We start from the raw sequence: 54,280 nt of genomic DNA, 5'->3' as shown, positions 1-54,280 counted from the left end.
TATCGCGGTACCACCCTAGTTATGAAGCCACAACAAAGTAAGACCTAAATAAAAAACGTCCCTACGTAAATACGTAGGGACGATAAATATCGCGGTACCACCCTAGTTGTGAAACAATCTTCACCACTTTATTTGATAACGGTATAAACTACCGTCTTTCATTTCCTCATAATGTGAGATTTATGAAAGATGCTCCAGGACGAACTTCATGAATAATCTATATACTGATTCACACCAACCATCAGCTCTCTGAAATAGGGAGATATTCACTACTATACCCTTTCATTGCCCAAATATTATTTTCCGAATTGATTACTATCATTTTTATCATACATTAAAAATAGTGTCAACTTATATTTTGAATTTTTATGTATTACATTCTATTTAAAAATGTAAAATATGACTTTTAAATGAATAATATTAGAATATTTATGTTCCATACTATATTAACTACTCTAACAGGTTTATAGTAGTATACGATGAATGCAAGACAGCACGAGTAGGAGGAAAGAATTTTGTCTACTTCAAAAGTTTTAAAAGGTACTGCTTTATTAAGTGGTGCAACAATGATTTCACGTATATTAGGTTTTATATACTTCTTCCCTTTTCAATTATTAGTCGGAACACAAGGGGTTGCTTTATATGGATATGCATACTCTTGGTACGGTATTTTATTAAGCTTCTCAACTGCTGGTATTCCTATTGCCGTTTCCAAATTTGTTGCAAAACATAATGCACTCGGTGATTATAGTACAAGCAAAAAATTATACAACTCAAGCGTAAAATTAATGATGTTTATGGGCTTTTTAGGGTTTTTAACTTTATTTATTGGAGCACCGTACATATCACAATTTATTATTCGCTCAAAAACGCCGGATCCACAATTTATCGCTGACGTAACACTTACGATGCGAGCATTAAGTTTCGCACTTATTATCGTACCAGCTATGAGTGTTACACGTGGTTATTTCCAAGGTTTTCAACATATGAAACCAAGTGCCGTTTCTCAAGTCGTAGAACAAATTGCGCGCGTGGTTTTCATTTTAGTTGGTAGTTTTATCGTTTCAAAACTATTAGGGGGTTCAGTCGCCTCTTCTGTTGCAGTTGCTACGTTTGGCGCTGTTATTGGGGCACTTGCCAGCATTTCGATTTTAATGATGTACTGGAAAAAATATAATAGATTAAAGCCTCCCGAAGGAGAATTAAAGTCCAGGGCATCGAATATCCCATTAAAAAATATTTATATGGAATTACTTCGATATGCAATCCCAATTGTATTTGTCGGCATTGCAATTCCGCTCTATACGTTAGTAGATCAATATACTGTAGCTGATGTCCTTAGAGCGATGGGAGAGCCGTTAGAAACAGCGAATGCAGTGTTCGCTTATATAACGAACTATGCCCAAAAGTTAATTATGATTCCAGCTTCACTTGCAACCGGATTCTCATTAACGATCATTCCGGCTATAACGAAATCTTATACAAGCGGGAAATTAGAAGAATTACAAGAACAAATTGCAAAGATATTTCAAGTCTTGTTATTCTTCACTATTCCAGCTGCATTCGGTCTTGCTAGTATCGCTTATGATGCATTCCGTATGGTTTATGTAAATCCTGAAATCGCACTTGGTGGATCACAATATTTAATTTCATTTGCACCTTCTGCTATATTAAGTGCCATTTTCACAGTTTCAGCAGCTATTTTACAAGGAATCGATTATCAAAGAAAAACGATGATTGCTTTCTCAGTCGGGATTCTCGTTAAAGTTTTAGTAAATACACCGCTCTTACATTTATTTGGCGGACACGGTGCTGTACTTGGAACAATTCTTGGATACCTCGTTTCCAATGTTATTATGTTGTACTGCATCATTAAATTTGCGAAATTTAAAATTGGCGAAACAGCAAAAACAGTACTCCTTATTACGATTTACTCCGCAGCAATGTCTGCTGTTGTAATTGCTTTAAAAGCTATTTTAAAATGGTTAATTCCTGGACAATCTTATATGGAATCACTTCTCATTGTTGTTATATGTGGCGCTGCAGGAGGGATTGTTTACCTTTTATTCGTCCTAACGAGCGGACTGGCTTCACATATTCTCGGTGATAGGATTCAGCGATTACCTGTACTAGGTAAATTAGTCAAATAAAAAAGGGATGTAACGCATTGTTACATCCCTTTTTTTCACTTCGCATATTGAATACGCTTTTGTTGTTCTGCAATATGTAATTCTGGAGCATATTGTTCTACTAAATGTAATAGCTCTTCGATTAACACTTCTAACTCCTGTACACTATACTCCGGTTTCCCTATTAACGTATTCGCCATACGCTCATATAAGTTTTCAGGCTTAATGCTCATTCGTTCCACATTATTCGGCATCCATTTAAACGCCGGGTGATGCACATACATTCGGTTCAAACCAAATAAGACCCCAAATATATTTCTTTGTACTTCACAAATAACATCATATAACATAAGCCAGTCTTTTCGTTTTAAAAGTGCCTCTCGATTATGCCAGCGATTGCTTAACCAAAGATTTTCTGAAATCATCTGTTCCGCAAGTTCTTCTGGATATGATACCACTCTATCTTTTAATTCATTCACTTTCTCTTCTCCATACAAACTAACACCGTCATGAATGGATGATACTATACATTGTTTTTCATAACTTATATCATATTGATCCACCACATCCGAAATAACTTTCTCTACTGTTTCTGTTAAAAAGTTACTAATTTCTAATTTAATTCCCTCTTTTGTCAAATATGTTTCCGACCATTCTTCTTCCTCATAAGGATGATATGACAAAATCGCTCCACCAATATGATGAATAGGCCCTTTACGATCCTCATCCTCTGGTGGCGTTGACCATAATATATGTAATTCTATATCCGAATGTTCATCTTCTAACTTTCTAGCTACTGAACCAGCTAAAATAATAGCTTCGATCTTCGGATTTCTCCTATAAATCTCCGACATTTCTATTGCTTTCTCTTTTAATCCCACTTCATTTCCCCCTATAATTGCAGTACACAATTACCTTTTCATTTATCTATTTCGATATTATGCACTGCATTCCCTTTTCAATGTTCCACTACATCATATTTCTACCCAATAACGCTGAACAATTTCCCCAGTGTGAGAAGAAACTACTTCATTTTCTAACACACCGCCAACCTTTTGAATCGTTTTAGCCGAAGCAATATTAGCTTTATCGCAAGTTATTAACACTTTCTGCAACCCCAACTTTTGTACTTCATCTAATGCGAGTTTCAATTGTTTTGTCGCGTAACCTTGGCGACGTTTATTCGGATGAACACTATATCCAATATGACCACTTTCCCGCAATAATTCTTCGTTTAATCGTTTTCTAATATTCACAAAACCTATAAGTTCTCCTTGTTCAACACTTAAAAATTGACTAGAAGGTACTCGATTATCTTGTAAGTTTTCCCCCAGTTCCTGTTTACTCACTTTTTCAAACCATTCATCAAGTGCAGCAAAATTTTGTAAAGAACTACTGCCATGTGGTTGTTCATCCGTATGTAAAAATGCCTCTCGATACTCCATAATTAGTTCGCTATATTCATTTGTCGGTTTTAATAGTTTCATTGTGTTTCTCCTCTCTTAATAACCTATAACACCCCCCTTAATAGCGCTATTTCACCATTAAGGGGTTTCTATCATTTTTATTCAAATAATCCCATACTCAAATAACGCTCACCTGTATCAGGTGCAATACATAAAACTCTTTTACCAACGCCTAATCGTTTCGCTATCATAATTGCTGCGTAAACAGATGCTCCAGACGATGGCCCAACTAATAATCCTTCTTGTCTAGCTAATTTTCTCATTGTCGTTAAAGCCTCTTCGTCTGCGATTTGAATAATTTCGTTATACACTTCTGTATTTAAGTTTTTCGGGATAAACCCTGGACTTGTTCCTACTAGTTTATGAGGACCTGGAACACCACCTGATAAAACGGGAGATCCTTTCGGTTCTACTACTGCAATATATAAGTTTGGTAGTTTCTCTTTTAGCGTTTCCCCAGTCCCTGTAATCGTCCCACCAGTTCCAGCTGTTGCTACAAATGCATCCAGCTTACCATCCATTTGTTCATAGATTTCAAGTGCAGTCGTATAACGATGAATATTTGGGTTTGCTGGATTTTCAAATTGTTGCGGAATAAAACTATTTGGTATTTGCTTTTGCAGTTCTAACGCCTTCGCAATTGCTCCTGGCATTCTTTGTTCTGCCGGTGTTAAAACTACTTCTGCTCCGTATGCTTTCAATAAATTTATACGCTCTTTTGACATATTGTCTGGCATAATTAAAATCGCTTTATACCCTTTCGCAGCTGCATTCATCGCTAAGCCTATTCCTGTATTTCCACTTGTTGGTTCAATAATTGTATCTCCTCGTTTGATGAGACCATTCTCTTCTGCAACGTGCAGTAAATTATAGGCAGCACGGTCTTTCACACTGCGCGACGGATTAAACATTTCTAATTTTACATACACATCTGCTGCATCTTCTGGAATAAATTTAGATAATCGGACGACAGGTGTATCTCCTATTAATTCTGTAACATTTTCACATAATTTCATAGTGCATCCCCTATTCTATCGTTTTCTTATCACTTGGTAATAACCAAGAAGTAAGTCCAATTAATGGTAGACAACTACATAATAACATAATGAATTGTAGACTATATATGTCAGCCAATTTCCCAAGAACTACAGAACCTAAAGCGCCAAGTCCAAACGCAAGCCCTACAATTAATCCAGATACCATCCCTACTTTTCCAGGAACAAGCTCTTGCGCATAAACAACAATTACACTAAAACTACTTGAACTAATAAAACCGATACATAAAAATAACGGTACGACCCATACGAGCGAAACGTGAGGTAACAAAAGTGCAAGTGGTGCCGAACCTAGCATTGAAAATACAATAATTGTTTTCTTTCCAAATCGATCTGCTAACGGTCCACCAAAGAAAGTTCCTAATACACCGGCAATCATAAATGCGAATACGAAATACTGGGCATTTTTTATAGATAAACCGTAATGTTCAATTAAGTAAAATTGATAAAAATTCCCGATACCAGCACCGTACCAAGAACGTACAAAAGTAAGAAAAACAAGAAGTATAATAACAAATTTAATATGTGTACTTACTATGGCATTTTCAGCCTCAAGCGCAGCCCTCTTCTTTCTTCTTACAGCACCAGTAGCTAATTCATTCCTATACCAATTTGATACGAATATTAATAATACAATTCCTACCGCTGCAAAAGCTGTAAAACCTAAAGAGCCAATTTGGCCGAGTGGCACGAAAATTAACGCTGTAAAAATAGGAGCTAGGGAATTCCCTGTATTTCCTCCCACTTGATAAATCGCTTGTGCTAAACCTCGTTTTGCCCCTGCCGCCATATAAGCAACACGAGCACCTTCTGGATGGAATACTGCGGAACCTAACCCGATAAATAAAACAGAAATAATAACAATAATAAAGTTCGGTGCAAAAGCCAGTCCAATCATCCCAAGCATACTCGAAAACATACCGAGCGGTAATAAAAATGGTGACGGCTTCTTATCCGAATACATACCAAAAACCGGCTGCATAATCGATGACGTCATATTTAATGCAAAAGCAATCCACCCTACTTGCATATAGGATAAATTCATCGTTTTTTCCAAAATAGGAAACAATGCCGGCACAACTGCTTGCATCGAGTCATTTAAAAAATGACCGAAACTAATCGCAAATAGTATTCGATATATCGTCGGTGTTTCTATCGTATTTTTTTTCGAAACTGCCTGCATATATGAATCTCTCCTTCCTGTACAAAATATATATTTATTACAGCAGGTGTAATAAATTCTGACTTTTGAAACATTTCTATTCTATACTGGTTTCATTTCTTTTTCCAGAAATATCACTTCTCAAATAATATATTTTTTCTATCTGTTTTATTGGATTTTTTATAAACGTTCTGTATTTTCTTTTATAGTAGGACAGGACAAAGGAATTACTTGCAACTATTAATAAAAATAGGCGATCCTAACATATATTAGGATCGCCTTTTTTCTTATATTGCAAAACGCTTATACTTTTCGTAATCACTCGTCTTACATTCTACTTCTAGTTTCGTACCTTCGTTTTCATAACTCGTAGATAAAACGTGCGCATGATTATTGAAATAAGAAACTACCTGTCCTTGATTATACGGAATTAACATTTCGCACTTCGTATACTCTTTATAGATGTGTGAGCGAATCATTTCGACAAGCTCTTCTATTCCAATATGTTTCTTCGCTGATAAATAAACGCGTTCTTCTTGTACTTTCGGAATTTCAACATCTACCATATCTGATTTGTTATAAGCATAAATGGTCGGAATATTTTCAACTCCAATTTTCTTTAACGTTTCATTTGTAATATCAATTAACTGTTCATAATTTGGATTTGCATAATCTACAACGTGAATAAGTAGGTCCGCTTCCGCTACTTCTTCTAACGTTGAACGGAACGCTTTCACAAGGTGATGTGGTAGTTTGCTTACAAATCCAACTGTATCCGTTAATAAAAATGATTTGTTATCTGGCAGATCAATATTTCGTACAGATGTTTCTAACGTCGCGAATAACATATCTTTTTCAAATACTTGTTTTTCTTCTGTACCATTGTAAATCTCAAGCATCGCATTCATCGTCGTTGACTTTCCTGCGTTCGTATATCCTACTAATGCTACAACTGGTACTTCATTTTTCTTACGCTGCTTTCGCTGCGTTTGACGCTGGGCAACAAGTGCTTCTAGATCTTTATTTAAAACTGAAATCTGTTCTTCAATTTTACGACGATCTAACTCTAATTTCTTCTCACCGACACCTTTATTTTTCGTACCAACTCCGCCGCTCTGTCTTCCTAACGATTCACGAAGACCGATTAAACGAGGCATCATATACTGAAGATGCGCTACCTCAACTTGCAACTGCGCTTCTTTCGTTTTCGCACGTTGCGCAAAAATATCTAAAATTAATATGGTACGGTCAATTACTTTGCAATCTAAATCCGCTTCTAAATTTCGAATTTGAGAAGGAGATAATTCATCATTAAAGATTACCATATTCGCATCTACTTCATTTACATAGGCTGCTACTTCTTCAATCTTTCCTTTTCCAATATAATGTGATGGATTTACTCGTTGTAAATTTTGCGTCACTTGCCCAATTACCTCTACATCACAAGCTTCTGCAAGATTTGTTAACTCTTCCATCGAATACGCAAAGTCATCTTCATTACCTAAATTTACTCCAACTAAAACTGCTCTTTGTAATAATTCTTCCATATATTTATTCCTCCATTTCGATTACGTAAAATAAAAAACACAGGTTACTGCCTGTGTTTTCGTAAACGGATAAGGGTTCACCAAAGAAATAGAAGAAAGTTATACTTTCATTCTATCTCATAGTCAAAAAGTCCCAAGATCATATACGCATCCACAATAAGTGTTCACCTATACGATCCCATTCTATTTATAAAGGCAAAACAAAAAGAGGGCGTATTCGTCCCTCCCTCTTTTTCACATATAAGCTTAATAAAGGGTTCCTTTAAAATAGGCAGACCAATCCCGTTCACTCTGTACACAGACAGAGCCTTTGAGCGCTATTCAATTATTGGCACAAAGTATTGAGACGTAATCTGATTAAGATCAAAGGAAGCCCCTCCGTTCATTTTAAGTTACATAAAGTGTAGCATAAGTAATTCGCTTTCACAAGATTAAACCACCTATAGAAACAGAAAGAAAATCTTTATATATTTACTTTAATCGTCATTTTTTGCGCGTTCTTCTTACAACAAAAATCACAAGAACTACTATCAGTAACAGACCGACAGAAAGAGTAACAACTTGCCACCAGCTTAAACCGTTCAACATGCCACCTTTTAAATCGACTTTCTTCGTCGGAACAGATTCTTTTGCAATTTGACTTAAAGCCACTTTGTCCATCTCTGCCTCATCTAATCTCTTCGTTCCACTACAACTATGTGTGTGTAATTGTTTTTCAGATCCTCTTTGAGAAGAATATACTAAGTACTCTCCTCCCTCTAAAAAGTGAAACACACAATCCCCACCATTTGTATACACAATAATTTGCGAAGACGTTGTCCCTTTCCAAATTCCCTTCACTTCAAATAATACTTCAATCCCACCCCCTTCTTTCCTTCCAACCTCAATTACCTTCCCCTCAAATACTACATCGTTTTTTTGAAATGCATCTTCTGCTGATACGTTAATACAATCACAAGCATAAGATTTCCCTGGAAAAATAATAAGAATAAAGCTACAAATAATGACAACAGGCAATATATACAAAATTCTTTTCAAAGAGCCCAACTCTCTTCATAATCAATTTTAAAAACTTATCGTATATTATTTTTACACCACTCGCCAAATTCCTCCATAATAAGTTAAGCATTATCACTTCAATACAATAAAAGTCTATATTGACATTTTTATAACCTAATATTAGTATCAGGTTATAAAAATACGTTAGGAGATGTTCCCATGCATTCTAAATCTCGTATTACTGCAATTGGTACTTATGTTCCAGATCAAATATTATCTAATAACGATTTAGAAAAGATGATCGATACGAATGATGAATGGATTGTACAAAGAACAGGAATGAAGGAAAGAAGAATTGCTTGCGAAGACGAATACTCCTCACACTTAGCCATTAAAGCAATTGAAAATTTATGTACAACTTTTAAAAAGCATTTAGAAGATATAGACTGTATCATCGTCGCTACAACAACCGCTGACTATGTTTTTCCTAGTGTCGCGTGTCAAATACAACAACACTTCAACATACCCCATACACTAGCTTTTGATTTAAATGCAACTTGCGCTGGTTTCACATATGGCCTGCACGTCGGTAATAGCTTAATCACTTCTGGATCACACGAAAAAGTGCTTGTCGTAGCGACAGAGACATTATCTAAAGTTACTGATTACACCGATAGAACGACTTGTATTTTATTTGGCGATGGTGCTGGAGCTATTTTATTAGAAAGAGATGAAAACAAACCAAGCTTTATTGCTGCTCATATGGGAACAAATGGGCACGGTGGCATTCATCTATACAGAACAAACTTATCTACTACTATGAATGGCACACCACTGCAAACAAATGAAAAAATCGTGCAAAATGGGAGAGAAGTTTATAAATGGGCAACACGCATAGTACCAGCAGGTATAAAAGAACTATTACATACCGCAAATATGAAAATAAATGATATAGACTGGTTTATTCCACATAGTGCTAACTTAAGAATGATTGAATCTATTTGTGAAAAATCTAAAATTCCAACACAAAAAACATTAACGAGTGTGGAATATATGGGGAATACATCTTCCGTCTCTATTCCACTCGCTCTAGATCTAGCTAGAAAAGAAGGAAAATTAAATAACGGAGAAACACTTTTACTTTATGGATTTGGTGGTGGTCTTACGCATTTAGGCCTTATTGTGGAGTGGGATTTAAACTAAAAAGTTTTTTTATACAATTCACTACAAAAAAGCTGCATTCAAAGATTGATTACCTCCCTTTGAACGCAGCCTTTTTTATCTTAATTTTATTTATCCCGCTTTAATGGGCAGTAAGACCCCCACCTCAAAATTCAGCGAAAGCAAAGAATTTAGGTGGGGGTCGGGCTGCCCATTAAAGTCCGATTGGTTCAACTAATAATTAGTGGGGGATGAAGCCCCCCCACTAATTAAAGTTTCACTTTACCTGTCCGAGCCCATATCACAACAGGAATCAGCATGAAAGCTAAAACTCCTCCAGCTAATGACAAGGCCGCATAACTTGAATTCGCTACTACCATACCTGACATCGCTCCGCCTGAAGCTCCAGCTAGCGCGATAAACACATCTATTTTCCCTTGTGTTTTTGCACGTGTGGAAGGTATAGTTGCATCAACAATTTGAGCCGTACCACTTATTAAACCGAGGTTCCATCCTAATCCAAGTAAAGACAAAGCAACAATTAATAGTATTAAAGAATCACTCGGCGCTATTGCAGCTATGACACCTGCCGCTAGTAAAATTACTCCGCCAGCTATACTCATAGTAGTTCTGCCAATTTTATCAATTAGCATTCCTGTAACGAGAGACGGAAGATACATTGCACCTACATGAAAACCTATCACAAGGCCTACTGCACTTAAATCGTGACCGTGGTGTCCCATGTGAACTGGCGTCATCGTCATAATCGCGACCATCACGACTTGTGTAAGTATCATTACGATAGCCCCAACAGTAATTCCTCGTTTATTTTCTATCGTTTCCTCTGTTACCGCTTGCCCTTTATATGTATGCTCTTGTTTATATGTTTCTATCATATTAGCAATAAGTAACGGATCTGGACGAAGCATAACAAATAGGACAATACCCGCCAGTATAAATGCAGCTGCTGATAATATGAACGGACCAGCAAGTTCAGGAATCCCAATTGAATGAGCAAACCTTCCCATTACACCTACTAAATTTGGACCTGCGACTGCACCAAAAGTCGTCATTACCATCGTAATACTAATAGCAGTTGCTCTTTGCTGCTTATTCGCTAAATCTGTTCCAGCATAACGCGCTTGTAAATTCGTAGCTGTGCCCGCGCCATATATAAGTAAAGAAACTAGTAAAAGAATAATACTATTTGTTAAAGCTGCAACCACAACTCCAATAGCCCCTAACCCGCCTACTATAAAACCTCCTGCAAGCCCTATGCGGCGACCATGTTTTTGCGATAATTTCCCAACAAAGAAAGCCGCTACCGCAGATCCCATTGTAAACATAGCAGCTGGTAATCCTGCATATGCATCTGTCCCAAGCATTTGCTGCGCAAGAAGTGCACCCACTGTAATTCCAGCAGCCAACCCTGCTCCGCCGAACATTTGTGAAATGCTTACGATTAGTAACGTTCTTTTGTATAATTTTTGTTGCTCTTCTTCTGTATATATATGATTACTTATTGAAGCATCTGCTGTATCTATCATTTTCTCATCCTTTCTATAAAACTAATACCTCTTGTTAATGTACTATAGAACAACAAAATCCCCAAATTTATAATGCTGAAATTTATTTATACATGTAAAGACCCCCACTGTTTACGTTTCACTCATTACCGAAGAGTTCCCATAATAATTATACTAATTTTTTCACAGCTAGCATTCCATCATTTGAGTATAACTCACCTTTAGATTATTTCCCTTACACTCCCCCTACAACTCTTTCCCCTCTCTTTTTACTCAAAGCCTTTCCTTCCCAAAATAACAAACTCACTAAAGCAAAAACTAAAATAATTGGCACACTCGCTTTATATAAATCTGTAAAACTCATAGCCCTCTGATTCTTAGCATAATGATTCACATCATTCGAAAATGCACGTACTTCTTTCTTTATACTTTCCTCTTGTTTTTCAACTTCATTTGTCACTTGACTCATTACTTCTTCTCTTTTTACATCTCTATATTCTACTGGAACTTCTCTTAATACCTCAGCCACTTTTTGGTGAATTAGTTCGTCTTTTTTCTCTTTATTTAACCCTACAAATGTTTCATTTTGATGCTTTTCGACATTTGTTTCTATACTTTGATTCTCTATTTTTTCTTTTGTTACTTGTAATATCTCAGCTTGCTCGTCACTACTCACATGAATATTACGAACTTTTTCTTCTGCATAACGATATACATTTTCTTTATTTATAGTTAAATTATGAGTTAAGTTAGATACAAATATTGCGACCGCTAAAACAATACCTACTTGCCGTAACATTGATACAACACTCTGAGAAGCAGTTAGTAATTCCCCTTCAAACGAAGAAGCACTTAAAACTGTAATTGGACCTACTACTAAACCATACCCAACACCTAATATCATACATGGAATAATAATTTCTATATTTGTTGAATTAACATCAATCATTTGCAACCAATAATAAGATAAGCCCATAACAAGAAAGCCTGACAAAATAATAGTTACTTTTCCGAGTTTTTTAATCAAAGTTGCTGCAGCTGGTGAGACAAAAAATATCATTGCTGAAATAGGTGTCACTAAAAAAGCTGCTTCAATTTCCGTTCGGCCTTGTATTTTTGTCAAGAACGTCGGAAGCAATACAGTAACTCCAATTAAAAATAAATTACTTAATATGACAACGATAGATGCTCCGACAAACATTCGATCTTTAAATAAATTTAAATTCACCATCGGATTATGAATCTTTCGTTCTACTAAAACAAATAGAATAAGAGAAATAGTGCTAATTGCATAACAAAACAAAGCTATATTACTTTGCCATCCCCATGTATTGCCTTTTACTAATATGAGAGTAAAAGAAAAAATTGCTGTGCTACTTAATAACAATCCTATCCAATCTATTTTTGAGATAATACGTTCTTCATTTTTTATTTGTAGCATAAAGAAGCATAAAATGATTCCAAAAATACAAATTGGAACATTAACGAGGAACACCCATCTCCAACCGAAATTTTGTGTAATAATTCCACCTATTACTGGTCCCATCGCAGCTGACAATCCTTGTGTTACGCCTAAAATTGCAAGTGCAACATGCCTCTTAGCTAATGGCATTGCAGATACACCAATTACCATACTAGTTGGAAATAAAATCGCTGCACCTACACTTTGTATAAAGCGAGAAAAGATAAGAAAATCGCCCGTATTAGCAAAAGAACAAAGTACTGACCCGCCGCCAAAAATAATCAAACCAAGAATATACATCTTTGCTTTCCCAAAAATATCAGCTATCCGCCCTAGCGGGATAGCGAGTACCGCTATTGTCATTGTATAAACATTTAATACCCAAGACATCTTTTCCAATGAAGTATTTACACTCGTTTGTATCGCTGGTAAAGCTATATTCATAATTGTCGTATCAATCATACAAAGAAATATACCTAAGCACATTAAAAAGACAATCTTAATACCCCTTGATTGCTCCATGTTCATCTACCCCTTTATTTATTATGAACGTGTTTTTCATTCTTCTGTTTTATTGTGTTTTTTTGCTTCTAGTTGCTCTAGTTTTCTTTTCAACGTCTCTACTTGAGCACTATACGATGCAATACCTACATCGAGTGAAATTTCCTCAACAAAAGTAATACCTTCTCTCCACTTTTCATATTTCAAACGAAGATCCGCAATGTATGCCTCTTTCTTTTCAATTTCATCTTCAATCCATTTTTTAATTGCCTTATCATCGCTATAATTACCAAAATACATCCTCATTAAAAAATCTGAACGTAAAACGTCTTTCTCTACATCTGTTTGCATGTATTGATAAAACTCTTCACGCCCTTCATCTGTAATAAAGTACATTTTCTTATTTGGTTTCCCTTCTTGCATAATAACCTCTTTCTTTATTTTCCCCTCTTTATCCAACTGTCGTAACGTTGGATAAATCATTCCAAAACTCCCATCAAAAAAGTGAGTAAATACGTCTTCAAACACAATTTTAATATCATAACCAGACATTTCTTTTCCCATTAACAAACCTAAAACAACATCTCTTCCCTTCAAAATAAGACCCCCACATAGTATATAATCAATAATCATATTAACATTGTTAATATGATTATTGATTATATACCTTTTTTTGTTAATTGTAAAATGTTTCTAAATAAAGTGAAACTTTAATCAGTGGGGGTTTTCTTCATCCCCCACTGATCATTAGCCCTCATCAATCGGACTTTTATGGGTAGTTGATCCCCCACCTAACTTCTTTGCTTTCCCTGAATTTTGAGGTGGGGGTCTTACTGCCCATTAAAGCGGGATAAAAAAATACCCTGTAATTTTATCGTTCAAAATTCCAGGGTAACTCTACTTTATATTTCATATGTAAACTCTGTACTATTTTACAACTGCATCTTCATTAGCTGCAAAACTCTCTGTCTTTCCCTCTTTTAATTCATAATAATACGAAGGTAATTCTATATTATGTTCTAAGAGATAATCCTCAATTAATGAAATAATCACTTTCAACGTTTTCAATCGAGCATATAATTTATCGTTACTCGCGATAATTTGCCATTTTGCATTTGGCTTATTTGTTTTTTCAAACATGTCTTCCATCGCTTCAACATACTCATCCCATTTTTCACGGTTGCGCCAATCTTCGTCTGTAATTTTCCATTTTTTCAAAGGGTTGTTCTCTCTATCTTTAAACCGCTTTAATTGTTCATCTTTACTAATATGATAGAAAAACTTTCCGACTATATAATGATCATCTGTTAATAGTTTTTCAAAATCATTAATCTCATCATACGCTCTCATCCACTCTTCCTTTGTAGCAAAACCTTCCACACGCTCAACTAACACACGGCCGTACCATGAGCGATCAAAAATAGTAATTTGCCCGTACTGAGGAAGTTTCCGCCAGAAACGTTGCAAGTAATGGTACCGTTTTTCATGAGGTGCTGGTGCTCCAATTGGATTGACTTGGAACCCACGTGGATCAAGGTGTTCTGTCACTCGCTTAATCGCTCCGCCTTTTCCAGCCGCATCCCAGCCTTCCATAACGAGCATAACTGCGATTTTTTCTTCTTTTACTATTTGCTGTAATGCTAATAAGCGCCTTTGATATTTTTCAAGTTTCTTATTGTACTTAGATTTCGATTCAATTCTTTTCGTTACATTCACTTTAGCAAGATGTCCATTTTCCATAAAACAAATCCCCCTTGTTGTATGACAATGTTATTTTAACATATTTTGGAAATTTTTTCACATTAGAAAAAACTGTGTAGAAAAATCTCTACACAGCTTTCATAAAAAATACAGCAGTTAATATTCGCATTTAAAATGTAAATTACATTCATGAGGCTCATAAACATCACCTTACATTATATGGTATATACTCACATGAAGAGAAGATACTAATAAATAAATCCGTTACAGAATGGGAGCTCTCTAAAAATGAAACGAATACTATTTTCTCTCTTTGCACTAATCTGTTTAGCACTACCAATACAAGCTAGTGCATACACATTTCAATCACTACCAATTGAATCAAAGTCAAAACAGTGGTATATCGAAATCGATCAATCTTATAGTGCAAACAAGCAAGCAGTGCAGCCAAAACAAGGTGTATACGATACATATCGTTTACTCGTAAAAAACATCGGTAATGATGTGTCAAACGTAGCTGTAGAAATAGTTGATAACACTCCTACTTCTAAAGCTACTTTTAATCCTACTACATTACATAACAACGTTTCAAAAAGCCATACAAGCTTTGACTATATCGTATTCCCATTAGACTTTAATAGCCATAATTTCAAAGTCGTCATCACTTGGGAAGAAAACAGTTTCTCTTACAACGGCCATCCGGTAAATGAGGGGAAACAACTGAAACAAACATTTGTTTTTAATGAGGAATAATCCCTAATTTGATTAGGGCTTACTCTTCATTTATAAAACCAGATTGAATTGCTTCTGTTACTTCTTTTGTGATATCCAGTTTTGTTGCATCGGTGCTAATTTTCTTATGCCCAATATGTACGGAAGGCTTTTCGTTACAAAAATGTTTTATTAATACTAGTTGGTTATATGCTAGCTTATTTTCTCTATAGGTAGCAATGTAGACTGTAAAATTTTTTGCTTCAAAGACCTTTTCCTGCAAAGTGTATTGTCTGTCCAATTCCTTTACTACTATATCGTTCAAGTTTTCTATAATCATATAAGTCGTTCCCCTTCCCTTATATCATCAATCAAATCGTCGAATACTTGGTACACATAACGCTATTCCAATTGTTACAAGTACTAATATAGCTAGTGTTATAATCGTTATCTCACCACCTATGACAGTAGCTAACCATCCTACAACCACATAACCTAGTGGCAATAAAGCAAATGAACCTAGCATATCAAGGCTTGCCACCCTTCCAAAGGCTTCTTCTGGCACAAGCTCTTGTAAACTTGTTTCCCAAATGAGTCCAAATATCATCATACCGAATCCTTCAATTGCCATTAATCCAATTAATGCAGGTGCCCAAGCAATAAACGGCATTATTAAGAGCGCACAACCACTTATTAATACACCACCATAGGCAAGTAATCCCCGCCTATGCCACCGTTCCCTCCCGCCAAATATTAGCGCGGCAATTACAGCCCCAACACCAGAAGATGCCATTCCTAATCCATACACGTATGCTTCAAAATGATGATGAACATTAAATAACCATGGAATTAATACGACGATAATGCCGGCATAACAAATGTTTACAAAAGAAAAAACTAAAATTGTAACCCACAGCCACGGATGACTTTTTAAAACGAAAACCCCCTCCATAAACTCTTGTTTGTAATCAGTCTTCCTCTTTTCGATGGGTTTTACTTTTTTAAACTTTATTTCTCTTAAAAATAATAAACAAAAAAATGATAACAAATACGTTACTGCATCCAGTCCAAATCCTATTCCCGCAGATGCAACTGAAACGATCAATCCTCCAAGAGCCGGTCCAATTAGTCGTATACCTTGATTACTCATTTGCGTTAATGCATTAGCTGCATTACGAATTTCCGGTACAAATACTTTCGCCCTTACAGCCGCATATGCTGGATGGAATATCCCTTCCATAAGCCCATATAATGCTACAAGTACATATAGAAGTGGAATTGTTAAAACGTCCATAAATATAAGTGTCGCAAGTAAAAGCATTAGTATACAGCGAATTATATCTGTGAATAACATTAATTTCACTCGATCAATTCGATCTACAACTAAACCTGCAAACGGTAAAGCAAGAATATTAGGTAGCATGTACATTGCCATAGTCATTCCCATTACAACTGTTGAACCAGTTAATGAATACACAACGACTGGCAAAATAACCATCGTTATCGAACTACCTAAAGTCGAAAGTAATTGCCCAATCCACAAAAATTTAAAATGTGGTGACGCTTTAACTGGCAATAACAATTTACCGACATAACTTACATGTTTCTCTGTTCGTATTTCTCCTTGCATACTTCTCCCCTCTTTTCAAATTAAGTTAACACCGAATATAAAACAGAAAATTCAATCTTCAATACTTTTAATTATATATGAAACTGTTAAATTATTGGTAAAAGTAAAATAGAAACTCCTAATAAATCTACCAATATTACATGTTAAATATAAATAAAAAAGGTGTTTCCATAAATGAAAACACCTTTTTTATATTATAATTTTAAGTTATTCTTTAATGTCCAATATTTTTCTTGAGCATTTTCAAATGAAAATTCTACCCAACCGTTTGGATCTTCACGATATACATTTACTTTCTTACCATTTTCTAATTTTCCAACTTCATTTTGTGTAACATTTGGTACACTCTTAATTGTATAGCCAAATGGATATGGCACTTGATAGTAAGAGCCTACTAATTGAACAGTAGCTGTTGCATCTTTTGCATAATCTTTATATGGAATATCTTTTCCTAATGCCTCTACATTTAATGTATTAGGATTTTTCGGTAATCGTTTTACATTTTCATAATCTTTCTTGTTAAACGGTTTAATACGCTCCATAATATTAGCGATTTTGCCAGCCCATTCTTTATCTGTTGCATACTTTTCATTCATAGCAGGTAATGTGTAACCGCTGAAATAATTTGCACCTTCTTCTAAGTAGTTCTTCCTTACATAATCAGCATTGTAAGAAATACTTTCCTTATATGACGGTAAATATTTTGCATATGCAAATGGGTCACGATCATATGCTCTTAAGCCAAATAAATTATGTTTACGATATGCAATTTCTGATTTACCGTACGCTGATTCTAAGATTGCATGTGCAGCTAAATATAGTGCGCTCACACCATACTCATTTTGTGCTTGAATAAAATCTTTACCAGTTCCAATAAGTGGACTATCTGAATGAGATTTTTTAATGAAATTATCAATCTCTAGTGCCGTTACGTTAGATGGCAAAGTTACGTCTAGATTAATATACGATGGTTGTTCAACAGGAACATCATTTTTAATTTTCATCGCTTTATATAAAAGTTGCGCATAGCTTTCACGTGTTAATACACCTGATGGATCAAATCCTCCAAGCCCATTTCCTACCGATACACCATTGGATTGCAATGCACTAATTGCTTCTTTTGCCCACCAATGTGTTGCATCTATATCATTAAATGTATGTGGTGCTTTTACTTCTAATTTAAATGCTCTTTGCAAAATAACAGACATTTCAGCACGAGTTAATGATTCTTTCGGTCTAAACGTCCCTTTACCATCACCTACGAAAATCCCCATATCTGTTAATGCCAAAATTTCTTTTGGGAACATCGTCGTTCCTGCACTAATATCAGAGTATGGATTTTTATAATCGCTTTTTACTTCTGGTTTTAAAGCGCGATACATTAATGCTGCTACTTGCTCACGAGTTACAACATCTCCAAAGCCAAATTTACCATTATCGTAACCTACAATAACCCCTTTTGACGTTAAATCAGTAATCGCTTCAAGTGCCCAATGATTTTTCGGAACGTCTGGAAATTCTTTTGTAGATGCAAACGAAGTTGCTGGAGCCAGCACTACTTGAAGTGCAACTGTCACTGCCAACACATTAGAAATAACTTTTTTCATAAATTGTTTAACACGTTTTCTATATGCTTGTCCCGTGTTAACTTGCCTCCCTTTATCGTATAATTTTCCCTATTAAACTAACAAACTCTTAATTAGTCAACAGTAAAAGTATACGTGATAAAAATAAACTAATCTACCATTATTTTATTCATAATCAGCATAATACGATATATCTTTTTATTCTGTTATAAATTTACATAAAAAGCCCACCTCTATATAGACGATGGACTTAGCAATCAACATTCTTATTTAGCTAAACGATATTTTGAAACATCGAAACCTTTCCACTCATAATAATCCAAAATCCCAGCATAAACTGCCTCAGCAGCAATTTGTCTTCCTGATTCATCAGCTAATTTACCATTATCTATATTATTATCAATAAAGGCAAGCTCTGTTAAAACTGCTGGTACTGTATTATTATTTACTACATAAAATGAATGATTGTCTTTTATATTTCTATCTCTTGTATGTAGTGCTTCTACTACTCGTTTTTGAATTTTCTTCGCTAATACTTCGCTATCCTTTTCAATCTGTGTCTCTTCTCCACGCTTGGATTTTTTATAATAATATGTTTCCGTTCCATGACCATCATGATTTTCAGAAGAATTTGCATGAATGCTTACAAATATATCTCCATTGTGCTCTTGGCCAAATTTCACTCGATTCGCAAGAGATTCATTTTTGTTACTGCCTGGATTTCCATTCTCTTCACGTGTTAACAAAGCTTTTAAAGGTGTATTTTTTTCTAACAACTTCTGTAATCTTAAAGAAGTATCAAATACAATTCCACTTTCCTCTACACCTTGTCCCGGATTCCCTGGATCAAATCCTCCATGACCAGGATCAATAATAACTACCTTTTCTACTAAAGGATTGCCTACTTTAAGTGAGTCAGTCTTTGCAATAAACTGTGCTGCTTCTGCTTTTGTTACAGTTTTCTTAGGCTCCCACTTCTCACCAGTACCAAGAGAAATGCCTAATTCAACTAGGATGTTAGCTTTTTCTTTACCCCAGTTTAATGTTTCTAAATCTTTGAATTTAGTTGCTGGAATACCGTTTACTTTAGACTCTAATTTGTAAGCTTCTACAAGAAGAGACGCCATTGAAACACGGTCGATTTTCCCGTCTGGCTCGAATCCATTGCCTGTACCTTTAACAACGCCAGCTTTTTCTACAGCTGCGATGACTGGAGTAGCCCAGTGTTTTTGAGAATCACCGAAAGATGGTTTAGCATTATTATCAATTCGTAAGTTTAAAATTTTAGCCATCATTGTAGCTGCTTCTGCACGAGTAATTTCTTTTCCAGGCTCGAACATTCCTTTATCGTTACCTGTAACTGCACCTTTATCTACTAAATAGTAAATAGAATCTTCTGCCCAATGTTTAGCTATGACATCTGGAAATTTTTTTGTTTGTGCGAAACTACTAGATGAATAAGATAATATACTAGCTGCGATTAATCCTGCTGCGATTATTCTATTTTTCATAGAATATATTCCCCTCTCAAGTACAATGTATTTATATAACAGACTAATTATAGTTCTGAAAATTAGTAATAGTCAATTGGAATTTGTATATTTTTGTATTATTATTGTATTTTTTGTCATATATAACTATAGTTAAAAACTATAAGGTTTTATAAGAGGAGAGATTCATATGAGCAACAATTGGAAAGATATAGAACACCGTATTTACACGATGTGTATGATTCAGCAGAATAACAAAGTATTGCTAATACAGCGCCCCGATCATCTAGGTTTCCCTGGTTATATCGCTCCTGGCGGTAAAGTAGATTTTCCAGAAAGTATCGTTAAAGCTGCTACACGAGAAGTAAAAGAAGAAACTGGATTACTTGTCTCAAATTTAAGTTTTAAAGGATTAGATGAATACGTAAATCCGAAAGAAAATGTTCGATATATGGTATTTAATTATTGGACAGACTCATTTGATGGTGAACTTCTTATGAACCCTCCTGAAGGCGAATTATTATGGGTACCAATTGATGAAGCACTAAATCTTCCTATGCAAGATTGGTTTAAAGAGAGATTCCCATTATTTTTTGAAAAAGGTACGTTTGAAATTCAACGCATTTGGGACCGAGACTTAGATAAACAAGTTGCTATGACAATTACGCATACATAAAAAAGCTTGGAATCTCTCCAAGCTTTTCCTACTTCTCCTCTATTTTCTTAATCTCATAATCAATTTCTAAAAACTTAACTCCAAATATCCACATTCTATGATTAGCTTCTAATATGTGATCCGTGCTCTCTTTAATAATAAACGTCTCTGCTAGCGGTAAATGTATTGTAAAGAAACGAGTATGTAAATAAATCCCCTCATCTCCCTTACCATTTTCTCTTAGCTTACTAGTAATAATTAAATCATTACTCTTATTACATAATTTCAAAACCCCCGTCATATTCGAATATGGTAAAGGCAATGCAATATTCATATATGTCTCATTCTCATGTGTATGTTTTGAGTAAAGAGCTACAAAAATAGATTCTTCTGCTTCATTTTTTCTTAGCCAAGCCCTTACATTCTCTCTTCCATCCTTCGCATCTATTATCCCAATGATAGAGCCATGCATCATTTCCCACTTGCCGCCCATTCCTAAATGTATTTGTCCTACACGTTTACTCATTTTCTCATAGCAAAATGCAACCGGGCGGAACCAACGAGCCCATTTAATATGCGATTGTAACTCATACTCTTTTGTATTTTCATAAAAACGAATAATACTTAAAGGAATCTTCGTCACGTCAAATGCTTCACTATGATAATCATTCATTTTATCAACTAAACCTCTGTATTCCTTGCTATCTATTAAACTTCTGTTATGTAAAAATGCTTCCCCAACTGTCGGATTTCCTCTTAACCTGCTCATTGGTTTCCCGTAATATTTATAATTCGGATCACTTTTTTCAATCATCCAGCCGACAAATGCTGGTAACGCCACTCCAATTCCATTGACAACACCGTGAATCCAAACCATTTGAGCAATTGTAATCGTCATTACATGTTTCAAATTCCCATATGAATATATAAGTGAAAACATAATTGTTACCATGAGTGTACTAGACGATATGGTCAGAAGAACCTTTGCACTGATAGCATTAAATTTCGTGCGCCAAACATAAATCCCATAACCATAAATCGCACATAAATATAGGAACACTGCAAAAAATTCAAATACTCTTGAGTACGTAATTCCTATCGCAACTGTCATAGGTGAAATGACGATGATAAACATAATAACATCATATACTTTACTTCTCTTTTCTCTTTTCCTCCCAATTAAACCAACTGATAACGGCAATAGAAATGCTGAATAATGAAAGTGTGCAGCTGTGAGTAACACAATGTCAGAGCTAAAATGCATAATGGGAATTTTTGCTACTGAAGCTAAAAACCAGAAACCACCTAAAAACAAATATATAAACGCACTATCAATAGCTGTCTCTTCTAACGGTTTCCATCCTCTTTCTAGCACTCTACTTACACCAAATAACGCGACAAGTCCAGTATATACAAACCAAAGTAACGCAAATAAATAGTGATTTGTTACGAAAGCTAACATTGCACTAATTGCTGCGATTGGATATAAAAACGATACAAATTTATAAAAGAATACATACGATCCATTTCTTGTTTCCTTATCAATAATGAAAAATGACATCGGTATAAATAACAAAATAGATAATAATATAATTGCTTCAACTGGGTTTATATTTGACCACTCATATATTAGAAAAATAGTATAACAAGCAAGTCCAACTATTATATTTTTCATATTATTTATTTCCTCTCCACAAATGTTCCCTTATATGAAAATAATGAACCAATTAACGGATTTCGTACTTGTACATGAATTCGAAAGCATTGTAGTGTTTCATCATAACTTTCTACAATGTTGGCCTCTCCGTATAAAAACCTAGGTAACGGGACTCTCCTTCCAAACATGTAAAACCATTGTTTCTTTGAAGAAATATGCATTGCCCCCACCTCATCAATATGAAAATTCAATGTAGAAACAAGTATGTGCGGTTCACCAAAATAATCTACAATTTCATTATTCTCTTCATCCAACTGCATAACAGCATTAAAATATCTTTTCTTATTATGAAAATAAAAAGTACGATTCCACCGCACAAGTTCATCTCCATGTTCATCTCGCTCTGCGGTATTATGTATTGTAAATGGCACTTCCTTCCCCCGCTCAGAGAAAAACATTCTAAACTTCGATGCAATTTTTAATATTAATTTTACGAAAATAGAACCTCCGTAAATTTCATCCATCTTTCCTTCTCCAGTAAAGCTATTTTCTTCCGTAATCTCATAGCGTTTCTGTAATTTCGGATGAAGTTTTTTATAAGAATCCCCTAATAGTCTTTCATACATATTAGCCATACATTATCCCTTTCTCTTCCTCTTGCAATTTTTTGCGCTTGGCAAATTCGTGCTATTTATATAGCCGACAATTGATAACCCCATTAGTAGAACATTTAATGTAATTGGATTAAATGGCTCTGTAAAGCTTACGATATTCGTAAATCCTGCCGCTATCGTTAAGGCTATTAAAATAAAAATATGTACGACAAATACTTTTCGTTTCGGCAATGGCAACAGCCATAGGACACCAAAAATAATTTCTAGTAATCCAATTATTTTAAGTACAAAAATACTATGTTCAGTTGAACCAATCATCACAGATAGCATTTTTACTTCTTCTGAATGAGTAAACACTAGTTTCGGCACTATTCCTTGATACATCCATACAAATGCAAATAAAAAACATACGAGCCAGTATGTCATTGTTCTTCTAATTAGTAATCTAGGGTGCAATCCCTTTTCTAACCATAATTTTAAAGCATCAAAACTCCAAGCAGTCGCCCAGCCCAATAACGGCCGAAACATATAGATATCTATTACATTCCCTATACGACCAAACCTCGTATTATAATCATATTGTGTCTCAAAATGAATGTGTTCTTTACACGGTGTATACTTCCAATAACCACACCCTATTTGAATAAGTGATAATTGATTGTCTGTCCAAAATTTTAAAGAAGAAATCCGTTCACCTGTTTCTTTTCTTATTTCACCTATCGATTCCCCTTCACCAGCTATTTCAAGTCCAAATCCGATTTTTGTTTTATATAAAAACTTCTGTGGCTCTCCTTCCGTTTTCTCTAAATACGAAATTTCAGTAAAGCGAGCATCCCATTCTGTATGTATATCTGGTTTCTGCGTATATTCCCATAATTTTTCCATTGTTGTATTCATTTCTGCCGAAACATAAATAGGCTTTTTTCCCTTCATTCTTCCACCTCCTATGCACTATAAGTTTAATGTACATGCAATGAATTTATTTTGCTACATTTTTCACAAACTCTTTTAAGAAAAGAAAGAATTTTTAAAATTTATACAAAACACTTGATTCCCCGAAAAATTTAAATTATTATAAAACAAATGTTACCAACAACTTCATAAATCAAACACTCTCGCCTAAAACGTGAGATAGAGGTTGCGATACTTATGATTATTCTAATGGAGACACAGAGATGTCTATGAAATTAGATGAAAGGAAGTATTGCCGAAATCGATAATTTTCTCTGCATTTATCGATTGGGGCTGTTTTCGAATAGAAACAGAACTGTCATATGTACAGAAGTGTATGTATGAAGAGCTATCTACAAAAAAGAGATATCATTTTTATGATATTCCTTTTTTGGCGGTTTTTTTATTAGCTCCGTTTTCTGTTTCCCTTTTCCTGTAACAGCACCATCCTCACCTATTTGAGATGGTGTTTTTTGTTTTTCTCTGGTAACTACAGGAATATTGGGATTTATATATGTCCTAATCTATTCTTAAAAATGGATGAAAGAAGGAATTCGTAATGGAAACGATTGTACAAAAATTTGGTGGCACTTCTGTCGGAAATGTCGCGCGCATTCAACATGTAGCAAATTTAATTATTGAAGAATATGAACGAGGGCATAATATCGTCTCTGTCGTTTCAGCAATGGGAAAGAGCACAGATGAACTTGTAGCACTCGCTAACGCGATTTCAGAAAATCCAAGTAAACGTGAAATGGATATGCTTCTATCAACAGGAGAGCAAGTTACTATTTCATTATTAACGATGGCACTCCAAGCAAAAGGTTATAACGCGATTTCATTAACAGGATGGCAAGCTGGTATTACGACAGAATCTGTACATAGTAGTGCACGGATTACTGACATTCATACAGATCGAATTCAATCTTATCTTACTGAAGGTACGATTGTTATCGTAGCTGGCTTCCAAGGAGTTAGTGAAAACCATGAAATTACAACGCTTGGACGCGGTGGTTCTGATACAACTGCTGTTGCATTAGCTGCTGCACTGAAAGCAAAAAAATGCGATATTTACACGGATGTGACCGGTGTTTATTCGACGGACCCACGAGTTGTAAAAAATGCTTATAAATTAGATGAAATTTCTTATGACGAAATGCTAGAGCTAGCAAATCTCGGTGCTGGTGTATTACACCCACGTGCTGTTGAATTTGCTAAAAATCATAATGTCATTTTAGAAGTTCGCTCAAGTATGGAACAAGAAAACGGAACAATTGTAAAAGGAGAATGTAACATGGAACAACAATCAATCGTTAAAGGTATTGCATTTGAAGATAATATTACACGCGTCACAATGAAAAGATTGGAACAAGGTTCACTTTCAACAGTTTTCTCTACATTAGCAGCGGCACATATTAATGTAGATATCATCATTCAAAGTATTACAAATGAAGGAACTGTTCACCTCTCCTTCTCAATCCATTCTAATGATTTAAAAGAAACATTAGAGGTATTAGAACAACATCAAGAAACATTACAATATGAATCTGTAGAATATGAAAATCATTTAGCTAAAGTATCAATTGTAGGATCTGGTATGGTCTCTAATCCCGGTGTTGCTGCGAATATGTTCACTACTTTAAAAGAAGAAGATATTCATATTAAAATGGTAAGTACATCAGAAATTAAAGTGTCTGTCGTTATTGACCGCCTTCATTTAGTAACAGGTGTTGAGGCACTGCATCAATCATTTATGGCGAAAATTGAGCCTTTAGTGCAGATGAGTTAATTTCCACTAGTAAAACTAAAAACAAATTATATGAATCTATTTCTTTCCTATATAAATAGAAACAGGATAGGACTATTTTGCGGGAAAGTCGAAGTTATATTATCGAATAGAAACTACACTATCAAATTCTTAAAATGATAGCATTCACGAAAGAAAGTTCATGCGTATATCAATAGTAGAAGGTTTCCGAAGTTTTGTTCGTTAATAAAATGTTTATTCTATACCCGAAAACACCTTGTCATATTTCCCCACACTGTGACAAGGTGTTTTTTGTTTATAGGAGATTTTAGTATAATTATGAGGATGGTTAGATAATAAATTTATACATATAAAGGAGATAAAGACTATGGCAAACAACAAGTTACTAAGAATGGACAATGTCAGCATCGTTGTAGAATCTCTTGATAACGCAATATCTTTCTTCGAAGAGATTGGATTAAAACTAGAAGGACGCGCTACTGTCGAAGGTGAATGGGCCGGTCGCGTAACCGGACTCGGTTCTCAGTGCGTAGAGATTGCTATGATGGTTACCCCAGATGGCCATAGCCGAATTGAACTTTCGCGATTTATCACACCACCTACTATTGCAGATCACCGGACAGCTCCTGTAAATGCCCTCGGTTATTTGCGCGTCATGTTCACCGTTGAAGACATTGACGAAATGGTATCGAGACTTACTAAGCATGGTGCTCAGCTCGTTGGCGAAGTAGTTCAGTATGAGGACTCGTATCGACTTTGCTACATTCGTGGAACGGAAGGAATTTTAATTGGTTTAGCGGAAGAACTCGGTAATAAATAAGTAATGTTTTATAAGAATTCTTTACTAAAGTAAAAATATTTGAAAGAAATTCTTGCTTCATAAAACTTAGATTTTCAACCCCGTCCTAGCTTTAGAACGGGGTTATGCTTGTTTGAGCTTTTTAACATACTATCAACATCCCAAAATCATCATAAAACAATTGGATTTCTTGTTATACTCTTTCCTAGGAAATATAACGGACTCTTCTCACTTCTTATCATATATATATCTTTCCTTTTGAAAAATGATCTGAACTCATTCAAAATAACTTTCTTCACGTCAGAATAAAAAACCATCATGAATAGTGCTATCCCTAATAAGATCTCTTGCATTCCTTCATAATCAACGAAAGCACTCATTATTAGCAAACCACATCCAATATAAAAGCCAAATTCATTCTCTTTCTCAAACTCTTCATCTTCTTCATCAATATGTATTTTCTCTTTAAAGCTTTGGTGTCCTTTTATTAACTCATCTAGCGTAACGTTATACATTTCGCTCAATAAAATTAAATTATCAATATCAGGGTAACTTTTATCATTTTCCCACTTACCCCGCTTTAACAGGCAGTAAATCTCATCAAAGCTTTTAAGCACAATCAAGGCAGCCAGATGCGATTAACTGCCTATAAAAGCCCGATTGGTTCAACTAATAATCAGTAGGATAAATCGCCCACTGATTAAAGTTTCACTTTATACACTGCTTGCCTCGTTACACCAATCTTTTTAGCAACATCCTCTTGCGAAAATCCCTTTGAATCTTGTAGCTTTTTTAGCTGTTCTCCTAAGCTCATAACGTCCCCTCCTTTAACAAATTATTACATATTAGGAGATGAAAAAGAAAGAAACTATTAGTAAAACCCACTGTAAACCATTCGTTTACACAATAAAAAAAGAGAGAATAACTCCTTGAGTTACTCTCTCCCTTCTATTAAAACAGATGAATGTTTTCTTTTTTGCAAGCTTCACGTAAATCGTCAGGCCATACAGAAGATTGAACTTCACCGATATGTGCTTTTCGTAAGAAGTACATGCACATTCTTGATTGTCCAATACCACCGCCAATTGTTAATGGTAGTACGTCCTCTAAAATACCTTTATGGAAATCGTACTCACGTTTGAAGTCTTCACCTGTTTTCGTTAATTGCTCATCAAGTGATTTACTATCAACACGAATTCCCATTGATGATAATTCGAATGAAGATTGTAATACTGGGTGCCAGAATAAAATGTCACCGTTTAATTTCCAATCATCATAATCAGCTGCGCGCCCATCATGCTTTTCACCTGAACGAAGTGCATCACCAATTCCGATAATGAAGACTGCACCGTGTTCTTTTGCAATTGCATGTTCACGATCTTTCGGTGTTAATTCTGGATATTTATCTTCTAGTTCTTGGGAAGTGATGAAAACAATTTCTTCTGGTAAATACTTTCCAAGGAACGGATATTTTTCAAATAAGTGATCTTCTAAATCTTTGAATATTCCATAAATTGTTTGTACTGTTTTTTGTAAGTAATCTACAGTACGCCATTCTTTTTGAACGATTTTTTCCCAATCCCATTGGTCAACGTAAATGGAATGTGTTGCATCAAGTTCTTCATCACGACGAATTGCGTTCATGTTTGTATATAAACCTTCACCAGCTTCATATCCATATTCATGTAATGCGAATCTTTTCCACTTCGCTAGTGAGTGAACAATTTCTAATTCTTCTCCTGAATGTAACATATCAAATTCAATTGGACGTTCTACACCGTTTAGATGATCGTTTAATCCTGATTTTTTCGTTACGAATAATGGTGCAGATACGCGGAATAGTTCAAGGCGTTTTGCTAATTGATCCTCAAAAAATGTTTTAACTTCCTTAATTGCGATTTGAGTCTCTCTTACTGTCATTAATGATTGATACATGGTGGTTTCCTCCTAAAATGTTTGGATGTTGTGAAAAGAAGCCAACAAAAAAAGCCCTTCTTTCCCAAAAAACTGGGACGAAAGACTTTGGTTCCGCGGTACCACCCAAATTAGCAACAGAGGTTGCTCACTTATACAGTACGGAGATGAAATATCTCGATACTGTTCTTCTTGTAACGGCGAAGTACCCGGCTAAGTCTACTTTCCTGTAAAGGATTTCGGTTAGCAACTCCAGGAGGTTCTTCATAATAGGCTTCGTATCAGGCTCACACCACCCCTGACTCGCTTAGACTACATCCTACTACTACTCGTCCTTTCATAGTCGTTTTGTTGTCACATCTCTGAAACATTTTATTAATGATTATTCTATACAAAAAATAAAGAAAGTCAACAAAAATTTAAAAATATTTTTAAATTCTTTATTTTACGGCTTTATTGATTGTTTTCAATATAACATCTTCACTTCTTTTGCCTTGTTAATCCAAAAAACGTTTCACTAAGCGAGACTAACATATACACAACAAGTAATGTAATCGTTCGAAATATAGAATCCGCAGTATTTCGTATTATTTTCATTTTCTTTATAATTCCTTTCAGTTTACTTGCAAATTCATGTTATACTATAGCATTCAAGCAGTTTATTTTTACTTAAAGTAAACATAGTCATTTATAAAGAGTATTTTCTAAATCATTGACTATTATCAAATAAGATTTTTATATAACGGAGTGATCATATGAGTAAAACGAAAGCAAAACCAAAAAAAGGTGTAGGACAAGGTACAGGAAGTAAAGGGTGGAACCGTTGGCAATCAAGTGCAAAGAAAAAGGCAGCTGCCAAGCCATACAAAAGTAAAGGCACAAAGAAGTAATCTAAATAACATTTGATTTCTTTACTTTGTACAAAACAAAATATAATTATTACAACAAAAAAGCTATGCCCTCATACATTTGAAGGCATAGCTTTTTATGTTAGATCATTAAAATATCTCGAATTTCTTCCTCAGTAATTGAGGACAATTTCTCTTCTCCCGGCTCAATCACTTCAGCGATTAAATTTTTCTTACTCTCTTGCAGTTCATGCATTTTTTCCTCAATTGTTCCGTGAGCCACTAATTTAATAACTTGTACCGTATTTTTTTGTCCCATTCGATATGCTCTATCTGCTGCTTGTTGTTCAACAGCTGGATTCCACCATAAATCGTACAATATAACCGTATCGGCACCCGTTAAATTAAGACCCGTACCACCAGCTTTTAAAGAAATGAGAAATAGATCCCCTTCACCTTCGTTAAACCGGTCACATAGCTCTACACGTTCTTGCGAAGGTGTATTTCCATCTAAATAAAAGTATGGAACAGCTTGACGGTTTAACTCACGACCAATAATAGACAGCATCTTCGTAAATTGAGAAAAGATTAAAATTCTCTTACCAGTACTTCTGCATTCCTCTAATATCTCTAACAGTTGCTCAAATTTAGCTGAACTCCCCTTATAATCATCAACGAATAAAGCGGGATGATTACAAATTTGTCGTAATCTCGTTAAGCCAGCTAAAATTCTAATTTTATTTTTACGTAACGTATCTTTATCTAAATGCTTTAACGTTTCTTCCCTTAATTTCGCTAAATAAGCAGCATATAGTCTCTTTTGATCTGGTAATAACTCCGATGACTGTAAGTGCTCTATTTTATCTGGAAGCTCCTGTAATACATCTTCTTTTAATCGTCTTAATACGAAAGGCTTTACGCGCTTCGCTATATCTTCGCGCCTTAAATCACCGAATTCTTTTCTTCCCGGTAATAATTCTGGAAAGACGACATGGAAGATAGACCATAGCTCTTCTAATGAATTTTCTACAGGCGTTCCCGTTAGTCCAAAACGATGCTCAGCTTGAATCGTTTTCACCGCTCTTGCAGTTTGCGTTGTAGGATTTTTAAACGCCTGTGCTTCATCAAGAAATAGTGTATGAAACGGCCTCGCATACGATCTTATATCTCTTCTCAGTAACGGATATGACGTAATTACGACATCAAATTCCGCTACGTCCTTTAAAATTTTTCGTCGTTCTGTTTGATTTCCATCTGCAATAACCGCTCTAATATGCGGGGCGAATTTTTTCAATTCACTAAACCAATTGTAGACGAGCGAGGATGGTGAAACGACTAATATAGGTAGCTTCTTCTCCCGAATTTCAGGCAATACAGAATCTATAAAAGCAATGCTTTGCAGCGTTTTTCCAAGTCCCATATCATCTGCTAAAATACCGCCAAAACGATAATAGGCAAGTGTTTTCATCCATTCGAATCCGTATACTTGATACTCTCTCATTACGGCATGTAAAGTTTTCGGTACTGTAAACTTTAATTTTTTCGGGTTTTGAATGCTTTCAACTAAATCTTGAACAGACTCATCTAAACTTAAAACATGACCTTCGTGAAGTCCGTTCATCCACTTTACACTCCGAATAAGCGGAACATTCACTTCTTCCCCATGTAAAAATTCTTTTCGAATACCTGATTCTTTTACAAACTGATTAATTTCATTAAACTCTTTGCTCTCTAGTGATAATAAAGAACCATTCGCTAATCGGTAATATTTGCGTTTCTCTTCAAGAGCGACTAATACACCTTTAATTTCCGCTTCCGGTATTCCTTTTATATCAAAACGAAATGATAACCAATCAATTCTTTCTTTTCTTCTTACCCTAATAAGAGGTGCTGTATCCCCTTTATGAATGCGTAATTTAATTGCTGTTGTCGCGTAAATATCAACTAAGCCTTTTAACGTTGGAACAACATGATATAAAAAGTTATACTCAGCCTCTTCATTATGCATAAAGTAACCACCTTCTGTTTTCGCGAAGGCACTTTCACTCATAATGTCTAAAATCTCTTTTTCCTTTTTTTCATCCCGATTAAAAACAGACGGCTGTCCGTTTTCTTCTAGCGGATTAATCACAACATTGCCATAATGGAATTCGAGACCTGCTAACAAACGATTTTTCACTCGATCTAAATATAATTTTGCTTTTAACGACGGCGTTTCAACACGATCTGATATGACTTCATCAATGCGTACCGTTCCAAGTTTCATTAATCCTGGTACAACTTTCGCTACGAAATGTTCCATCTTATTTTCAGGAATATAAAACTGATTGCTATTTGAGCGGCTCATCATCTTTTGCAATTCAATAAGTCGCATACAATCTTCCATAGGCAAATGATATAGTTTCCCATCGTAAAGAGCATTGTTATACATCTCCATAACTTGAACACGATTTAGGCCGTCTATATGAAGTGTGAATCCACCATTATTTCCTTTCGTAAATTCAAAATGTAATGGCAATAAACCGTTTGACATTTGTAATCCGTGAAACAGTTGCTCATTTTGTTTCAGCTGTACATACTCCACTTTAGTAAGTAAAGAGAGCATATCTTTCCACGAAGCTGGCGGTATGAATATCATACTTTCATCTTGTTTCGCATGTACTTCTAACGCATCTTCATACATTTTTTCATTATGATACATTTTAATCAGCTGCTGAATAACCGCATCCGTTTCTTGCCTGAAGCTATGTACATCTGGTGTGTATGTAAATTCATTAGAACAATGAAAAGTCGCTCTTTTCTCCACTTTAGAAAGAAATTCTCTAATATGATTTATGACATATGTTTTCGCAAGTTTTAACTGAATTCCAAGAAGAGACCCACCACTTTTCGTCGCTACTGGTGAACATATAAACGCAACATCTAATATTTCACGTGTATCAAAACGGTGTTGTTTACTTTTTGGTCGTAGTGGTTTGTCTGCAAACAACTGAAACATCCCGTTTGTTAATTGATCATTTTTGCTACTAACAGGTCCCATTCCACCCGTTTGCTGGTTATAATTTATTTGTATTAGTACGGCTGCAACATGTTGACAGTACGTTTGAAAAGACGCTAACGAAGGACAACTACATCTCGCAACTACATCACCTTTTTGAGCCTTTTCTACTGTAACGTGAAAATCTTCATTCCCTTTTACCGTCGCCTCACAAATTTCTTTCGTTTCATCATAATGATTCACGATTACTTTATTTGATTTATAATAAGCTTCGCCTCTTTTATAGGAGGCCTCTCCGCACACTTCTTTAATAATCGATTTATTTAATGTAAAACTCATTGTTTTGACACTTCCTTAATGTAAAACCATTTTCTCTTACTTAACATTTTACATGCTTAACGAGAAAATATAAAATGTTGATTGAACAAAAAAAGATGCTTATTTATAAGCACCTTCTTCACTCTATCTCCATCAACCTTTTCGCCTCAAAATACAACACTTGAATAAATTTTTTCGTATTAATTCGTATATGTCCAGAAGTCGCTATTTCATCCTTTGTCATTTCTGTCATTCGTTTTCTCACTACAGTGAAATCAAAAAATTTCGGGGCATAACTTTCAAATTTTGGATTTGAAAAGTCTGTTAGTCCGATGGAAGCTAAATGATTCAATGATTGATAAATCGCTCTTCTTACACGTTGTTCAGATGCTTTTTTCTCCTTATCTATATCTACATCCGAAGCTATATGATCTAATTTTTTTAATGTGATTTGGTGAAAAATGTCTTTTAACGCAGGGAATCCAAATTCAAATGTTTGCGCCTTTTCTTGTCCGTATAAATATTCCAGCATACTAAGTAAATCTTTACTTCCGTTCTCTCCCGCAATACCGAGTTCTGCTAGTAAGAAGCGTCCGGAATCCGCTATCTTTTTTGCTTCTTGCACCGGTTCATTACGCATTTGCGGCTGCTCCCACTGAAACACGTTATTCAATGATTTTTGAATATCATGTATGGAACGCTCCAAGCGAATCCGTTCCATTACTTTTCGTACGACAGATTCAACTTCAATTTTGTTTAGTGGTTTCGTAATATAATATTCCACACCAAGTGTATATGCCTCACCAATGAGCTGTTTCGATTCAACTTGAGAAATCATAATAATTTTCCCATTGAATGAAGGCGCTATATGGCGAACTGTTTCAATGCCATCTCTCATTGGCATGAGTAAATCAATAAATAAAATATCCACTTTTTTATAATTTAGCTGTTCTGCTTCAACAAAAGCTCCATCTTCCGATTCTCCAACTACTTCTCCAAGATCGCCATCCTCAATAATTTGTGAAAGCATCGAACGGAAAACTTCATCATCATCTACTATATAATAAAACAAACCTATTCCCCTTCCCGCTTTAAACTGCACTCTGGTAAACAAACGATAAACTTACACCCTTTTTCAGTTTCATTGTCTTCTAACCTTACTTCTCCGCCGAGCTCTGTTACCATTTCGTGTATGTAAGAAAGTCCAATACCTGTTGACGGTGTTCCTGTTTGATCATACTTGGAAGTAAACCCGGGCTTAAATACTAATTTCTTATACTTTTGTGCTATACCAGGGCCATCATCAATTACTTCAAATATTACATGTTGCTCTCGTTTATATAAATTAATATGAATGAGACCTCTATCTTCAATCGCTTCCACTGCATTGGCAACTAAATTATTAAAGATTGATAGTACTGTATACACGTGATATGCAGCGTGTTCACCTTCTATATGTTTAGAAAAACATATATCTTTCTCTAGCATTCCAGCGTACTTTTCATTTATTCTTACAATCATTTCTGTAAGCTCATGTCCTTCTACATACTCAGCCACATTTTTATCTAATAACAGTTTAGATAACCCCGCAAAAATTCTTTGATTATCCTTTTTTATTTCGTGCACTTCTCCTGCTATTTTCAATGCTGTTTTACTGCTAGAATCATTTTTCGCCTGTAAATTTCGATATAGTTGATATGCTTCTTGTGTAATCAACTCTGCATTTTGCAACGTTTTTTTCAAATGAACGGATTCTACATATAAATTCGAAAGGTGCATGAACATTTTTTCATTTTCTTTTCGGACTTGTGATTCTTTTAATTTCGTTTCATATAAAATCATCATATTTAAAAATCCTAGTGCAAAGAAACTACGGAAAATAGCAATAATGATAAGTTTATTTACTTCAGAAACGGTTATTGTTGTACCGAGTACTACCATATGATAAATCGCTAGTTCTGACATACTTGCGATAATTTCAATTGTAATTCCAAGGCATCCAATAACGATTGGTTTCTGATGAAACTTATTTACCCTACAAAGTGAAAAAAGACTTCCATAAATAAAATAATAAAAGAACACAGGATAACGCAAATAAAATGACTCTGTCATATGAAATGAACCTTGCATAACCCAGTCCAGACATACGCGGAATAAAACGACACATATACCGACAAGAATACCCGCAGCCGCTGCTGGTATTCTTCTTAAAAATAGCAATAAAAAGAAGAAAAGCGGTGTCCCAAAGCTAACGCGAAACGTATCGTTAAAAGGATGAAAATTAAGCTCTCCAGCAATCGGAACAACAACCATTAATATAATTAAAAGGGATATATCTTTCTTCCATAACTGATTCCAATTCAAAGGTGCCACTTCCTATACTTTTTGTCAGTAGTAAAAGTGAAAGCCCGCTTATATAATAAACGGGCTTTATTTCTATATTCTAACCTTTTCTACCGCTTTTATTTGGCGATACTCTGGCTCCCAGATTGCTTCTTTCACTGCAATCTTGATATCGTTATCACTTAAATTCTCTCTAGCTACCCCTTCTGCAACAGCAACTTTCGCTACTTCAATTGCAACCATTTCCGAGATATTACGTAACTCTTCAACTTCTGGCAAAATAGGTGCTCCCGGCTGACTTGTGTCTACCATACTTGCAACTGCTTCAGCAGCTGCTGCGAACATTCCATCCGTCATGACGCTTGCACGTACAACAATTGTTCCAAGCCCAAGCCCCGGGAAAATAAGTGCATTATTTGATTGTCCAATCACATACGTTACACCATTGTATGTAACTGGTTCAAATGGACTTCCTGTTGCTACTAATGCTTTTCCTTCTGTCCACTCGATTAAATCAGCTGGTTTCGCTTCAGCAAGTGGCGTCGGATTCGACATTGGTAAAATGATTGGTCTTTCTACGTGAGAAGCCATTTCTTTAATAATTTCTTCTTTAAATGCGCCTGCAACAGTTGATGTACCGATTAAAATTGTCGGTTTTACATGTTTCACAACTTCAGCAAGTCCAATCACATCGTTTTGTTTCCACTCACTTACTTCCGCTTCTTTTCGTGCATATGGCATTTGGAAATCAAGAAGATCTTCCATATTATCTGTAACTAACCCGTTACGATCAATACACCAGAAACGCTTATATGATTCTTCTTCTGATACGCCTACGCGGACCATTGCATCTCTAACTTGATCTGCGATACCGATTCCAGCCGTCCCAGCACCAAATACAACAACGCGATGTTCACTTAACGGTACACCTGAAGCTTTCACTGCCGATAATACAGCAGCAAGTGAAACTGCACCTGTACCTTGAATATCATCATTAAATGTACAAATATCATGACGATATTTATCTAAAATTTTTCGTGCATTTCGAGAACTAAAGTCTTCCCAATGCAATAGCGCTTTCGGGAATTGCTTATTTACCGCTTGTACAAACGTATCAATAAACTCATCATAAGCTTCACCTGTTATACGAGGGTGACGATTTCCAATATAAAATGGATTATTTAATAGTTCTTCACGATTTGTACCTACGTCTAAAATTACCGGTAATACACGACTAGGATCGATTCCAACCGCGGCCGTATAAACAGCTAATTTTCCGATTGCGATGTTAATACCACCAACGCCCCAGTCACCAATTCCAAGTATGCCTTCTCCATCTGTTACAACGACTAAATCAATGTTTTCAGCTGTTGCACCGATATTAGCGAATGCTTCTTCAATACCTGACGGATCGTTAATTGATAAATACACACCACGTGGTTTACGATATTCATGACTATATCTTTGAATTGCTACACCAACAGTTGGTGTATATACAATCGGTAACATTTCACGTAAATGATTTGTTAATATACGATAAAATAATACTTCATTTCGATCATGCAACGCTGTTAAGTATACATTCTTTAATAAATCATCCGGCTGAGAACAAAATTGCTCGTATGCTCGGCGTGCTTGTTCTTCTAATGTTAAAACTGCTGGCGGTAATAACCCTTTTAAACCTAATTCTTCTCTCTCTTCTTGCGTGAAAGCGACCCCTTTATTTAAAAGTGGTGTTGATAATACTTCTACTCCTCTTAATGTCGTTTCTAATGAACCATTAGAAGCTACTGTAAACTTACTCATAACATCCCTACCTCTATTCATATATAGCATTTCTATATTGTAAACAAAAAAGAGGGGCTTGTCCCCCCTCTTCTTTTAATTTTTCTTTAAAAGAGTTGCTCCTGCAATCCCTGGGTGTGTCATTTCGAATGGATCTAGAATTAACTCTAAGTCTTCTTGTGACAATACACCATTTTTCACACAAAGTTCTCGAACGGATTGCCCTGTCGCGATTGCTTCTTTCGCAACGCGAGCAGCTGCTTCATAACCGATATGAGGGTTCACGGCTGTAATAATTCCTACACTCTTCTCAACATACTCTTTTAAGCGATCTTCATTTGCTTCAATTCCTTTTAAGCAATTATCTGTAAAGGCACGGAAACCATTATTCATAATGCTAATTGATTGAAGTAAGTTGAAAACAAGTACTGGTTCCATAACGTTTAATTCTAATTGTCCCGCTTCTGAAGCAAGGCAAATTGTATGGTCGTTACCAATTACTTGGAACGCAATTTGATTAATTACTTCTGGCATAACAGGGTTTACTTTCCCTGGCATAATAGATGAACCTGGTTGACGAGCAGGTAGCATAATTTCCGCTAAACCAACACGTGGACCTGATGCCATTAAGCGAAGGTCATTTGCAATTTTAGACATATTCATCATACACACTTTAAGTGCTGCAGATACTTCTGTGTATGCATCCGTATTTTGCGTTGCATCTACTAAGTCTTCTGCACCAACAAGTGGTAATTCACTAATTGCAGCTAAATGTTTTACAACTGCTTCAATATATTCTGGATCTGCATTTAATCCTGTACCAACTGCAGTTGCTCCCATATTTACTTCATATAGATGTTGACGTGATTGCTTGATACGTTTCATATCACGTTCAAGTACGCGAGAGTATGCTTTAAATTCTTGACCAAGACGAATTGGCACAGCGTCTTGTAAATGTGTACGACCCATTTTAATAACATGATCGAACTGTTCTGCTTTTAATTCAAATACATCGTGCATATAACCCATCGTTTGTAATAAACCTTCTAATGCGTTTAATGTTGCAATATGAATCGCCGTTGGGAATGCGTCGTTTGTTGATTGCGCCATGTTTACATGACTATTTGGACTAATATAATGATAGTCTCCCTTTTCCATTCCTAATAATTCAAGAGCACGATTGGCCATGACTTCATTTGCATTCATGTTCATTGAAGTACCTGCTCCGCCTTGGATTGGATCTACGATGAAATGATCATGCCATTTTCCATCAAGAATTTCTTGAGCGGCTTCTGCGATCGCGCCGCCCTTGTTCAATTCCAATCTTCCTACATCTGTATTAGCAAGCGCTGCAGCTTTTTTTACAATTGCGAATGCTTTAATTAAACCTTCATGGATTTTGTATCCTGTAATTGGGAAGTTTTCTACTGCACGCATTGTTTGTACGCCATAGTATGCATAGTTTGGTACTTCTTTTTCACCTAAAAAATCTTTTTCAATTCGAACACCATTTTTAACTTCAGTTAATGTTGCCATGATTATTCACTCCTTAACAATTTCTTATGCTGCTTTTGTTTCTTTGACTGTTTCTACATATTGTTTTGCTTTCTCATCATCGAATTCGCCTTCCCACTTCGACATAACAATGGCCGCTAATGCATTTCCTAATACATTGACAGATGAGCGAATCATATCTAAAATGCGGTCAATTCCCGCAATTAATGCGATACCTTCTAGTGGTAACCCCATTGAACCTAACGTTGCTAATACAACAACGAACGATGCACCTGGAACTCCCGCCATACCCTTGGATGTTAACATGAGAACGAATAATAACGTAATTTGCTCCGTCAGTGACATGTGCACACCGTACATTTGTGCAACAAACAATGCCGCTAACGCTTGATAAATAGCCGATCCAGTCAAGTTAAATGTATAACCTGTCGGAATTACGAAAGAGGCAACTGCCTTTGGACAACCGAACTCTTCCATTTTTCTCATTATATTAGGTAAAACAGCTTCTGAACTTGCTGTCGTAAATGAAAGAATAAGTTCTTCTTTTAAAATTTTCATTAATGTAAAAATGTTTACGCCAACCATTCGTGCATTAATACCTAATACAATCACAACGAATAGTATAACAGTTACGTATACAGCTAGCACTAGTTTTCCTAAAGGAAGTAGTGTTGCTACACCAAATTTTGCAACAGTAACCGCAATTAATGCAAATACACCAAATGGTGCAAATTTCATAACTTGATTTGTAACCCAAAACATCGCTTCAAGTACACCTTCAAAGAAGTTAAAGACAGGCTTTCCTTTGTCTCCAATTGCTGCAACTCCTAAACCGAATAGTACTGAGAAGAAGATAATCGGTAATAAGTCACCTTGTGAAATCGATTCAAATACGTTTTTCGGTACAATATGAACAATCGTCTCAGCGAATCCTTTCTTCTCTGTAGCATCTGCTGTTTGTTTATAAGAAGAAATATCACTTTGCTGTAAATTACTCATATCAACGCCAGTACCTGGTTGGAATATATTTGCCGCAAGTAATCCCATTAAGATAGCAATCGTCGTAATGATTTCGAAATAAAGAATCGTCTTCCCACCCAGTTTCCCAAGCTTCTTCATATCTCCTACACCAGCTACTGCAACAATTAATGCTGAAATAACAATCGGTACTACAATCATTTTAATTAAGTGAATAAATATATCCCCAATTGGTGTGATATAAGAAATCGCCGTTTTATTACCATAGAAGATTGCCCCTACTACAATCCCTAAAACAAGCGCAACAAAAATTTGTGTTGCCAATCCGAATTTTTTCATTTATGTTCATCCCCTTTATGCGAACGCTTTCATTTCGTATTTATAAAAGCTTACACACACATCATATAGGCGAACCTACAAAATCATACAAAAACCTACAAGTTCGTCACAAAAAATTCAAAAATTTTTCTTTTCTTTTTCATTGACACCTTTTCATGAAAAAGAAATAAAATATACTTGATAAGTAATCAGATTGTTTCGTATAATCAAAAAGATATATACTTACAACAAATCGAAATGAAAAGGAGTGGATGGTATGAAAAATTATGTGCAAAAATTCGTCCTATCTTCTTCTTTTCTTTTTCATTTTCTTAAAAAGGAACAAAGGCAAATGCCTTTGTTCCTTTTTTATTGCGATCTATATAGGGGGAATTGTTATGAAGCCATACAAAAGAGTCTTAATTAAATTAAGCGGCGGCGCACTTGCTGATCAATCCGGAAATAGCTTTAATTCCAAACGATTAGAACATATCGCAAACGAAATTATATCCATTATTGACTTAGGTATCGAAGTATCCATTGTCATCGGCGGCGGTAATATTTTCAGAGGTCATCTAGCTGAAGAATGGGGAATTGATCGTGTTGAAGCTGATAATATCGGTACATTAGGTACAATCATTAATAGCTTAATGCTTCGGGGCGTTTTAACAAGTAAAACAGATAGAGAAGTACGTGTTATGACTTCCATCCCGTTTAATGCAGTAGCAGAGCCTTATATTCGCCTCAGAGCAGTACATCATTTAGATAACGGTTATGTTGTCATTTTTGGCGGTGGTAACGGGCAACCGTTCGTTACCACCGATTATCCAAGTGTTCAAAGAGCCATTGAAATGAATAGTGACGCAATATTAGTCGCAAAACAAGGAGTAGATGGCGTCTTTACTAGTGATCCAAAACATAATAAATCAGCGAAAATGTACAGAAAACTAAACTATAACGATGTTGTTAGGCAAAACATTCAAGTCATGGATCAAGCCGCTTTATTACTTGCCCGTGATTATAATTTACCCGCACACGTCTTTAACTTTGATGAGCCTGGTGTAATGAAAAGAATTTGCTTAGGTGAGCATGTGGGGACATTGATTAATGATGATGCTTCATTGCTTGTACATGAAAACTAATTATTTTTCATAAAAAAGGGTGTCTATAAAAGACACCCTTTCCTCTCTATAAATAATACTCCACCAATCCCCCCAATTTTTCCTTACAACGCTCCCAAAACGATAACTTCTCAAAAAACTCTTTCGTCATCTCTTTCGAATCATGAAAATCTTCTGTTAACGCCTTATTCACTTCTGAAACGATAGTTCCACCATGAATATACAAATTCATCTCATCATTTATATAAAAACTTCGTGCCGTTATGTTCGTTGTGCCGATAACAGTTAGTTCATTATCAATCAGCATTAACTTTCCATGAAACATACCTTTTTTATAACCATATACCGTAATCCCGTTATTAACAGCTTGACGAATATACGGATACGCTGCTTCTTTAATAAGAGGAATATCTGGTTTATATGACCATAGTATTTTTACTGTAACACCACGTTTTTTCGCTTCAATTAAAGCATTCATAAATTCTTTATTTTTCGCTATAAAATAAGGTGTTGTAATGACAATTGAATGCTTCGCTTGTTTTATTAATTTGATATATGTTCCAGCGACGTGATGTCCATTGTAGCTAGTCATCGTATGTAATGTGTTCCCTTTACTCGCTTTATTCGTACTTCTTTTTATATGTTCTTTCGTATCTCGTTTCCAATCTAAAGCGAATTGCTCTTCTAAATCTTTTGCTCCTTCTCCTTTAAGACGCACATGATAGTCACGCCAATATCCAAATCGCTTATCTTTTCCTAAGTACTCATCTCCTATATTAAAACCACCTGTATAGCCAATCTCCCCATCAATCGTCGTAATACGGCGATGATTGCGATGGTGAAGTGAATAAAATCCGAATGGCAATTGAGGTTTTCTACTATATGTAAAATGTACACCACTTTCCCGCAATTCATTTATCACCTTTCTTTTGAATGATAAATCATTAATGCGATCAACTGATAAATACACGTTTACTCCTTCTTTTGCCTTCTCTTTTAATAAGTTTAAAAAAGTATGGCTACTTTTATCATCAGACAAAATAAAAAAGTACGTGTAAATAGATTGTTTCGCCTCTTTTATATCCGTAAATAACTGTTTATAAAATGACTTCCCTTCTACATATAATTGAAAGTCACTATGATGAGGTGCATACTCTGTCGGCATGTTTTTCCCGGCTTCCATTTTTCTTCCGAGCGTAACGTCAATATGCATACAAATTAATATAAAAATAACAATCGCAATAATAATAGAAGTAACTCGCAATATTTTTTTTATCATTTTGATTTCCTTCCGCTCAAATTACTGTCTACTCCGTAGTGTTTCATTTAAATATGTTTTCATACGAAATGTATTTCTTAATTTTTTATCGATGTTAAACAGATAAAGGAGAGAAGAATATGAGAAAAGGAAAAATCCCTATTGTTTTTATCCCAGGGCTTTTCGGTTCTATGAGCAATATTATTATTCCAGGTACCGGTAATTGGGGCTTTGGACTTTCTGCGTTTGTTTATGAGCCATTCATCATGATGTTAGAAAGTATGGGTTACAAACGAAATAAAGACTTGTTCATCTGTTTTTATGATTGGCAGCAGCGCATTGTTTTTTCTACACAAAAATATTTATTACAAACGATTACCTATGCGAAAAAAATTACAGGTTGCGATAAACTAAATCTAATATGCCATAGTATGGGCGGACTTCTTGGACGGACTTACGTTCAAAGTGACGAATATAAAAATGATGTGAATCAGCTTATTATACTCTGTACACCAAACGCTGGGTCTCCAGCAAATTATAGTTATTGGACTGAGGGCAGTCTTCCTGTCCATGCCTCTTCTAAAATAAATATCGTCCATTTTTATATGGAACAATACATTCACTATTTAGGCACCTTACATAACATGAATACAGTTAAGGCGATACATCTTTACTTTCCAGGATTACAAGATGTTATTCCGTGTAAAGATTACGGAAATTATTTATTTACAAGATTCGGCTCTTCGATTACATTTCTTCCTTATTGTAGGATGAACACGAAAAACCCTTTCCTCGATGCATTAAATGAAAATAGATTTATGATACAAAAAAGAAATATTGAAACTATACTCATTGCCGGGGATGGAGAGGAAACCATTCAATATTTACAAGTTGTCCCTTCATATTCCAAACTGAAATGGACAGACGGCAAAGTCGTCGGTGATATACTGACAAAACATGGTGATGGTAACGCTGTTCTACATAGCGTTTTTCTTCTGGAGGGAAATAAATATGTTGTGCATGCTTCACATAATGAAGTGCTCTATAAAAGCATTCCTATATTACAAAAGATACTCTAATTTACGAACAAACAAGGTGTGGCATTAAGATTAAGCCACACCTTTTTATATTTAAACAAAGTTTCTCGCATCGTTATTTCTTCCAAACTTATAAATAGCAATTAAGAAGAATGCTACCGCAAAGGCAATTAAGATTAAAATATTTAAATACAAATCTGAAACTGGAATTCCTTGTTGTAGTTTTGATACTGTGTCTAATAGCCATCTTTGCGGAAGAAAATCAGCTACTTTTTGTACCGCTTTTGGCATAATGTCATACGGAAAATAACATCCAGCCAATAAACATGTCGGTACAATAATCATATTTTGCAGTGCATTTGCCGATGCTGAGTTTTTCGAAAAAGCGACAAGGACTAACGATATTCCAATCGCTATTAAAGCAAATAGCATGAGTACACCAATCATCACTATGAAAGGCATATTAATATTTATATGAAAAACATTCGTTAGGAATAAGATTGTAATCAGAATTTGTACTGTTAATAGCATCATATTTACCCCGACATTAGATAATATAAATTTCTTCCCATCTATCGGCGTTGATAAGAGTCTAAAATACGTTCTATTTTCTTTTTCTTTTAAAATATAACCTGATAAGTTCGCTGCTGAAAATAGCATAAACATAATAAGATAACCCATCGTTTGGTTTGTCATATCTTTATTTTTCGAAGTATCTTCTAGCGTCTCAGTTTTCATTTTAAATGAACCTTTTTGATATCCTGCGTACATACTATCAAATGCACTTTGATCTGTTCCTGCTACTTTACTAATCGCAGCGATATTATCAACATAATTATATAAATATGATTTTATAAATCCTGTTACTTGATCACCTTTAATCGATGAAATTTTAATATGAGCTGGTTTCCCTTCTCGAACACTTTTTGAAAAACCAGAATCTAATGTAATAACTCCATCAAGTTTTTTGGAAGTAAGTTTATCTTCTACTTCAGATTCTTTAATTTTACTTACCTTTACATGATTTAATCCTTCTAAAAATTTCACCGTATCATTTGCTATAAATTGATTTTCTTTATTTATAACACCGATATTTAACGTCCCTTGCCCGACATTCCCATACATTGAGAAGGAGATTAGTGTTCCGATTATCGGCAAGCTAATAATAATGAATAACCCTTTTTTATTTTTCAAAAGTACAGATAACGTTTTTTGTATGAGCCATAAAATATCTTTCATACTATAGCCCCTCCCGTCTACGTAATGCAATAATTGCAATTAATAAAAAGAGTGCCGAAATGCCAAGGTTTAAACATATTACTGGCAGTGCTGCACCTACATCATTTGCATAAATAATTTTCATGACAGCTGTGTTTGCCCACGTTAATGGTGATAAATTCGTAACGAAATTTTCTTCTATTACGAAATATGCACCACCAAAAATAGAAGCTAATTGCACTACTACCATAATAATTGCTCTTGATGATTCCGGTGTTTTCGTAATATATCCGATTCCTAAACCGAAGCTAATTGCTAGAAAGACTTGTGTTAATAAAATAATAAATATGATTCCAAGATGGTCGCCCCAATTCGCTTGAAAAACAAATTTACTAAATAGCATAACGAGTAATATGCACAGTGCATTTGCTACTAGGCTACCAAGTACTTTTCCAATGAATATTTCAGCCTTACTTATAGGTGCAGCAATGAGACGATCTCCTGTTTTACGTATCCGTTCTCCTCGAATTAAAGAACTTGCTCCCATCGCAGCATATAGTGCAATCATCGTTGTCATTACAACCGCATAGTAATCCATAGAACCTGGTTTTTTCGCAGCTTGTAAAGATGTTTCTTTTATATAATCATTATGATTTCCATTTGAAATAACTGCGCTCACCTTACTAGGATCAACTTTTGCAACTTCGGTTGCTACATTGTACTTATCAACAAATGTTGTAAGCATGCCTTCCACAATACTTCCCTCAATACTACTTTTGTCACTTCCGTAAAATTTTGCACCATCTTTATTTAACTCTACATAAGCAGCATATTTATTTTTCTTCACTTCTTCTTTCCCATCTATACTGCCGGAAGCTTTTTTAAAATGAATACCCGATTTATCGACTTCTTTCGTAAATGCTGCAAACGATTGAGAAAGTGTGCTACTCGCTTCATCTTTATACAGCACTTGTATATCCTTAATCGATTGACTATCGCTATCAAATGCATTCGTTAATGCTGTTCCTAACACAAGCATAAGCACAATTGGAAATGCTAACATAAAAACTAAAGTTCTTACGTCCCTGAAATCTCTTTTAATATGCATAACTGCAATATTGAAGATGTTCAATTGATGAACCTCCCTTTACCTTTTCTTCATTTTCCTTTTATTTATCTCGTAAGTTTCTTCCAGTCAACGTAAGGAATACTGTTTCTAAGTTTGGAGCCTGCTCCTCTAACGAACGGATTTCAATATCATGATTAATGAAGTGCTGAATAATTTTATTCAAATTGTTTACTCCTGCATCCGAGTTTACTTTAATTACGTTCTCTTCCATTTGAACAGCTTTCACACCGTTTATCTCTTTTAACTTTTCTACATCTAAATTTTCTACTGACTTCACTTCCACCCAAATATCTTTCGTATCAGTAATTATTGCTTTTAACTGTTCTTTCGTACCTTCTGCAATTACTTTACCATGATCTACAATTGCTATTTTCGTACAAATCTCTTCTACTTCCTCCATGTAGTGGCTCGTGTAAATAATGGTACTTCCCATTTCATTTAATTTTCGAACAGACTGGAGAATATAGTTTCTTGACTGTGGATCAATTCCAACTGTCGGCTCATCCATAATAATTAACTTCGGTCTATGAGCGATCGCACAAGCGATATTTAGTCTTCGTTTCATCCCGCCAGAAAAGTTTTTCGGGTAACTTTTATGTTTATCGCTTAGTCCTACAAACTGAAGTGCTTCCTCTACTCTCGCTTTTAGCTCAGCTCCTCTTAACCCGTACAATCCAGCAAAGAATTTCACATTTTCATAGGCAGTTAACTCTTCATAAATCGCAATATCTTGCGGAACGATACCGATATTCATCTTCGCAAATCGATTATGTTTCTTTATATTTTTTCCTAATATGCTAATTTCACCTTCATTACTTCTTAACAACCCAGCGATCATATTTATCGTTGTACTTTTACCAGCACCATTTGATCCTAAAAAGCCAAATATCTCTCCTTCTTTAATAGATAAAGACATATTATCTACCGCGATGAAATCACCAAATTTTTTCGTTAAATTTTTAATTTCTAATGTATTCATCATTTCACCCCTATTTCGGTTTCTCTGCTTTTAGTATAAACAAAAAAAATGAACCTGCTCAGTGCAGAAGTTCATTCTTTTCACATGAGATTATTCACTTTTTTCATATGAGATGATTCATCCTCATCACCATTTCCTATATCGGCAACAACATTGTTACTGAAAAACCACTTGTTCCGTCTACAATAATTTTTCCGTTTACTGATGCTGTTCGCTCCTCCATCCCCATAATCCCGAGACCTTTCTTAACGAGATCTGCACCTTTTCCGTTATCCTTCACTTGTACTTTCACCATCTTATTAAGTACATGAATATCGATTGAAATGACTGTCGCATCAGCATATTTCATCGCGTTCGTTAGTGCCTCCGTAACATTTTCACCGATAATCTTCCACTGAATCGGTGAAATCATATCTAAATTCCCTTTATATACGAAAGGAATATTTATATCATGCTTACCGGCAAATTCCTCTATGAATAATTTCATACGATGAATACCAATTTGCTCAGTTGGTGGCTTCATATTTTTTAATGTAACTCGAATACTTTCAATTCCATCTTTCGAAATATGAATTGCATTTTGTAATAACTCGGCAGATTTCTCTTTATCTATCCCCATTAATCTCTTTGCCGCTTCCATTTGAATTAACGCCCCTGTCATCGAGTGGCCAATTTTATCATGAATTTCTTGAGAGAGCCGGTTTCTCTCTTCTAACTTAAATGTGTACTCTGATTGCTTTATGTACTCTTTATTTTCATGTAAGCTTTTCGTCAGCCGCTGCATATCTTTTCGCATCTTATCATTTTGTGATTCAAGCTTTAACACACGCGATATATACCGTTCTGCCATAGTTAATACAAGGAAAGAAAATGCAACAATTAATCCATATGTCATTCGGATACTTTCATCTGTAAAGATAATAGGAATCATCATAATGATAAAGAGATGCCATTTCTTCTCTATATAACGAAATATAATTTCATATAAGTTCAATGGTAAAAACAAAATAAAAAACGGATGAACCTTCCATGCAAATAACATAACTACGCCAATTGACAGAGAAGTTAATATGTTTTTGTACGTATCTTTTTTAAATATGGAAATAAGCACGTTTACAGAAAGATATAAAAGCAAAGTAAGTATAATCCATGGTAAGTTCGCGACATTTAAATAAATGTAACTAAACACAATATATATAAAGACAATTAATTTACTTACAATTAACCAAAATTCCATATCTTTAATCTACTTTCCCTGTTAAGTAATAAATCGCAATTTGTGTACGATGTTCAAGTCCAGTTTTCCCTAAAACTGATGTAATATAATTTGCAATCGTTCCTTCTGATATGAAAAGTTGCTTTGAAATTTCTTTATTCGAGAAACCTTTCGCAATTAATGCGATAATACTAAGCTCCCTTTCTGTAAAAAGACTCTTATCTATTTTACATTCGTCCTCTTTGCTTTCCATTAAATTGCACTTAATTTTATCAAGCACTACATCTTGCATAACAGTTTGACCGTTATATACTCCTTTTATTGCATCACGAATACGCTCTGGATCATTATTTTTTAATAAATAACCTTTCGCCCCGTTTTTTACTGCGTCCAAAATATATTCATCATCATCGAACGTCGTTAAAATTAGCGGTTTCGTTTTCGTCTCTTCACAAATGAATTTCGTCGCCTCTACCCCATTCATGTTTGGCATACGAACATCTAAAAGAGCAATATCAACGTCGTTCTTTTTGCAATAGTCCACTGCTTCTTTCCCATCATTTACTGTATCTACCACTTCGAACTCTTCATATGTATTTAAAATAATTTTCATGCCTTCTCTAATAAAAGAATTATCATCTGCTATTAATATTTTAATTTTCATGTTTGTTAGTATGGACCTTTCCCTACTAACATTCACATCCTTTCTTCACTTAACATTTCCCACTTGCTCATTATATACTTCTTTTTACCATTTTTTCACACCTTTTTTCATGTAGCCTCCTTTCTAAAAATATATTATTCTTTTTTTACAACATGTGTAGGGTGACCAGTCATTTCTTACGTCTATATAATAGAATGCGTCAAAAAGGAGGGAGAGACCCATTGAAGAAAAACAATTAATTGAAAAGGCACAGCAAGGAAGCGAACATGCTTTTCGTATCCTTGTGCAAACATATCGTCACTATATTTTCCAAGTTATCTTTTCTATTTTAAGACATGAAGAAGATGCGAAAGATGTTACACAAGAAGTATTCGTAAAAATCCACGCCTCTCTCCCAAATTATCAATTTCGCGGATTAAAAACGTGGATGGCGCGTATTGCCACCAATCACGCTATTGATTATAAGAGAAAAAAAGCTAGAGAAAACGAAGAACTCTCCTTATGTAAAGAAACTGAGGAAAATATAAAATCCTCTCAGAATATTGAGGCTTTATTATTGACGAAAGAGCAAAAATTACTCATTGCTCAAAAACTGAGAGAACTTCCTGAAAATTACCGCGACGTCGTTCTCTCACATTATTTAGAAGAAAAAAGCTATCAAGAAATTGCTTTACAGGAAAACATCGAAGTGAAAACAGTCGAAATGAAATTGTATCGGGCAAGAAAATGGATTAAAAAACATTGGAAGGAGGAAGAGTTTCTATGACGCATTATTCAAAAGAAGATTGGCGCAATTATACTTTAGATTTTTTAGAAAGCAATGAACGTGAATCTATGGAAGAACACCTTTATGAATGTGATCATTGTTTAGCGCTTTATATGGAAAGTATCGATGAACAACACGAAAACCTTCCAATGATAAATGATGATTCATTTACGAATGAAGTTATGACGCAAATTGATTTTGAAACGCTACAACCTAGTGAAAATATAAAAACAAACTCACTAAAGCGAACGATTATTCACTACATAATTGCGACCGCAGCTACAATTATTTTTATGGTAAGTGGTTTATTCCAATATATTTTCACAGCGACATCAAATTTCGAGAAATCTTCAAAACATAACGAGTCTTCTATCTCACAACAAATTGTTAACAAATCGGTAGACACATCAAAAAAGGACGGAGGTTTAAAGCATGAATAAAAATCCCTTTTTAGCACTTGTATTAGGGCTAATTCCCGGGCTTGGACATTTATATTTAAAGAAGTTTGGACGGTTTATTTTATATAGCGGAGGGGCTTTATTACTATTTTCTTTTGCAGTTTTTTGCGTAATAGAATTAATAGCGCGTGAGTTGGCTTTTATCTCTCTATTTTTACTAGTTGTGTTATGGGTGATCAATTTATTAGATTTAGTTATCACTATTATTAATCAATCGAAAAAACAAGCAACCGGAGAATTTACAGAGTCCTCTAAAGAGAGCGAACGATTTTATATCATTCTTCTATCAATCATCCCTGGACTTGGACATTTTCAATTAGGACTTATGCAACGTGGACTGACATTTTTAGTCGCTTGCACAGGAATCGGAAGTATGATTATTTTCGTTGCACTTTTAACATCGCAAGAAAGTTTCCTAATCTTCCTTATTACATTACCTGTTTTATGGATTTACAATTTCTTCGATGTTGTTCAGCAGCTCCAGAAAAAAGAACGTGGCGAGCAACTAGATGATCGTACTATTTTCGAAGAGTTTGAAGAACATCGTGAACAAGGAAAGAAGAATAAAACATTCGCTTCTATTTTAGCCATGTTCCCCGGAGCAGGACATATGTATTTAGGTTTACAACGCCGCGGCCTTCAGCTTATGGCAGCCTTTTTACTTTCAATATATTTACTCGATTTATTAAGACTTTCTGCGTTTTTATTTTTAGTTCCAATCATTTGGTTCTACAGCTTCTTTGACGCTTTACAGCAAACTGCAAAGTATGGAAAAGAACGTGTACATGACGAACCTATCATTGATTATTTTATCAATCATCAAAGATGGATCGGTATTGGGTTAATTACACTCGGTGGTTATTATTTATTAGATCAAACACTCCTTCCTATTTTGAATGATTACTTTGCAACTATATTTAACATTCATCTTAGCGAGCTATATTATCGCTATTTCCAAACATCTATCGTTGCACTCCTCTTAATTGGTGGCGGCTTTAAATTGTTACTTGGAAATAAAGAAAACAAAGGTGGTACAAAAGAATGAGAACATGGCGCGTTGGAACATTTTCAATGGGGCTTTCTATTATTTCATTAGGTTGCTTCTTACTATTTTCAGTTATAAAAGGGACTGAGGTATTAGATTCCTTAACAGCATGGTGGCCTGTTTTACTTATTATACTTGGCGTGGAAATTTTACTATACCTTCTATTTTCTAAGAAGGAACAATCCTTTATTAAATATGATATTTTTAGTATTTTCTTTATCGGCGTTTTAGGAAGCGTTGGAATTGCTTTTTACTGTTTATTATCAACTGGATTACTAGATGAAGTTCGTCATTCTATTCATACCACTCGCCAAACGAGTAATATTCCAAGTGGACAACTTGATATACCTGAATCTATCAAAAAAATTGTAGTGGATGCAGGACATTACCCTCTAACAATAGAGGGTAATGATACAAATCAAATTCACCTTCTTGGAACATATGAAATAACAACGAAAGCTAATGAAAAACTCAATTTAAAACAAGAAGATTTCCTTTCAGTTCAAACAGCAGGGGAAACGATGTATATTACTTTAAAATCTTTACCAGTTCAACATACGTTATGGAATTCAGCACCACAGGTCAAACCGACACTCGTTCTTCCGCAAAATAAAAATGTAGAAGTTCGTGCTTCAAATAACGAACTATCCCTTTATCCAGGTCAATTACAAAATAATTGGTTTGTACAAGAAAGTTCACATGTATCTGTTCATTTAACGAAAGAAAGCGATGTATCTGTAATCGCCGTAACAAACAAAAAAGAAGCACACGGAAACACACCTTGGGAACAAGTTGAAGATTTAACGAAAAAAGAAAATAATTCTTCAGAAGAAAATCCAGAATTCAACGAGCAAGAACATTGGTATAAAAATTCGATTAAAACAGGCAGCGGGACGTACAAGTTAAATATTGAAAAAGCTTATAATATCAATATGAGTATAATTGAAAAATAAAAACCTTCCACAATTGTGGAAGGTTTTTCTCATATAATCGCTTTAATTCCTTCTAACACTAATCCAATCATAAATCCGCAAACAGCCCCGTTTACTCGGATCCACTGTAAATCTTTACCGACGTTATTTTCAATCATTTCGATTAACGTTTTATCATCTAACTTATCAAGGTTTTCTTGTACAAGTTTTCCGATTTTCGAATGATTCTTTTCAACAAGTGTGACAACTTGTTTTTGTAACCACTCTTCTATTTTTTGAACAGTTTGTTCATCTTCTTTTATTTTATTCATTTGTGTTTGTAAAAATGGAATAACATATTTATCCGTAAATTCTTCATTTTTCACAAAAGTAATCGCCCTTTGTTGTACTTGCTCCAGCATCTCTTTAATTTTGTCAGTAGCATTCCAATTGGCAATCCATTTCTCTTTCCAATTTTCTAATTCTTGTAGTAACGCTTCATTTTCTTTTACATTTATAATTTCTTGACGAATTTTCGATAATATAATTTGTCTTGTGCTATTATCTGCATCTTGTAAGCTGTTAATATTGCTAATAATGAATTTCTGCAAAATACCGCCAATTTTATCTTCATCTACAATATTCATAAACGATTTCAAAGTAAACTGTAAAAATCCATCTACTTTTATGTTTTCCATCGCCTTTATACCTAAGCTTCCGAGCTGGTATCGTGCTTCATCTTGCGCTGTCCAATCTTTCACTTTTACTAAAATGTAATCAAGTGTCTTTTCATCATATTCTTGCACAACTAATTGATCAACAAGCACTTGTAAAATGTTACTTGTATTGATTGTATGCAAATACGTTTTTAATTCTTTTTCAATAATAACCGCTAATTTTTCCGTATCTATTGTTACAATCGCTTTCTCCGCAATCGTTACAATCCCTTTTTTCACAGCGTCAGACTGCATTTCTCTCTCAGCAATTTGTAGCACCATTTGCGCTAACTGCATTTCTTTTACTTTATCCGTAATACTTTCTTTCGTTAGCCACTCATTTTCTAACGTATGAATGAGCCCTTTCGTTACTCGTTTACGATTTTTAGGTAATAACGCTGTATGCGGAATTGGAATTCCCATCGGATGACGGAATAATGCTGTAACTGCGAACCAATCCGCAAGTCCGCCAACTAACCCTGCTTCAAATCCCCCTTGTATAATCTCTCCAGCTACCGTTCCTTGAAACGGGATAGAAGCCGCAAAACCTACTCCCATAACCCCAAGCGAAATACCCGCTATATATTTAGTCTGTAATGACATCGTATACACATCCTCTTATTATGTAAAATAAAGCTTTTTGTTATATTTATTTGATATTCGTTCTTTATATCTATACTATAATGAACTAATGCGAAAATAACAAAGAATTTATAATAATACATATGTCATTTAAATAAAAAATGAGGCCACAATTAGCCTCATTTTTCTAATATTGTTAATGCCTCACCTGTTTTATAATACTCATTCATTACATCTTCTGGAACCATACTACCTCCAGTTCCCCACACAATATGAGTACCTTTCTTCATCTTCTCTGTTAACTGTTGTTTTTGTAAGTACTCACCTTCTTTACACACTTTCACTGGTCCTATCATACCGGCTAACGCAGAAGGCTCTAAATAAATATTTTCTGTATCAGCTAGTTCTTTTAACAATCTATACAACTCTTCATCACTTACTGTGTAATTCCCACTCAAAAATGGTTCCATCGTTTTACCGACAAATCCAGACGGTCTTCCTACCGCTAGTCCGTCCGCGTCTGTTACATTATCAATCCCGACATCTTGAACAGCAATTTTATCATGAAGTCCTGTCATTAAACCGAGTAACATGCATGGAGAGTGCGTAGGCTCCGCAAAGAAGCAGTGCACGTTGTCTTTATACAATAACTTTAAACCAAATGCGACGCCGCCAGGTCCGCCTCCTACTCCGCACGGAAGGTAAACAAATAAAGGATGCCCTTCATCTACTACAATCTCTAACTCTTCTAATTGCTTTTGTAAACGCGATGCTGCTACTGCGTATCCTAAAAATAAATCATGGGAGTTTTCATCATCTACAAAATAACAGCTAGGATCTGCATCTGCTTGCTGACGCCCCTCTTCTACTGCTTTACTATAATCAGCTTCATACTCAATAACGTGCACACCTTTATTTCTTAATAAATCTTTTTTCCATTCTTTTGCGTCTGCTGACATATGAACAGTTACATTAAAACCTAGTTTCGCACTCATAATCCCAATACTTAGCCCTAAATTACCTGTAGAACCTACCGCAATTGAGTATTTTGCAAAAAACTCTCTACATGTATCACTATCTAAAATAGAGTAATCAGCTTCTTCTGTTAACATACCATGCTGCAAAGCTAATCGTTCAGCATGCTTCAACACTTCATAAATGCCTCCTCTAGCTTTAATTGACCCTGATATCGGAAGATGACTATCACATTTTAATAATAATTCCCCTAAAATAGGTTGCTCGTAATGTTTCTCTAAAGCTTGTTTCATTGAAGGGATTTTTAGTAAGGGTGATTCAATTATGCCGTTAGTCTCTTTCGTTTCAGGAAAAACTTTTGCAATATATGGTGCAAAACGCTTTAACCTCTCTTCCGCATCTTTTACATTCTCTTCATTCAGTGGCGAATCTTTTATTGCCGTTTCATACTTTTCCATGTTCGGATTCACCCAAAACACTTCTTCTGTTGCGATTAATTTATTTAAGAGTGGATATTCCTCTTTTAATTTCTCTATTTCCTTCATTTCTCTTCCTCCTCATCACCTTGTAGCTTACGATTTAATAAATTATAATTAAATTAATTTTAATATAGTTTAA

General features: G+C 35.1%; 47 protein-coding genes, 1 riboswitch and 2 other annotated features. Of the genes, 13 read left to right on the top strand and 34 right to left on the bottom strand.

The window, feature by feature from the left end; translation table 11 throughout:
* Positions 1-72: 72 nt before the first annotated feature.
* Positions 73-295: a binding site (T-box leader), on the bottom strand.
* Between the two features lie 220 nt (positions 296-515).
* Complete coding sequence (locus tag MR113_RS13940; protein WP_242254911.1) at positions 516-2,150, top strand: putative polysaccharide biosynthesis protein; 1,635 nt, start codon at positions 516-518, stop codon at positions 2,148-2,150.
* A gap of 35 nt (positions 2,151-2,185) precedes the next feature.
* On the opposite strand, the gene MR113_RS13935 is transcribed toward MR113_RS13940, so the two are convergent.
* The 6 genes from MR113_RS13935 to MR113_RS13910 all read right to left on the bottom strand — a co-directional run bounded on the left by MR113_RS13935 (position 2,186) and on the right by MR113_RS13910 (position 8,397).
* Positions 2,186-3,010 (bottom strand): DUF4037 domain-containing protein, encoded by an 825-nt coding sequence (locus MR113_RS13935; RefSeq protein ID WP_242254909.1) that lies wholly within the window; start codon positions 3,008-3,010, stop codon positions 2,186-2,188.
* Between the two features lie 93 nt (positions 3,011-3,103).
* Positions 3,104-3,616, bottom strand: coding sequence for a GNAT family N-acetyltransferase (locus MR113_RS13930; protein WP_242254906.1), 513 nt, complete (start codon positions 3,614-3,616; stop codon positions 3,104-3,106).
* A 77-nt stretch (positions 3,617-3,693) separates the two neighbouring features.
* Positions 3,694-4,611 carry a cysteine synthase A gene (cysK, locus tag MR113_RS13925; RefSeq protein WP_242254904.1) on the bottom strand — a complete coding sequence of 306 codons (918 nt, stop codon included), beginning with the start codon at positions 4,609-4,611 and terminating at the stop codon, positions 3,694-3,696.
* A 10-nt stretch (positions 4,612-4,621) separates the two neighbouring features.
* Positions 4,622-5,833: an MFS transporter gene (locus tag MR113_RS13920; RefSeq protein WP_061673186.1), complete on the bottom strand. Its 1,212-nt coding sequence runs from the start codon at positions 5,831-5,833 to the stop codon at positions 4,622-4,624.
* Between the two features lie 266 nt (positions 5,834-6,099).
* Positions 6,100-7,359, bottom strand: a complete 1,260-nt coding sequence (gene hflX / locus MR113_RS13915) for a GTPase HflX (protein WP_242254902.1) — start codon at positions 7,357-7,359, stop codon at positions 6,100-6,102.
* Between the two features lie 483 nt (positions 7,360-7,842).
* Entirely contained in the window at positions 7,843-8,397 is a 555-nt protein-coding gene (locus tag MR113_RS13910; protein ID WP_242254901.1) for a cobalamin biosynthesis protein CbiN, read from the bottom strand.
* Positions 8,398-8,577: 180 nt separating this feature from the next.
* Between MR113_RS13910 and MR113_RS13905 the strand changes: the two genes are divergently transcribed.
* Complete coding sequence (locus MR113_RS13905; protein ID WP_242254899.1) at positions 8,578-9,561, top strand: ketoacyl-ACP synthase III; 984 nt, start codon at positions 8,578-8,580, stop codon at positions 9,559-9,561.
* A 227-nt stretch (positions 9,562-9,788) separates the two neighbouring features.
* On the opposite strand, the gene MR113_RS13900 is transcribed toward MR113_RS13905, so the two are convergent.
* The 4 genes from MR113_RS13900 to MR113_RS13885 all read right to left on the bottom strand — a co-directional run bounded on the left by MR113_RS13900 (position 9,789) and on the right by MR113_RS13885 (position 14,748).
* Positions 9,789-11,066, bottom strand: coding sequence for an MFS transporter (locus MR113_RS13900; RefSeq protein ID WP_242254897.1), 1,278 nt, complete (start codon positions 11,064-11,066; stop codon positions 9,789-9,791).
* A 214-nt stretch (positions 11,067-11,280) separates the two neighbouring features.
* On the bottom strand, positions 11,281-13,029 hold the full coding sequence (locus MR113_RS13895) for an MFS transporter (protein ID WP_242254895.1): 1,749 nt from the start codon (positions 13,027-13,029) through the stop codon (positions 11,281-11,283).
* A gap of 36 nt (positions 13,030-13,065) precedes the next feature.
* Complete coding sequence (locus tag MR113_RS13890; protein ID WP_242254894.1) at positions 13,066-13,605, bottom strand: PadR family transcriptional regulator; 540 nt, start codon at positions 13,603-13,605, stop codon at positions 13,066-13,068.
* 330 nt (positions 13,606-13,935) lie between these two features.
* Positions 13,936-14,748, bottom strand: a complete 813-nt coding sequence (locus MR113_RS13885; RefSeq protein WP_242254893.1) for a polyphosphate kinase 2 family protein — start codon at positions 14,746-14,748, stop codon at positions 13,936-13,938.
* 249 nt (positions 14,749-14,997) lie between these two features.
* Between MR113_RS13885 and MR113_RS13880 the strand changes: the two genes are divergently transcribed.
* On the top strand, positions 14,998-15,462 hold the full coding sequence (locus tag MR113_RS13880) for a hypothetical protein (RefSeq protein WP_242254892.1): 465 nt from the start codon (positions 14,998-15,000) through the stop codon (positions 15,460-15,462).
* Positions 15,463-15,481: 19 nt separating this feature from the next.
* Here MR113_RS13880 and MR113_RS13875 read toward each other — a convergent pair whose 3' ends face one another.
* The 4 genes from MR113_RS13875 to MR113_RS13860 form a co-directional block, all read right to left on the bottom strand.
* Entirely contained in the window at positions 15,482-15,760 is a 279-nt protein-coding gene (locus MR113_RS13875) for a hypothetical protein (RefSeq protein ID WP_242254890.1), read from the bottom strand.
* A gap of 27 nt (positions 15,761-15,787) precedes the next feature.
* The gene (locus MR113_RS13870) at positions 15,788-17,050 is read right to left on the bottom strand and encodes an MFS transporter (RefSeq protein WP_242254889.1); all 1,263 of its coding nucleotides are present in this window, start codon (positions 17,048-17,050) and stop codon (positions 15,788-15,790) included.
* Between the two features lie 194 nt (positions 17,051-17,244).
* The gene (locus MR113_RS13865; RefSeq protein WP_242254888.1) at positions 17,245-18,657 is read right to left on the bottom strand and encodes an S-layer homology domain-containing protein; all 1,413 of its coding nucleotides are present in this window, start codon (positions 18,655-18,657) and stop codon (positions 17,245-17,247) included.
* 245 nt (positions 18,658-18,902) lie between these two features.
* A complete protein-coding gene (locus MR113_RS13860) occupies positions 18,903-20,147 on the bottom strand; it encodes an N-acetylmuramoyl-L-alanine amidase (RefSeq protein ID WP_242254887.1) in 1,245 nt (414 codons plus the stop codon).
* Between the two features lie 169 nt (positions 20,148-20,316).
* On the opposite strand from MR113_RS13860, the gene MR113_RS13855 reads away from it, so the two are divergent.
* Positions 20,317-20,802 carry an 8-oxo-dGTP diphosphatase gene (locus MR113_RS13855; protein ID WP_242254886.1) on the top strand — a complete coding sequence of 162 codons (486 nt, stop codon included), beginning with the start codon at positions 20,317-20,319 and terminating at the stop codon, positions 20,800-20,802.
* A gap of 28 nt (positions 20,803-20,830) precedes the next feature.
* Here MR113_RS13855 and MR113_RS13850 read toward each other — a convergent pair whose 3' ends face one another.
* Genes MR113_RS13850 through MR113_RS13840 form a run of 3 tightly spaced genes read right to left on the bottom strand, consistent with a single transcriptional unit; the run spans position 20,831 to position 23,985 of the window.
* On the bottom strand, positions 20,831-22,456 hold the full coding sequence (locus tag MR113_RS13850; protein WP_242254885.1) for a YndJ family protein: 1,626 nt from the start codon (positions 22,454-22,456) through the stop codon (positions 20,831-20,833).
* 5 nt (positions 22,457-22,461) lie between these two features.
* The gene (locus MR113_RS13845; RefSeq protein WP_242254884.1) at positions 22,462-23,073 is read right to left on the bottom strand and encodes a DUF4166 domain-containing protein; all 612 of its coding nucleotides are present in this window, start codon (positions 23,071-23,073) and stop codon (positions 22,462-22,464) included.
* A 3-nt stretch (positions 23,074-23,076) separates the two neighbouring features.
* Positions 23,077-23,985, bottom strand: a complete 909-nt coding sequence (locus MR113_RS13840) for a DoxX-like family protein (RefSeq protein ID WP_242254883.1) — start codon at positions 23,983-23,985, stop codon at positions 23,077-23,079.
* A 191-nt stretch (positions 23,986-24,176) separates the two neighbouring features.
* Positions 24,177-24,363, top strand: a riboswitch (Lysine riboswitch).
* Between the two features lie 199 nt (positions 24,364-24,562).
* On the opposite strand from MR113_RS13840, the gene MR113_RS13835 reads away from it, so the two are divergent.
* Both MR113_RS13835 and MR113_RS13830 read left to right on the top strand, forming a co-directional pair.
* Entirely contained in the window at positions 24,563-25,792 is a 1,230-nt protein-coding gene (locus MR113_RS13835) for an aspartate kinase (RefSeq protein WP_242254881.1), read from the top strand.
* 346 nt (positions 25,793-26,138) lie between these two features.
* Complete coding sequence (locus MR113_RS13830) at positions 26,139-26,591, top strand: VOC family protein (protein ID WP_242254878.1); 453 nt, start codon at positions 26,139-26,141, stop codon at positions 26,589-26,591.
* A 149-nt stretch (positions 26,592-26,740) separates the two neighbouring features.
* On the opposite strand, the gene MR113_RS13825 is transcribed toward MR113_RS13830, so the two are convergent.
* The 3 genes from MR113_RS13825 to asnA form a co-directional block, all read right to left on the bottom strand.
* Positions 26,741-27,187: a helix-turn-helix domain-containing protein gene (locus MR113_RS13825; protein ID WP_242254877.1), complete on the bottom strand. Its 447-nt coding sequence runs from the start codon at positions 27,185-27,187 to the stop codon at positions 26,741-26,743.
* Positions 27,188-27,270: 83 nt separating this feature from the next.
* Complete coding sequence (locus tag MR113_RS13820) at positions 27,271-27,384, bottom strand: helix-turn-helix transcriptional regulator (protein WP_396022459.1); 114 nt, start codon at positions 27,382-27,384, stop codon at positions 27,271-27,273.
* A gap of 137 nt (positions 27,385-27,521) precedes the next feature.
* Positions 27,522-28,505 carry an aspartate--ammonia ligase gene (gene asnA / locus MR113_RS13815; RefSeq protein ID WP_061676615.1) on the bottom strand — a complete coding sequence of 328 codons (984 nt, stop codon included), beginning with the start codon at positions 28,503-28,505 and terminating at the stop codon, positions 27,522-27,524.
* Between the two features lie 70 nt (positions 28,506-28,575).
* Positions 28,576-28,834: a binding site (T-box leader), on the bottom strand.
* A 405-nt stretch (positions 28,835-29,239) separates the two neighbouring features.
* Here asnA and MR113_RS13810 point away from each other — a divergent pair.
* Entirely contained in the window at positions 29,240-29,374 is a 135-nt protein-coding gene (locus tag MR113_RS13810; protein ID WP_000047588.1) for a DUF3934 domain-containing protein, read from the top strand.
* Positions 29,375-29,474: 100 nt separating this feature from the next.
* Here the strand turns inward: MR113_RS13810 and MR113_RS13805 are convergent, their stop codons facing one another.
* The 6 genes from MR113_RS13805 to MR113_RS13780 all read right to left on the bottom strand — a co-directional run bounded on the left by MR113_RS13805 (position 29,475) and on the right by MR113_RS13780 (position 39,608).
* A complete protein-coding gene (locus MR113_RS13805) occupies positions 29,475-32,669 on the bottom strand; it encodes an SNF2 helicase associated domain-containing protein (protein ID WP_242254876.1) in 3,195 nt (1,064 codons plus the stop codon).
* A gap of 118 nt (positions 32,670-32,787) precedes the next feature.
* Positions 32,788-33,720, bottom strand: coding sequence for a response regulator (locus tag MR113_RS13800; RefSeq protein ID WP_242254875.1), 933 nt, complete (start codon positions 33,718-33,720; stop codon positions 32,788-32,790).
* A gap of 2 nt (positions 33,721-33,722) precedes the next feature.
* Entirely contained in the window at positions 33,723-35,021 is a 1,299-nt protein-coding gene (locus MR113_RS13795) for a sensor histidine kinase (protein ID WP_242254874.1), read from the bottom strand.
* 63 nt (positions 35,022-35,084) lie between these two features.
* Positions 35,085-36,797 (bottom strand): oxaloacetate-decarboxylating malate dehydrogenase, encoded by a 1,713-nt coding sequence (malS, locus tag MR113_RS13790; protein WP_144535062.1) that lies wholly within the window; start codon positions 36,795-36,797, stop codon positions 35,085-35,087.
* Between the two features lie 75 nt (positions 36,798-36,872).
* Entirely contained in the window at positions 36,873-38,312 is a 1,440-nt protein-coding gene (gene aspA, locus MR113_RS13785; RefSeq protein WP_061676611.1) for an aspartate ammonia-lyase, read from the bottom strand.
* 24 nt (positions 38,313-38,336) lie between these two features.
* On the bottom strand, positions 38,337-39,608 hold the full coding sequence (locus MR113_RS13780) for a cation:dicarboxylate symporter family transporter (protein WP_242254870.1): 1,272 nt from the start codon (positions 39,606-39,608) through the stop codon (positions 38,337-38,339).
* 377 nt (positions 39,609-39,985) lie between these two features.
* Between MR113_RS13780 and pyrH the strand changes: the two genes are divergently transcribed.
* Entirely contained in the window at positions 39,986-40,729 is a 744-nt protein-coding gene (gene pyrH, locus MR113_RS13775; RefSeq protein WP_000806134.1) for a UMP kinase, read from the top strand.
* Positions 40,730-40,775: 46 nt separating this feature from the next.
* On the opposite strand, the gene cls is transcribed toward pyrH, so the two are convergent.
* Positions 40,776-41,987 carry a cardiolipin synthase gene (cls, locus tag MR113_RS13770; RefSeq protein ID WP_242254868.1) on the bottom strand — a complete coding sequence of 404 codons (1,212 nt, stop codon included), beginning with the start codon at positions 41,985-41,987 and terminating at the stop codon, positions 40,776-40,778.
* Between the two features lie 119 nt (positions 41,988-42,106).
* On the opposite strand from cls, the gene MR113_RS13765 reads away from it, so the two are divergent.
* Entirely contained in the window at positions 42,107-43,045 is a 939-nt protein-coding gene (locus MR113_RS13765) for an esterase/lipase family protein (RefSeq protein ID WP_242254866.1), read from the top strand.
* Positions 43,046-43,096: 51 nt separating this feature from the next.
* On the opposite strand, the gene MR113_RS13760 is transcribed toward MR113_RS13765, so the two are convergent.
* The 5 genes from MR113_RS13760 to MR113_RS13740 form a co-directional block, all read right to left on the bottom strand.
* Positions 43,097-44,242: an ABC transporter permease gene (locus tag MR113_RS13760; protein ID WP_242254864.1), complete on the bottom strand. Its 1,146-nt coding sequence runs from the start codon at positions 44,240-44,242 to the stop codon at positions 43,097-43,099.
* A 1-nt stretch (position 44,243) separates the two neighbouring features.
* Positions 44,244-45,353 carry an ABC transporter permease gene (locus MR113_RS13755; protein ID WP_242254862.1) on the bottom strand — a complete coding sequence of 370 codons (1,110 nt, stop codon included), beginning with the start codon at positions 45,351-45,353 and terminating at the stop codon, positions 44,244-44,246.
* Between the two features lie 37 nt (positions 45,354-45,390).
* Positions 45,391-46,329, bottom strand: coding sequence for an ABC transporter ATP-binding protein (locus tag MR113_RS13750; protein ID WP_242254860.1), 939 nt, complete (start codon positions 46,327-46,329; stop codon positions 45,391-45,393).
* A gap of 136 nt (positions 46,330-46,465) precedes the next feature.
* Complete coding sequence (locus MR113_RS13745; protein WP_242254858.1) at positions 46,466-47,566, bottom strand: sensor histidine kinase; 1,101 nt, start codon at positions 47,564-47,566, stop codon at positions 46,466-46,468.
* A 4-nt stretch (positions 47,567-47,570) separates the two neighbouring features.
* The gene (locus MR113_RS13740; RefSeq protein WP_071721859.1) at positions 47,571-48,209 is read right to left on the bottom strand and encodes a response regulator transcription factor; all 639 of its coding nucleotides are present in this window, start codon (positions 48,207-48,209) and stop codon (positions 47,571-47,573) included.
* A gap of 283 nt (positions 48,210-48,492) precedes the next feature.
* Here MR113_RS13740 and MR113_RS13735 point away from each other — a divergent pair, with 283 nt between their 5' ends.
* The 4 genes from MR113_RS13735 to exsE are packed head-to-tail and all read left to right on the top strand — an operon-like array spanning position 48,493 to position 51,431.
* The gene (locus tag MR113_RS13735; protein WP_235608063.1) at positions 48,493-48,975 is read left to right on the top strand and encodes an RNA polymerase sigma factor; all 483 of its coding nucleotides are present in this window, start codon (positions 48,493-48,495) and stop codon (positions 48,973-48,975) included.
* Positions 48,972-49,415: a hypothetical protein gene (locus MR113_RS13730; RefSeq protein WP_071721861.1), complete on the top strand. Its 444-nt coding sequence runs from the start codon at positions 48,972-48,974 to the stop codon at positions 49,413-49,415. Before MR113_RS13735 ends, MR113_RS13730 begins: the two co-directional genes overlap by 4 nt.
* Positions 49,408-50,478 (top strand): hypothetical protein, encoded by a 1,071-nt coding sequence (locus tag MR113_RS13725; protein WP_242254855.1) that lies wholly within the window; start codon positions 49,408-49,410, stop codon positions 50,476-50,478. Before MR113_RS13730 ends, MR113_RS13725 begins: the two co-directional genes overlap by 8 nt.
* A complete protein-coding gene (exsE, locus tag MR113_RS13720) occupies positions 50,475-51,431 on the top strand; it encodes an exosporium protein ExsE (RefSeq protein WP_242254853.1) in 957 nt (318 codons plus the stop codon). Before MR113_RS13725 ends, exsE begins: the two co-directional genes overlap by 4 nt.
* A 29-nt stretch (positions 51,432-51,460) precedes the next feature.
* Here exsE and MR113_RS13715 read toward each other — a convergent pair whose 3' ends face one another.
* A complete protein-coding gene (locus MR113_RS13715; RefSeq protein ID WP_242254850.1) occupies positions 51,461-52,708 on the bottom strand; it encodes a DUF445 domain-containing protein in 1,248 nt (415 codons plus the stop codon).
* A 158-nt stretch (positions 52,709-52,866) separates the two neighbouring features.
* Positions 52,867-54,207: a D-serine ammonia-lyase gene (gene dsdA / locus MR113_RS13710; protein WP_242254847.1), complete on the bottom strand. Its 1,341-nt coding sequence runs from the start codon at positions 54,205-54,207 to the stop codon at positions 52,867-52,869.
* Positions 54,208-54,280 lie beyond the last annotated feature (73 nt).

The sequence above is a fragment of the Bacillus cereus group sp. BfR-BA-01379 genome (assembly GCF_022663605.1).
Classification (GTDB): Bacteria; Bacillota; Bacilli; order Bacillales; family Bacillaceae_G; genus Bacillus_A; species Bacillus_A mobilis.
This window is presented reverse-complemented; position numbering and strand designations above follow the sequence as displayed.

Excerpts from the sequence above, each read along its gene's own strand:
- MR113_RS13930 (WP_242254906.1), bottom strand. The coding sequence starts at position 3,616 with ATGAAACTATTAAAACCGACAAATGAATATAGCGAACTAATTATGGAG.
- cysK (WP_242254904.1), bottom strand. The coding sequence starts at position 4,611 with ATGAAATTATGTGAAAATGTTACAGAATTAATAGGAGATACACCTGTC.
- MR113_RS13920 (WP_061673186.1), bottom strand. The coding sequence starts at position 5,833 with ATGCAGGCAGTTTCGAAAAAAAATACGATAGAAACACCGACGATATAT.
- hflX (WP_242254902.1), bottom strand. The coding sequence starts at position 7,359 with ATGGAAGAATTATTACAAAGAGCAGTTTTAGTTGGAGTAAATTTAGGT.
- MR113_RS13905 (WP_242254899.1), top strand. The coding sequence starts at position 8,578 with ATGCATTCTAAATCTCGTATTACTGCAATTGGTACTTATGTTCCAGAT.
- MR113_RS13900 (WP_242254897.1), bottom strand. The coding sequence starts at position 11,066 with ATGATAGATACAGCAGATGCTTCAATAAGTAATCATATATATACAGAA.
- MR113_RS13895 (WP_242254895.1), bottom strand. The coding sequence starts at position 13,029 with ATGGAGCAATCAAGGGGTATTAAGATTGTCTTTTTAATGTGCTTAGGT.
- MR113_RS13885 (WP_242254893.1), bottom strand. The coding sequence starts at position 14,748 with ATGGAAAATGGACATCTTGCTAAAGTGAATGTAACGAAAAGAATTGAA.
- MR113_RS13880 (WP_242254892.1), top strand. The coding sequence starts at position 14,998 with ATGAAACGAATACTATTTTCTCTCTTTGCACTAATCTGTTTAGCACTA.
- MR113_RS13875 (WP_242254890.1), bottom strand. The coding sequence starts at position 15,760 with ATGATTATAGAAAACTTGAACGATATAGTAGTAAAGGAATTGGACAGA.
- MR113_RS13870 (WP_242254889.1), bottom strand. The coding sequence starts at position 17,050 with ATGCAAGGAGAAATACGAACAGAGAAACATGTAAGTTATGTCGGTAAA.
- MR113_RS13865 (WP_242254888.1), bottom strand. The coding sequence starts at position 18,657 with ATGAAAAAAGTTATTTCTAATGTGTTGGCAGTGACAGTTGCACTTCAA.
- MR113_RS13860 (WP_242254887.1), bottom strand. The coding sequence starts at position 20,147 with ATGAAAAATAGAATAATCGCAGCAGGATTAATCGCAGCTAGTATATTA.
- MR113_RS13855 (WP_242254886.1), top strand. The coding sequence starts at position 20,317 with ATGAGCAACAATTGGAAAGATATAGAACACCGTATTTACACGATGTGT.
- MR113_RS13850 (WP_242254885.1), bottom strand. The coding sequence starts at position 22,456 with ATGAAAAATATAATAGTTGGACTTGCTTGTTATACTATTTTTCTAATA.
- MR113_RS13845 (WP_242254884.1), bottom strand. The coding sequence starts at position 23,073 with ATGGCTAATATGTATGAAAGACTATTAGGGGATTCTTATAAAAAACTT.
- MR113_RS13840 (WP_242254883.1), bottom strand. The coding sequence starts at position 23,985 with ATGAAGGGAAAAAAGCCTATTTATGTTTCGGCAGAAATGAATACAACA.
- MR113_RS13835 (WP_242254881.1), top strand. The coding sequence starts at position 24,563 with ATGGAAACGATTGTACAAAAATTTGGTGGCACTTCTGTCGGAAATGTC.
- MR113_RS13830 (WP_242254878.1), top strand. The coding sequence starts at position 26,139 with ATGGCAAACAACAAGTTACTAAGAATGGACAATGTCAGCATCGTTGTA.
- MR113_RS13820 (WP_396022459.1), bottom strand. The coding sequence starts at position 27,384 with ATGAGCTTAGGAGAACAGCTAAAAAAGCTACAAGATTCAAAGGGATTT.
- asnA (WP_061676615.1), bottom strand. The coding sequence starts at position 28,505 with ATGTATCAATCATTAATGACAGTAAGAGAGACTCAAATCGCAATTAAG.
- MR113_RS13810 (WP_000047588.1), top strand. The coding sequence starts at position 29,240 with ATGAGTAAAACGAAAGCAAAACCAAAAAAAGGTGTAGGACAAGGTACA.
- MR113_RS13805 (WP_242254876.1), bottom strand. The coding sequence starts at position 32,669 with ATGAGTTTTACATTAAATAAATCGATTATTAAAGAAGTGTGCGGAGAG.
- malS (WP_144535062.1), bottom strand. The coding sequence starts at position 36,797 with ATGAGTAAGTTTACAGTAGCTTCTAATGGTTCATTAGAAACGACATTA.
- aspA (WP_061676611.1), bottom strand. The coding sequence starts at position 38,312 with ATGGCAACATTAACTGAAGTTAAAAATGGTGTTCGAATTGAAAAAGAT.
- MR113_RS13780 (WP_242254870.1), bottom strand. The coding sequence starts at position 39,608 with ATGAAAAAATTCGGATTGGCAACACAAATTTTTGTTGCGCTTGTTTTA.
- pyrH (WP_000806134.1), top strand. The coding sequence starts at position 39,986 with ATGAAGCCATACAAAAGAGTCTTAATTAAATTAAGCGGCGGCGCACTT.
- cls (WP_242254868.1), bottom strand. The coding sequence starts at position 41,987 with ATGATAAAAAAAATATTGCGAGTTACTTCTATTATTATTGCGATTGTT.
- MR113_RS13765 (WP_242254866.1), top strand. The coding sequence starts at position 42,107 with ATGAGAAAAGGAAAAATCCCTATTGTTTTTATCCCAGGGCTTTTCGGT.
- MR113_RS13760 (WP_242254864.1), bottom strand. The coding sequence starts at position 44,242 with ATGAAAGATATTTTATGGCTCATACAAAAAACGTTATCTGTACTTTTG.
- MR113_RS13750 (WP_242254860.1), bottom strand. The coding sequence starts at position 46,329 with ATGAATACATTAGAAATTAAAAATTTAACGAAAAAATTTGGTGATTTC.
- MR113_RS13745 (WP_242254858.1), bottom strand. The coding sequence starts at position 47,566 with ATGGAATTTTGGTTAATTGTAAGTAAATTAATTGTCTTTATATATATT.
- MR113_RS13740 (WP_071721859.1), bottom strand. The coding sequence starts at position 48,209 with ATGAAAATTAAAATATTAATAGCAGATGATAATTCTTTTATTAGAGAA.
- MR113_RS13730 (WP_071721861.1), top strand. The coding sequence starts at position 48,972 with ATGACGCATTATTCAAAAGAAGATTGGCGCAATTATACTTTAGATTTT.
- MR113_RS13725 (WP_242254855.1), top strand. The coding sequence starts at position 49,408 with ATGAATAAAAATCCCTTTTTAGCACTTGTATTAGGGCTAATTCCCGGG.
- exsE (WP_242254853.1), top strand. The coding sequence starts at position 50,475 with ATGAGAACATGGCGCGTTGGAACATTTTCAATGGGGCTTTCTATTATT.
- MR113_RS13715 (WP_242254850.1), bottom strand. The coding sequence starts at position 52,708 with ATGTCATTACAGACTAAATATATAGCGGGTATTTCGCTTGGGGTTATG.
- dsdA (WP_242254847.1), bottom strand. The coding sequence starts at position 54,207 with ATGAAGGAAATAGAGAAATTAAAAGAGGAATATCCACTCTTAAATAAA.